The 57,671-nt window shown below is 53.7% G+C and carries 57 protein-coding genes and 1 tRNA gene (1 of these 58 running past the window's edge); 38 read left to right on the forward strand and 20 right to left on the reverse strand.

Features of this window, described 5'->3' with window-relative positions:
• Nucleotides 1-37: 37 nt before the first annotated feature.
• Nucleotides 38-247, reverse strand: a complete 210-nt coding sequence (locus tag IPM58_04260) for a hypothetical protein (GenBank protein ID MBK9306304.1) — start codon at nucleotides 245-247, stop codon at nucleotides 38-40.
• 342 nt (nucleotides 248-589) lie between these two features.
• Complete coding sequence (locus IPM58_04265) at nucleotides 590-1,540, reverse strand: hypothetical protein (GenBank protein ID MBK9306305.1); 951 nt, start codon at nucleotides 1,538-1,540, stop codon at nucleotides 590-592.
• 285 nt (nucleotides 1,541-1,825) lie between these two features.
• Here IPM58_04265 and IPM58_04270 point away from each other — a divergent pair, with 285 nt between their 5' ends.
• Together IPM58_04270 and IPM58_04275 are read left to right on the forward strand one after the other, a co-directional pair.
• Nucleotides 1,826-3,727 carry a cobalamin-dependent protein gene (locus IPM58_04270; GenBank protein MBK9306306.1) on the forward strand — a complete coding sequence of 634 codons (1,902 nt, stop codon included), beginning with the start codon at nucleotides 1,826-1,828 and terminating at the stop codon, nucleotides 3,725-3,727.
• A gap of 19 nt (nucleotides 3,728-3,746) precedes the next feature.
• Complete coding sequence (locus IPM58_04275) at nucleotides 3,747-5,708, forward strand: radical SAM protein (GenBank protein ID MBK9306307.1); 1,962 nt, start codon at nucleotides 3,747-3,749, stop codon at nucleotides 5,706-5,708.
• A 3-nt stretch (nucleotides 5,709-5,711) separates the two neighbouring features.
• On the opposite strand, the gene IPM58_04280 is transcribed toward IPM58_04275, so the two are convergent.
• Entirely contained in the window at nucleotides 5,712-5,960 is a 249-nt protein-coding gene (locus tag IPM58_04280) for a hypothetical protein (GenBank protein ID MBK9306308.1), read from the reverse strand.
• A gap of 114 nt (nucleotides 5,961-6,074) precedes the next feature.
• On the opposite strand from IPM58_04280, the gene IPM58_04285 reads away from it, so the two are divergent.
• The 3 genes from IPM58_04285 to IPM58_04295 all read left to right on the forward strand — a co-directional run bounded on the left by IPM58_04285 (nucleotide 6,075) and on the right by IPM58_04295 (nucleotide 8,650).
• Nucleotides 6,075-7,004 carry a PhzF family phenazine biosynthesis protein gene (locus IPM58_04285; protein ID MBK9306309.1) on the forward strand — a complete coding sequence of 310 codons (930 nt, stop codon included), beginning with the start codon at nucleotides 6,075-6,077 and terminating at the stop codon, nucleotides 7,002-7,004.
• A 27-nt stretch (nucleotides 7,005-7,031) separates the two neighbouring features.
• Complete coding sequence (locus IPM58_04290) at nucleotides 7,032-8,060, forward strand: zinc-binding dehydrogenase (protein MBK9306310.1); 1,029 nt, start codon at nucleotides 7,032-7,034, stop codon at nucleotides 8,058-8,060.
• 155 nt (nucleotides 8,061-8,215) lie between these two features.
• A complete protein-coding gene (locus IPM58_04295; GenBank protein MBK9306311.1) occupies nucleotides 8,216-8,650 on the forward strand; it encodes a CBS domain-containing protein in 435 nt (144 codons plus the stop codon).
• Between the two features lie 66 nt (nucleotides 8,651-8,716).
• On the opposite strand, the gene IPM58_04300 is transcribed toward IPM58_04295, so the two are convergent.
• The 3 genes from IPM58_04300 to IPM58_04310 all read right to left on the reverse strand — a co-directional run bounded on the left by IPM58_04300 (nucleotide 8,717) and on the right by IPM58_04310 (nucleotide 10,115).
• Nucleotides 8,717-9,229 (reverse strand): MogA/MoaB family molybdenum cofactor biosynthesis protein, encoded by a 513-nt coding sequence (locus IPM58_04300; protein MBK9306312.1) that lies wholly within the window; start codon nucleotides 9,227-9,229, stop codon nucleotides 8,717-8,719.
• Between the two features lie 71 nt (nucleotides 9,230-9,300).
• Entirely contained in the window at nucleotides 9,301-9,627 is a 327-nt protein-coding gene (locus tag IPM58_04305; GenBank protein MBK9306313.1) for a (2Fe-2S) ferredoxin domain-containing protein, read from the reverse strand.
• A 44-nt stretch (nucleotides 9,628-9,671) separates the two neighbouring features.
• Complete coding sequence (locus tag IPM58_04310) at nucleotides 9,672-10,115, reverse strand: gamma-glutamylcyclotransferase (protein MBK9306314.1); 444 nt, start codon at nucleotides 10,113-10,115, stop codon at nucleotides 9,672-9,674.
• A gap of 225 nt (nucleotides 10,116-10,340) precedes the next feature.
• Between IPM58_04310 and IPM58_04315 the strand changes: the two genes are divergently transcribed.
• Entirely contained in the window at nucleotides 10,341-10,790 is a 450-nt protein-coding gene (locus tag IPM58_04315) for a hypothetical protein (protein ID MBK9306315.1), read from the forward strand.
• Here the strand turns inward: IPM58_04315 and IPM58_04320 are convergent.
• Nucleotides 10,787-11,116, reverse strand: coding sequence for a Rieske 2Fe-2S domain-containing protein (locus IPM58_04320; protein ID MBK9306316.1), 330 nt, complete (start codon nucleotides 11,114-11,116; stop codon nucleotides 10,787-10,789). The two genes, IPM58_04315 and IPM58_04320, sit on opposite strands and share 4 nt — an antisense overlap.
• Nucleotides 11,117-11,276: 160 nt before the next feature.
• On the opposite strand from IPM58_04320, the gene IPM58_04325 reads away from it, so the two are divergent.
• The 5 genes from IPM58_04325 to IPM58_04345 all read left to right on the forward strand — a co-directional run bounded on the left by IPM58_04325 (nucleotide 11,277) and on the right by IPM58_04345 (nucleotide 17,608).
• The gene (locus IPM58_04325) at nucleotides 11,277-11,822 is read left to right on the forward strand and encodes an HNH endonuclease (protein ID MBK9306317.1); all 546 of its coding nucleotides are present in this window, start codon (nucleotides 11,277-11,279) and stop codon (nucleotides 11,820-11,822) included.
• Between the two features lie 143 nt (nucleotides 11,823-11,965).
• Nucleotides 11,966-12,628: a bifunctional precorrin-2 dehydrogenase/sirohydrochlorin ferrochelatase gene (locus IPM58_04330; protein MBK9306318.1), complete on the forward strand. Its 663-nt coding sequence runs from the start codon at nucleotides 11,966-11,968 to the stop codon at nucleotides 12,626-12,628.
• A gap of 8 nt (nucleotides 12,629-12,636) precedes the next feature.
• Complete coding sequence (locus IPM58_04335) at nucleotides 12,637-12,945, forward strand: MTH1187 family thiamine-binding protein (protein MBK9306319.1); 309 nt, start codon at nucleotides 12,637-12,639, stop codon at nucleotides 12,943-12,945.
• A 351-nt stretch (nucleotides 12,946-13,296) separates the two neighbouring features.
• Nucleotides 13,297-16,155: a response regulator gene (locus IPM58_04340; protein MBK9306320.1), complete on the forward strand. Its 2,859-nt coding sequence runs from the start codon at nucleotides 13,297-13,299 to the stop codon at nucleotides 16,153-16,155.
• 16 nt (nucleotides 16,156-16,171) lie between these two features.
• A complete protein-coding gene (locus tag IPM58_04345) occupies nucleotides 16,172-17,608 on the forward strand; it encodes an outer membrane protein transport protein (GenBank protein ID MBK9306321.1) in 1,437 nt (478 codons plus the stop codon).
• A 61-nt stretch (nucleotides 17,609-17,669) separates the two neighbouring features.
• Here IPM58_04345 and alr read toward each other — a convergent pair whose 3' ends face one another.
• The 12 genes from alr to IPM58_04405 form a co-directional block, all read right to left on the reverse strand.
• Nucleotides 17,670-18,806: an alanine racemase gene (alr, locus tag IPM58_04350; GenBank protein ID MBK9306322.1), complete on the reverse strand. Its 1,137-nt coding sequence runs from the start codon at nucleotides 18,804-18,806 to the stop codon at nucleotides 17,670-17,672.
• A 29-nt stretch (nucleotides 18,807-18,835) separates the two neighbouring features.
• Entirely contained in the window at nucleotides 18,836-19,399 is a 564-nt protein-coding gene (gene frr / locus IPM58_04355) for a ribosome recycling factor (GenBank protein MBK9306323.1), read from the reverse strand.
• Nucleotides 19,400-19,418: 19 nt separating this feature from the next.
• A complete protein-coding gene (locus tag IPM58_04360; protein MBK9306324.1) occupies nucleotides 19,419-20,144 on the reverse strand; it encodes a UMP kinase in 726 nt (241 codons plus the stop codon).
• A complete protein-coding gene (gene tsf / locus IPM58_04365) occupies nucleotides 20,141-20,737 on the reverse strand; it encodes a translation elongation factor Ts (protein ID MBK9306325.1) in 597 nt (198 codons plus the stop codon). The genes IPM58_04360 and tsf overlap by 4 nt, the downstream gene beginning before the upstream one ends.
• Nucleotides 20,738-20,800: 63 nt before the next feature.
• Entirely contained in the window at nucleotides 20,801-21,574 is a 774-nt protein-coding gene (rpsB, locus tag IPM58_04370; GenBank protein MBK9306326.1) for a 30S ribosomal protein S2, read from the reverse strand.
• A 211-nt stretch (nucleotides 21,575-21,785) separates the two neighbouring features.
• Nucleotides 21,786-22,994, reverse strand: coding sequence for a bifunctional glutamate N-acetyltransferase/amino-acid acetyltransferase ArgJ (gene argJ, locus IPM58_04375; protein ID MBK9306327.1), 1,209 nt, complete (start codon nucleotides 22,992-22,994; stop codon nucleotides 21,786-21,788).
• 52 nt (nucleotides 22,995-23,046) lie between these two features.
• On the reverse strand, nucleotides 23,047-24,117 hold the full coding sequence (locus tag IPM58_04380) for an N-acetyl-gamma-glutamyl-phosphate reductase (protein MBK9306328.1): 1,071 nt from the start codon (nucleotides 24,115-24,117) through the stop codon (nucleotides 23,047-23,049).
• 97 nt (nucleotides 24,118-24,214) lie between these two features.
• Nucleotides 24,215-24,607 carry a 30S ribosomal protein S9 gene (rpsI, locus tag IPM58_04385; GenBank protein ID MBK9306329.1) on the reverse strand — a complete coding sequence of 131 codons (393 nt, stop codon included), beginning with the start codon at nucleotides 24,605-24,607 and terminating at the stop codon, nucleotides 24,215-24,217.
• A 36-nt stretch (nucleotides 24,608-24,643) separates the two neighbouring features.
• A complete protein-coding gene (rplM, locus tag IPM58_04390; GenBank protein ID MBK9306330.1) occupies nucleotides 24,644-25,072 on the reverse strand; it encodes a 50S ribosomal protein L13 in 429 nt (142 codons plus the stop codon).
• A gap of 48 nt (nucleotides 25,073-25,120) precedes the next feature.
• Entirely contained in the window at nucleotides 25,121-25,594 is a 474-nt protein-coding gene (locus IPM58_04395) for a bifunctional nuclease family protein (GenBank protein ID MBK9306331.1), read from the reverse strand.
• Between the two features lie 9 nt (nucleotides 25,595-25,603).
• Nucleotides 25,604-26,059 (reverse strand): bifunctional nuclease family protein, encoded by a 456-nt coding sequence (locus tag IPM58_04400; protein MBK9306332.1) that lies wholly within the window; start codon nucleotides 26,057-26,059, stop codon nucleotides 25,604-25,606.
• A 144-nt stretch (nucleotides 26,060-26,203) separates the two neighbouring features.
• Nucleotides 26,204-26,485, reverse strand: coding sequence for a Fe(2+)-trafficking protein (locus tag IPM58_04405; protein MBK9306333.1), 282 nt, complete (start codon nucleotides 26,483-26,485; stop codon nucleotides 26,204-26,206).
• A gap of 424 nt (nucleotides 26,486-26,909) precedes the next feature.
• On the opposite strand from IPM58_04405, the gene IPM58_04410 reads away from it, so the two are divergent.
• From IPM58_04410 to IPM58_04420, 3 genes are all read left to right on the forward strand, one after another.
• A tRNA-Leu gene (locus tag IPM58_04410) sits at nucleotides 26,910-26,996 on the forward strand.
• A 287-nt stretch (nucleotides 26,997-27,283) separates the two neighbouring features.
• A complete protein-coding gene (locus IPM58_04415; protein ID MBK9306334.1) occupies nucleotides 27,284-28,051 on the forward strand; it encodes a hypothetical protein in 768 nt (255 codons plus the stop codon).
• A gap of 79 nt (nucleotides 28,052-28,130) precedes the next feature.
• Nucleotides 28,131-28,382 carry a sulfurtransferase TusA family protein gene (locus tag IPM58_04420; GenBank protein ID MBK9306335.1) on the forward strand — a complete coding sequence of 84 codons (252 nt, stop codon included), beginning with the start codon at nucleotides 28,131-28,133 and terminating at the stop codon, nucleotides 28,380-28,382.
• Between the two features lie 24 nt (nucleotides 28,383-28,406).
• Here IPM58_04420 and IPM58_04425 read toward each other — a convergent pair whose 3' ends face one another.
• Nucleotides 28,407-29,147 carry an rRNA small subunit methyltransferase 1 gene (locus tag IPM58_04425; GenBank protein ID MBK9306336.1) on the reverse strand — a complete coding sequence of 247 codons (741 nt, stop codon included), beginning with the start codon at nucleotides 29,145-29,147 and terminating at the stop codon, nucleotides 28,407-28,409.
• Between the two features lie 61 nt (nucleotides 29,148-29,208).
• On the opposite strand from IPM58_04425, the gene ccsA reads away from it, so the two are divergent.
• The 24 genes from ccsA to IPM58_04545 all read left to right on the forward strand — a co-directional run.
• Entirely contained in the window at nucleotides 29,209-30,012 is an 804-nt protein-coding gene (gene ccsA / locus IPM58_04430) for a cytochrome c biogenesis protein CcsA (GenBank protein MBK9306337.1), read from the forward strand.
• A gap of 18 nt (nucleotides 30,013-30,030) precedes the next feature.
• Nucleotides 30,031-31,422: a glutamyl-tRNA reductase gene (locus tag IPM58_04435; GenBank protein MBK9306338.1), complete on the forward strand. Its 1,392-nt coding sequence runs from the start codon at nucleotides 30,031-30,033 to the stop codon at nucleotides 31,420-31,422.
• Nucleotides 31,423-31,451: 29 nt separating this feature from the next.
• A complete protein-coding gene (hemC, locus tag IPM58_04440) occupies nucleotides 31,452-32,399 on the forward strand; it encodes a hydroxymethylbilane synthase (GenBank protein ID MBK9306339.1) in 948 nt (315 codons plus the stop codon).
• On the forward strand, nucleotides 32,396-33,964 hold the full coding sequence (cobA, locus tag IPM58_04445; protein MBK9306340.1) for a uroporphyrinogen-III C-methyltransferase: 1,569 nt from the start codon (nucleotides 32,396-32,398) through the stop codon (nucleotides 33,962-33,964). The genes hemC and cobA overlap by 4 nt, the downstream gene beginning before the upstream one ends.
• Before the next feature lie 52 nt (nucleotides 33,965-34,016).
• On the forward strand, nucleotides 34,017-34,409 hold the full coding sequence (locus tag IPM58_04450) for a CBS domain-containing protein (protein MBK9306341.1): 393 nt from the start codon (nucleotides 34,017-34,019) through the stop codon (nucleotides 34,407-34,409).
• A gap of 8 nt (nucleotides 34,410-34,417) precedes the next feature.
• Nucleotides 34,418-35,389, forward strand: a complete 972-nt coding sequence (gene hemB / locus IPM58_04455) for a porphobilinogen synthase (protein ID MBK9306342.1) — start codon at nucleotides 34,418-34,420, stop codon at nucleotides 35,387-35,389.
• Nucleotides 35,390-35,395: 6 nt separating this feature from the next.
• A complete protein-coding gene (locus IPM58_04460; GenBank protein ID MBK9306343.1) occupies nucleotides 35,396-36,343 on the forward strand; it encodes a bifunctional riboflavin kinase/FAD synthetase in 948 nt (315 codons plus the stop codon).
• A gap of 142 nt (nucleotides 36,344-36,485) precedes the next feature.
• Nucleotides 36,486-37,811, forward strand: a complete 1,326-nt coding sequence (gene tilS / locus IPM58_04465) for a tRNA lysidine(34) synthetase TilS (GenBank protein ID MBK9306344.1) — start codon at nucleotides 36,486-36,488, stop codon at nucleotides 37,809-37,811.
• 1 nt (nucleotide 37,812) lies between these two features.
• Nucleotides 37,813-38,355, forward strand: a complete 543-nt coding sequence (gene hpt, locus IPM58_04470) for a hypoxanthine phosphoribosyltransferase (GenBank protein MBK9306345.1) — start codon at nucleotides 37,813-37,815, stop codon at nucleotides 38,353-38,355.
• Between the two features lie 113 nt (nucleotides 38,356-38,468).
• Nucleotides 38,469-40,280, forward strand: coding sequence for an ATP-dependent zinc metalloprotease FtsH (gene ftsH / locus IPM58_04475; protein ID MBK9306346.1), 1,812 nt, complete (start codon nucleotides 38,469-38,471; stop codon nucleotides 40,278-40,280).
• 245 nt (nucleotides 40,281-40,525) lie between these two features.
• Nucleotides 40,526-41,335 (forward strand): dihydropteroate synthase, encoded by an 810-nt coding sequence (gene folP / locus IPM58_04480; GenBank protein ID MBK9306347.1) that lies wholly within the window; start codon nucleotides 40,526-40,528, stop codon nucleotides 41,333-41,335.
• Entirely contained in the window at nucleotides 41,328-42,677 is a 1,350-nt protein-coding gene (locus IPM58_04485; protein ID MBK9306348.1) for a phosphoglucosamine mutase, read from the forward strand. Before folP ends, IPM58_04485 begins: the two co-directional genes overlap by 8 nt.
• A gap of 29 nt (nucleotides 42,678-42,706) precedes the next feature.
• On the forward strand, nucleotides 42,707-45,223 hold the full coding sequence (locus tag IPM58_04490) for a DNA internalization-related competence protein ComEC/Rec2 (GenBank protein ID MBK9306349.1): 2,517 nt from the start codon (nucleotides 42,707-42,709) through the stop codon (nucleotides 45,221-45,223).
• Between the two features lie 228 nt (nucleotides 45,224-45,451).
• Entirely contained in the window at nucleotides 45,452-45,628 is a 177-nt protein-coding gene (locus tag IPM58_04495; GenBank protein ID MBK9306350.1) for a hypothetical protein, read from the forward strand.
• 30 nt (nucleotides 45,629-45,658) lie between these two features.
• On the forward strand, nucleotides 45,659-46,612 hold the full coding sequence (locus tag IPM58_04500) for an HD domain-containing protein (protein ID MBK9306351.1): 954 nt from the start codon (nucleotides 45,659-45,661) through the stop codon (nucleotides 46,610-46,612).
• Nucleotides 46,613-46,622: 10 nt separating this feature from the next.
• Nucleotides 46,623-47,417 (forward strand): SLBB domain-containing protein, encoded by a 795-nt coding sequence (locus IPM58_04505; protein MBK9306352.1) that lies wholly within the window; start codon nucleotides 46,623-46,625, stop codon nucleotides 47,415-47,417.
• A 27-nt stretch (nucleotides 47,418-47,444) separates the two neighbouring features.
• The gene (locus IPM58_04510; protein ID MBK9306353.1) at nucleotides 47,445-49,583 is read left to right on the forward strand and encodes a polysaccharide biosynthesis tyrosine autokinase; all 2,139 of its coding nucleotides are present in this window, start codon (nucleotides 47,445-47,447) and stop codon (nucleotides 49,581-49,583) included.
• Between the two features lie 24 nt (nucleotides 49,584-49,607).
• Complete coding sequence (locus tag IPM58_04515; GenBank protein ID MBK9306354.1) at nucleotides 49,608-50,990, forward strand: O-antigen ligase family protein; 1,383 nt, start codon at nucleotides 49,608-49,610, stop codon at nucleotides 50,988-50,990.
• Nucleotides 50,987-52,174, forward strand: a complete 1,188-nt coding sequence (locus tag IPM58_04520; GenBank protein MBK9306355.1) for a glycosyltransferase family 4 protein — start codon at nucleotides 50,987-50,989, stop codon at nucleotides 52,172-52,174. Before IPM58_04515 ends, IPM58_04520 begins: the two co-directional genes overlap by 4 nt.
• The gene (locus IPM58_04525) at nucleotides 52,152-53,339 is read left to right on the forward strand and encodes a glycosyltransferase family 4 protein (protein ID MBK9306356.1); all 1,188 of its coding nucleotides are present in this window, start codon (nucleotides 52,152-52,154) and stop codon (nucleotides 53,337-53,339) included. Before IPM58_04520 ends, IPM58_04525 begins: the two co-directional genes overlap by 23 nt.
• Nucleotides 53,340-53,344: 5 nt before the next feature.
• Nucleotides 53,345-54,853: an oligosaccharide flippase family protein gene (locus IPM58_04530; protein MBK9306357.1), complete on the forward strand. Its 1,509-nt coding sequence runs from the start codon at nucleotides 53,345-53,347 to the stop codon at nucleotides 54,851-54,853.
• Nucleotides 54,850-55,824 carry a glycosyltransferase family 2 protein gene (locus IPM58_04535; protein ID MBK9306358.1) on the forward strand — a complete coding sequence of 325 codons (975 nt, stop codon included), beginning with the start codon at nucleotides 54,850-54,852 and terminating at the stop codon, nucleotides 55,822-55,824. Before IPM58_04530 ends, IPM58_04535 begins: the two co-directional genes overlap by 4 nt.
• Before the next feature lie 11 nt (nucleotides 55,825-55,835).
• Nucleotides 55,836-56,576, forward strand: coding sequence for a class I SAM-dependent methyltransferase (locus IPM58_04540; GenBank protein MBK9306359.1), 741 nt, complete (start codon nucleotides 55,836-55,838; stop codon nucleotides 56,574-56,576).
• A 1,030-nt stretch (nucleotides 56,577-57,606) separates the two neighbouring features.
• On the forward strand, nucleotides 57,607-57,671 hold the 5' portion of the coding sequence (locus IPM58_04545) for a methyltransferase domain-containing protein (protein ID MBK9306360.1). Its footprint extends 1,075 nt past the window's final position; 65 of the gene's 1,140 nt are visible here — the first part of the coding sequence; its start codon is at nucleotides 57,607-57,609; its stop codon lies off the right edge, out of view.

Raw genomic sequence — 57,671 nt, forward strand, 5'->3', positions numbered from 1 at the left:
GCGTGGCACGAGGAATCTTGGGGAGGGATTAGGGATCTCACTTCAGAGCAGCAGCCAACCGGATGGTGTAGATCCCCACACCTCGCGTAATCGTAATCTCCCCAATTCGGCTTAAACGAGAGACTTCGGCATTGAGTTCATTCCAGGTAAATTGGGGTAAACGGGTCACCAGGCTTTCGAATTCGTGTTCGGCAGCACCTTGCAGCAATTCAAGAACCCGACTGGTAATAGGCCTCTGCTGTTCCATCGCACTGCCTCCTTGTTCGAATTGACTCCTATGCGGACATGAGTCAGACGGTCTCTCCGAAGATGCGTCGAACACTCCCCATGTTGGAACGGCGACGTCCGAATGATCGCTCGACTGCGAGAGGCTGACAAGCACCAAAGATGAGTCAGATGGCGTGGCTAAAACGACTCGTCTCTATGCTACGCGTTACGATGGAACGGGGTCAAGCCATCATGCCGGCAAAGAAAGGCATCGTCCTTGTATGGTGCTGAAGGCAAGACTGATCGTTCATTCCTGAGTCAGACCTCGTTCACAGGCAGATTCGCCCTGTTGTGTGATTTCGAGTCGGCAGACAGTCTGCCGTCATCGTGTGTGACGAGCGCTGAGAAACGTCCGTACCAGTTCAGTCTGGTCTGCCTCCAATTCTTCTCGTGAGCGGGGTGGAACAATCTGAATTGCGTTCTGAGACCACGTGTCGCTCCAGATCCGCATCTGCGGGCGGCGTGCGACTTGAATCTCTTCAACCAAGTAGAGTCCCCGTTCATAGAGAACATATCCTGGACACTGGTCGCCGAGTGGGTATTGAAGGAGTTCAAGACTCAGATCCACTATGCTCGAATCGGCTAAGTCGGAGGGGGAGGTGATTCCCTCCAAGGCAAGTTGCCGTACCACCGCAGCCTTCAGCCCGGACGACCATGGCCCGGCTAAGACCGACACTCGGATTATACGGAGGTCACCAAGTCTACGATCTTGATGAGAGGGCGCAGCGTCAGAGGGGAGGGGCGTGGAGTACTGTTCCTGCGACGGCGCAGCACGATTCGCCATTTGGTAGTCGGTGATGAATTGTGTGACGAGTCTGTCCAAGTCCTCGTCCAGGTGTTGCGCTGTGACCGCGTCTTGGACTTCGGGCTGTGATGAAGACACCCACGTCGTATCCTGATACACCACTCCCGTCCTCGGAGCGGTGACCAGTTCAGTGAGTTCCAAGGATGGAGCGTACAGCACTTTCCCTGGACAGATACGTTCAAGAGTCCTCGGATTGAGCGTCAACGTCAGCAGGGCCGGAGATGGTTCCTGTGAGGAACCGGACCCTCGCAGGGAAAGTCCAGCTCGGGAGAAATGCCTCATCGCACGATGGCGCAAGGGCTCCTGTAAAGCAGAAGGAGCGATAACGATCAATCGAATGCCCGTGAGATCGAGCTGCTCGGTCGTCTTCATATAGGCCGTCGTGCCGGCCAGGCAGGTTGTTGACAGTACAACCAGCAATAGGGTGAAAAGATAGGAGGCTGCGGGAGCGGTGAGGCGGCCATGCATGCCGTATAACCCTAGCACGCTGTCGTGTAAGCGGCCTCAAGAAACAGAAAAACTGGGATTTGGCCCAATGAGGTGACAGGGCGTAGCGGCTTCGCGCTGGATCAGCATCGTCGTACGGACGGGTGCGAGGGAGAGGTGAATTCATGGTACAAGAGGACGTTCCTCCGTTCCCGCCCTTGCATCTCAATCTTTGGCCCTCGTACAATAACTTGCCGTTGTAACTCATTGTCATAACAGACTGTTTAGGGTCGCTTCGCGGTCGGGCGAAGAAAGGACCAGTTCTTCATGAAAGTCGAGTATTCGAAGGGCAATCGAGCCTCCAAGGAGCTAATTCTCCTCAATCGCCAACAGTTCGAAGCCTCCAGCGAACGGAAGAGGAAGGTGATGCTGATCTTCCCGCCCGATTGGTTTCCGTCTGAACCTTATCTTTCCTTACCATCCCTCACTGCCGTTCTCCGCCAGGCGGGACACGCCGTCATTCAAAAAGACATCAACTGCGAGATGTGGGACTGGTACTTCAGCGAGGACTTCCTGAAAAAAATCCTCCGTCGAGTCCCGCAGCAACTCGACCGCCTACGGAAGCTTTCAAAGAAGCGAGAATTGAGCGAAGCCGAGATGGAGGTGCAGCTCAGGCTCTGCGATATCACCCACCACCGGATGGCAGAGTTGATCCAGAATGCTCAAGCTTCAAAGCGTATTATCAGAAGCGAACAGTTCTATGATATCGACAAGTTAGAGTGGTCTCTTCAGGTGTTTCGTGAAGTCATGTCGGTTATTTCGCTCGTCTATTTTCCAGCGCGAATTTGCATGCCCCCGATGGAGACGAATCTCTCCTACAAAGTCTTTGTCTCGTCCGAGATCATGGATGCGATACACGATACGCAGGTCAACATCTATCGGGATGTGTTCGAGTATCTGGTGAAGCCGGCGATCGAAGCGGAACAGCCGGACGTGATCGGGATTTCGATCGTGCTTCAGCAGCAGATGTTTTCCACGATGACGTTTTGTGCCCTTATCAAGCAACACTTTCCGCATATCCACATCACGATCGGCGGCAATACGGTGACTCGGCTTCGCGACGTGCTCCCGCAGTCGCCCTTGTTTCAGTACTTCGACAGTGCGGTTGTCTATGAAGGGGAGACGGCTTTTGTCCAGCTAGTATCGGCGGTAGGGGCCAAGCGGAGCCTGGCTGAGGTCCCCAACGCAATCTATAAGGATGAGACAGGGGTCCATACGTCGACGACGAGTTATGCCGAAGACTTGGCAACTCTGCCGCCGCCGGACTTCGACGGCCTCCCGCTTGAGAAGTATTTCGTGCCGACGAAGATTCTGCCCTATCTGGCAACACGCGGCTGTTACTGGGGGCGCTGCGAGTTCTGTGACCATGGCGAGGGGTATACGGCAGGGTATCGATCAAAGAAGATTCAGGATGCCCTCGCGGACATTCAATTTCTGCGAGACAAATATAGCACCAGGCATTTTCATTTCACCGACGAGTCCTATCCGCCGGCGCTGTTTCGAAAACTCACGCGAGGATTAATCGAGAGCCGGATGGGCATCCATTGGACGACTCATATGCGATTCGAGAAGAGCCTCCTTGATGAGCAGGTCTGGCAGGAGGCGAAGGGGTCTGGGTGCAAATATCTCCACTTCGGCTATGAGTCCGGCGTGGAGAGGGTGCTACAGCTCATGGACAAGGCCACGACAACGGAGGTGATGACGAAACACCTCACGCTCACGGCACAGGCGGGGATCTGGAACCACTGTATGGGTTTTTTTGGTTTTCCTGGGGAGACAAAAGAAGAAGCCTGGCAGTCAGTGCAGTTTCTCGAACAGAACAAGGACCATGTGCACTCGCTCGGGTTCGGCACGTTTGATCTCGGACGGCACAATCCGGTGGCGAAGCATCCTGAGAGGTGGGGCGTCACGGCCTACAAGAATCCGGAGTGGGACTTGGCACTGGATTATTACTACACCGTCAAGAACGGGATGAGTATCGAAGAGGCTGAGCGGGTCTTCGAGCAATTCGAGCGACACCACAATCCGGGCTGGGATCTGCGTCTCTATATTCGGGAATATATCTTCCTCTATATCTCAAGATTTGGGTTAGAAAAACTGGCTGATCTCCAGTTCCAATCAGTTAAGACGACCGGGGTGACTCCCACGCTTGCGGGAAAGATGTCGTAATCGAGGAGAGATGACGACCATGAGCAGTAACGGACTTGTTCAAATAGACGGGTTGGTTCCGATCAAGAAGGAAGATCGGAAGAAGTCCAAGGTCATGCTCCTGTTCCCGCCGGAGTGGGTGCCGACGGCGCCGTACCTCGCGTTACCTTCGCTCACCGCCGTCTTGCGGCAAGCCGGGCATACGGTCATCCAGCGAGACATCAACATCGGCATGTGGGACCACTTCTTCAGCATGGACTTCCTGATCTGGGTGAAGGCACGGATAGGGATGCAGCTTCGATCACTACAGGATAGAGAGAAGACAGGTGTGCTTGGGTTTCTGACCGAGCGCGATATTGATCAGAAGGCCCTGCTCGAGCAGGCCGATACCGTCGACGTGTTTGATCTTGCAGAGCGAGTGGAAGATGCCAAACGGATCGTGCGCGGCGAGCGGTTCTATGATGCGGAATTGCTGGAAGGAGCGCTCAACACATTCCGCGAGACGATGACCTATATCTCCGCCGCCTACTTTCCAGCTTCGCTCGTCTTCTATCCGATGGAAAGCAATCTTGGCTATCGACCCGGAGTCTCGAAAGAAGTCTTTGCCTGCTTAGAAGATGAACAGGTGAACGTCTATCGAGATCTCTGCAATCAGTTGGTCATGCCGGAGATCGCAAAAGAGAAACCGGACGTGGTCGGTATTTCTATCGGCACACAGATGCAGCTGCTGGCCGGCCTGACCTTCGCCAAGATGATCAAGGAGACCTTTCCAGACATTCACCTCGTGGTGGGCGGCAATGTCATAACCAGACTCCATGAAGACCTACTTCATCACGAGAGGTTTTTCACTGAAGTCTTTGATTCAGCTATTCTCTATGAAGGTGAACACGCGCTGCTCTGGCTCATTGAAGCCTTGAACGGCCAGCGCCCGCTCAGCTCTGTCCCGAACTTGATCTATCGAAATGACTCGGGTCTTCATCGGAACTCTGAGGTCTACACTGAAAAAACAACGGCGCTGCCCCTGCCGGATTTCGAGGGGATGCCGCTTGATCGCTACTTTGTCCCCGAACTCATCATCCCCTACCTGGCGACGCGCGGTTGCTACTGGGGACGCTGTACCTTTTGTGACCATGGACAGGGGTACTTCGATCAATACCGTGGGATGCCTGCTCAGTTGGTCATCGATCAGATCAAGGTGCTACGAGATAAATACCAGTGCCGGCACTTCTTGTTTAGTGACGAATCTTATCCGCCGGCGTTGTTCAAAAAAGTCTCTCAGTTGCTGGTTGATCAGAACGTTGGGATCAAGTGGACGACGCTGATTCGATTCGAAGAAACGCTCCAAGACCAAGCGACCTGGGATCTTGCCGCCCGGGCAGGCTGTTGCACACTCTATTATGGAATGGAGTCCGCCAATGAACGCGTGTTGAATCTAATGGACAAACACGCTCGGAAACATGTCATCGAACGGAACCTCCAGATGGCATCGAAGTCTGGGATCTGGAACCATGTCATGGCGTTTTACGGGTTTCCGGGAGAAACGCTCGAGGAAGCGATGGAAACACGGCAATTCGTCCTTGACCATCAGCCGGTGATTCATTCGCTGGAACTCTTCTATTTCGTGGCGTACCGGCACACGCCGATGGTACGCCATCCGGAGCAATTCGGAATTACGATTCATACGCAGGAAGAATACGATCTCCCACTCGACTACTACTATACCCTCAACGATCCCAGCACACTCTCGTGCCTCGATGCCATGCAGCTGTGCGAAGAATTCTACAACCGCGATTTTCATCCATGGGCCGTGCGAGTGAACTCGCGGGAGCACGTGTTCCTCTACATTTCCAAGTTTGGGACGAACCAGTTGCCACAAATTTATGCCCGACAGACACAGCCGGTTGGATCTCGGGAAGGGGTCTCAGGCCTGGTGACATGGCCGGTGGCGCAGTCCCAAGGAGACGAGGGGATGTCGCGCGTCACCAGCCACGATGTTGAGTGACGATCAGTGTGCCGCGTCATCGGGAACGAACACCGCGGACACCAGAGCGAATGCGGCTTCGACGGTCCGCGTCATTTCTTCGGCCTTCCGGTACTGTTCCATGTAGTGCTTGGGATTGTTCGTGAGGCCGGCATAACGTGAGGGGTTCCAGTTATAGAGCTGGACGCGCCTCGCCCGTTCCAAGTCTTGAGAGGTGATCGGAAGTGTGAGGTGTAGCACCTCCAAGGCATGGGCGATGTCTTGTTCGGTGATGTGATCCACGAGGCGAGTTTGACAAAGTCGGATCGACCTGTCAAAGGATGTCGGAGATCTTCTTGCTCCGCCGACTGGATCACTGCGTAACGGAAGGGACCAACGAGGAGTGATATGACCGAGCACCGCTCACTACAGTTCTATCAAGCCGACGTCTTCACGAACCAACCGTTCGGCGGCAATCCCGTCGCCGTCTTTCCTGATGCCGAGGGGTTGAACGACGACCAATTACAACGGATTGCGCGGGAGATGAATCTCTCGGAGACCGTGTTCGTCTTTCCGCCGACTGACCCTGCCGCGGTTGCGCGGTTGCGCATTTTCACCCCGACCCAGGAAATTCCCTTTGCCGGTCATCCCGTAATCGGGACGTTTTATGTTCTGGCCCATCTCAAGCGGATCTCCGTCACGGACGGCATTACCCGCGTGACGCAGGAATGTAACATCGGCCTATTCCCCATCGAGGTTCATTCCGAGCAGGGAGCTGTGGTGCGAATCGTCATGGCTCAGCCCAAACCAGAATTCCTTGAGCCGATCACGGCCGTAGACGAGCTCTATCTGATCGCTGCCGCACTAGGCATACCCAAACACGTGATTGCCGATGCAAAATGGCCGCTCCAAGTCGTCTCAACAGGTTTGCCGGTCTTGATCGTGCCGGTTCGAACATTAACGGCTGCACGGTCGATCAACCCCGATGCGTCGGCCATCATCAAGGTCTGCGAGCGCTTTGGCGCCAACGGCATGATGGTCTTCACGACGGTAACGGTTGAGTCATTTGCGTCGGTCCATGCACGGATGTTTGCACCAAAGATCGGGATCTTGGAGGATCCGGCAACCGGGAGCGCCGGGGGAGCGCTGGGGGCCTATCTGGTCCAAAACGGGGTGGTGGAGGTCGGCCCTACAACGGAGATCTTGATCGAGCAGGGGTATGAGATCGACCGTCCGTCTCGAATTCTTGTGCAGGTCAAATCGGAAGACGATGTCATTCAAGGCGTCACGGTCGGCGGGCAGTGCGTCTTGGTTGTAGAGGGAATGTTACGGTTTTGAACCTGCGGGCAAGGAGAGTGTGAACAGATGAAGGTCGTGTTGTTTCGTGAGCATGGTGGGCCCGACAAGTTGTCGTATGAAGACTTGCCCATGCCCCAGATCGGTCCACAGGAAGTGTTGATTCGGGTCAAAGCCTGCGCGCTCAACCACCTCGATATTTGGATCCGTCAGGGGAATCCTGCCTATTCCATCCCCTTACCCCACGTCGGCGGCTCAGACGTCTCGGGCATTGTTGAACAAGTCGGCACTCAGGTCGAAGGGGTGTCCCTCGATGCCCGTGTCTTTGTCTCACCGGGAATCAGTTGTTGGCAGTGCGAATACTGCCTCGCTGGCCGGGACAACATGTGCCGGAGTTATCATCTTCTTGGCACCAAGACGCATGGGGGCTATGCCGAATACGTGAAGGTGCCATTTCGGAATATCCTTCAGATGCCCGAGAATCTGACATTTGAACAGGCCGCAGCTTTTCCACTCGTGTCCGTCACCGCGTCCCATATGTTGTTTCCACTCGCCGGTCTTCAGCATGGCGAAACCGTACTCGTGATGGGGGCGGGGAGCGGGGTCGGGATGATGGCGGTCCAACTAGCCAAATTGGCCGGGTCTCGGGTGCTGGCCACAGTCGGCAGCGACGACAAGGTGCCCAAGGGCGTCGTCCTGGGAGCTGATGCGGTGATTAATCACACCCGAGAGAAGGTGTCCGACCGTGTTCGGATGCTGACGGAAGGACGAGGCGTCGATGTGGTCATTGAACACATTGGTCCGGAGGTCTGGACGAGTTGTCTAGACTCACTCGCGAGAGGCGGACGGCTGATCACCTGTGGGGCGACGACCGGCGCCGAGGTCACATTGAACCTACGCGATCTCTACTCTCGTCAACTGACGGTCAAGGGATCCTATATGGGCACGCGTGCAGAACTAGCCAAGGCCGCGGAGCTCATAGGGCAGGGACGATTAATGGTTGTCGTCGATCGTATCTTCCCACTTCGAGAGGCCCGTGCAGCTCAGGAGCTGATGCTCAGCCGGAAGTTTTTCGGTAAGATCGTGCTGGCCTGCTAATCGGGTATCGTTCAACATCGATGGTGAGCAGAGACGTTTCTGTTCAGCACCGGCTTTTGAGCCCTCATGCGCTTCTATGCTACCCTGTGGTTTATTAGTCAGAGCGAGGCCGGCGTTCTTCTGAGGAATTCATTTCAACTCATAAGGAGGAAGCAATGCCTACCGTGGCACAGATTGCGACAAAACGTCCCAAGTCGATCGGTCCCAAGACCTCGATTGCCAGCGCGGCCAAGACCATGCGCCAAGCGCGAGTCGGCTCGCTCTTCGTGAAGAAGGGTCGGAAGATGGTCGGCATCGTGACCGACACGGACATTGTGCGGCAAGCCGTGGCAACCGGTAAACCGCTGGGGAAACTGACCGTTGAAAAGATCATGACCGCACCGATCTGCACTATTGAGGGGAACCAGAGCGTCGATGACGCACAGGACATGATGGCCGATCTGGGCGTGCGTCATCTCGGCGTGACAAAGAACGGCGACATCACAGGCGTGGTGTCTGTTCGTGACCTCTTGTCCTTCTATAAACGGTATGCCCAATCGAAGATTTCTGATGAGATGGGGTACTCTGAGCCAAAGATCTCACAAGATTAGACAAGACCATGGCAGTGAGTGCTGCGGTTGGGGAACCCAACACTCACTGCAGTAGGTGGCGATCACTTACTTGGTGAGTTCTCCGACCAGATGCCCAAGCTCGGGGAGAATGAGCTTCTGCATGGCGAGGCGGACGGCATTTTCTGAACCTGGAATAGAGAATACGACGCGGTCCTTCACGATACCCGCTGTTGCTCGACTCATAATGGCAGACGACCCAATCTCCTGATAGGTCAAGAGGCGAAAGATTTCTCCAAATCCGCTGAGCCGCTTTTCCAATAATCCGTCGATCGCCTCAAACGTAGAATCTCGCCTGGAAATGCCGGTTCCACCATTGACGATGACCGCCCGAATCGCGTCGTTGGCGGTACCGAGGGTGATTTGAAATAAGATCTGCCCAGGTTCGTCCTTCACCACATGATAACTGACGACGCTGTGGCCTTGCTCTCTGAGAAGCTTCTGAATCAGCTGACCACTGGCATCACTGTCGGGCGTGCGGGTATCGCTGCAGGTGATGATCATGCACCCGATTGAGGCCGGTGCATGGCTTTTGTGTTCTTGATGAGTTGGTGTTGTCATGTTGGGATGGAAATGTCGGTTAGTGATTGACCGTCATGCCTCACCGTCGATCAACAGACGGATCGTAGTTCCTATTTCCATACAGCATCAGGATTTAATTGAGCAGCTGGTGTTCCCTTCGCCACATGTTCATCGAGAATCGTGGCGACGTCGGTTTCCGTGACTTTAGAATACCATGTGTTGTCCGGATACACCACGACCGTGGGACCTTGCTCGCATGGCCCAAGACATCCTGTGGCACTGACCAATACTTCTCCGGGTGGAACAGCACGTTGCATCAACCCCATATTAAAAGCCATGAGCAACTGGGAAGCGCCAGCCGATCCACATGACGGCTTGGGATGTCCAGGAGGGCGGGAATTTGTGCACACGAGTATATGATACTTAGGTTTTGGCATAGTCTCCTCAATAAATTTGGTACGTAACCGTTTCCACGATCTGTCTATCGTGGTCTATACGACTCCCATTGTTGAATGACTTCCTCCGGAAACTTCCACTGTTTGAGGCCCTTCAATACCCAATCCAAATAGTGGTCTTTGGGTTTGAACTTGCCGATTGGCTTTGCCGCATAGGTGGTCACCAGTTCCTTTTCTCCACCCTCGGTCGAGACGGTGACTTGCAGATGGCGATAGGCTCCCTGGGGCACATCCTGTTCGAACTGATCCATGATCGCGACGTCTTCATCCGTCAGTTCAAACACGCCACCCCAGGTCTTTTCACCCACCGAGTGGACGACACTGGCGAGCCCACACCGCCACTGTGACGACCATCGGCAAAACTTTACCGTGTGGTCGGCCAAGGTCGCCAGGTGCAGGAACCGATGTTCCGGGGCTCGTCGTGTGAGTTGCGAGGTATTAAGAAGATCGCCGTACAAAAAGAACTTCATGCATTTGACTCAGCTGTAACCGACCACCACATTCATGTGTGGCTACTTGTAACACACCGCCTTTTCACCAGACAAGCACCAGACCTCTCGCTTATCGGGAACGCCTGCCCGCGACATTGACATGGCGTCCCAGCCTTCCTAAGATGCCAGACGTCCATACGGAGATCGGGCCTGACGTACAACCACATCCTGCATGGCGAGCACGAGACACTCCCAAGACCTTTCATGAATCGCATCATCCACTACGCGGTTGTGTGTGTTGTTATCTTGGGTGCGCTCTACTATGCGTGGACGACTTTGCCATCTGGAGCCCCATTACCTGAGCCGCAGGAAGCCGAAGCGTTAGCCTTGGTGAAAAATCACCCGGCGATCGGATATCCGACGATCGGGCAGGCCATGGAAGAGCATGTCCGTGCGATGAAAGCACGAGGGCAGGGAGTCCGTCTGGGAGCATGGCGAGTGAAACATGTCGAGGGAGATATTTTTGAAATTCGTATCCAGCTTCGTGACCAAGGGGTCCGGGGGCAGTGGTTCGAGCGGGAATTCATATGGCATGCCCACCTTGAACTCAAGAAAGTTAACGCCGCCTCGTTGCCGGCAGATGGAGTCACTCCGAAAGCGCCAGATCCCGAATCTCCCGCTTCACCCATACCACCCGGTCTCTCGACAAGCTAAACCGGCTCTCGTAGAGATGGTGGAATGGCGATCTGAATGTCGTCCCCTTGAACACGCACCTCGCAACACGTCACCTGGAAATTAGGATTTCCCACTCGTTCCCCGGAGGTCACGTCGAATTTCCATCCGTGCCAGGGACATTCGACCACCCTTTCGCACAAATTGCCTTCTCCGAGCGGACCACCCGCATGAGGGCAACTGTTATCGATCGCATAAAATAGTCCGTCCACGTTAAAGAGAGCGATCCAGATTCCGTCGACCGCGACGGTGCGTCCAGTGCCGGGCGGAATTTCGTGCCTGCGGGCGACTCTAACGAAATCATTCATGGTCGTGACGTCTCCATTGGTTTGCTAGAAACAGCGCCGGAAGGCGTGGTTGCTTGATTTCAACGCTACCTTATGGCATAGAATTATCAATTGATAGTCCAACCCTGCGGAAACACTCCGTGATTGCTATGGAGGCCCCTCTCGGGGATGCGGTTCCTGCATGGAAATGACCCTCCTACTTAACGCGACCTACGAACCTCTGCGGGTCGTCCATTGGCAAAAAGCGATCGCGCTCCTGTGGCAAGGGAAAGTTGAAGTCCTGGAAGTGTACGACCGGGAAATCCACGGGATTTCGCTGTCCATCAAGCTGCCCGCTGTGATGCGGCTGCTGAAACTGGTCAAGTTAAAAGACAGCCATCGCGCCGTCAAGTTTTCACGTATCAATATTTTTACCCGAGATGGGTACTGTTGCCAATACTGCAATCGCAAGTTTCGAACCGAAGAACTCACCTTTGATCATGTCGTGCCGATCGCAAAGGGAGGGAAGAAGACGTGGGAGAACATCGTGACCGCCTGTTGGCGCTGCAACAACCGCAAAAGTGGACGGACTCCTGAAGAAGCCAACATGAAGTTGAAGAAGCGCCCGATGAAACCTCGTTGGAGCCCCGTCATTACCATCACGATTGGCATTCGCAATACACCGGAAAGCTGGCGTGATTATCTCTATTGGAACATGGAGTTGGACGCGGATTCAGCCGAGACGTAATTTTCTTCCTTTCCCGTCTCATCCACCATCACGGTTCGTTCGAGACGATTCTCCTTGGGCATCTGAATTCCCTCTTGCATGATGGCGCTCATTCTCAGATACTGAGCCTGTCTGTTGAACATGAGAAAAGGGGAGTCTCGTTCATGGCTGCCAACCCTGGGTTTCCGCTCGTCCTAGACGTCAAAGGCTGGCCTGTTGTCGTCATCGGTGGGGATGAGGAGGCTGCGGAGAAATCCCAACGTCTCCTGGATTCTGGAGCACGAGTCACCGTCATCAGTCCAACGCTGAATGAACCACTGCGCCATCTCGCAGCATCAGGCAAGATCATCCATCGTGGTCGTTTTTTTCGCGATGCAGACCTGGAACATGCGATTCTGATGCTCAACACGATTCGTGGCGATCGCGATTTTGCGCAGATGCTTCTGGCTCAATCTCGAGAGAAAGGAGTCCTGCTCTGGTCTGTCGACTACCCAGAGGCAAGCAGTGTCACGATGCCGGCGGTGGTGGCCGCAGGTCATGTCCGCATCGCCATCAGTACAAGCGGGATGGCTCCGGCTCTTTCAGGGTTCATGAAGGAGGATCTTGAACATATCCTGGATACGGAATTTATTGAGTTTGTGGAATGGCTGGGGCAGCTGCGTGAACAGGCCAAAGTCGATGAACCGGATGCCGAGAAACGCCGCGCACTCCTCCACGAGGCATTAGACGGATTTCGATTCCTCGGTCGTGTACACTATCCCAAAGTCTGGTTGGACAAACGATCCCAGCCTGCGACAGATCTACAATCTCATACTGATACACAATAGGAGCGCCGATGGTTCTACTGGAATTCAGCATGTCGCCGTTAGGAAAGAGTGAGAGTGTCGGAAAGTATGTCGCCCGCTCGCTGGACATTATCGATAAGAGTGGAGTGTCCTATCGACTGAATCCCATGGGAACCGTCTTGGAAGGGGACTGGGAACAGGTATTCTCGGTGGTGCAAACATGCTATGAGCGGATGAAAAAAGATTGTAACCGTATCTCATGCACGATCAAAGTCGACTATCGCAAAGGCCATTCCGGCCGTCTTCAGAGTAAGATGGCCAGCATTGAGAAGACGCTGAAACGAAGAGTGAAACGATAGCTGCTGCCATGTTCGACAGACCTCAGACCTGAATGGCACGCGACCAACACGTGTGGCTTCAGAGCGACAGCCACCGATCCTTGTTCAGATCTCATCAGGGCTTCTCCGTACAATTTCACCGAGCTCATCCCATCTTTAGAGCAATACGCCCCCTCTGAGGCAAGGGGAGAATGCTTCGTATTGAAAAGCATGGGTATCGTCTATATACTCGCGGACCATACGTGGTATTCCTGTACGTGAACTGCGCAGAGACTCTCCTGTGACACGTGCAGTTTCTGAGCCGTCGGCATGACCGACTTCGCACCACGCCCAATTCCGTCCACTGAATAGGTTGACTCAGGGGATGATGTCATGACCAGCAGCACGCTTGACGCCGTCGAAGCGAAATTCCATTCGAACGTCGAATTGTTCCCGAAGCATCGTACCATTCTTGAGCAAGGCGCGATGGTCTTTCGTCCGTTTGGTTTGGATGAAGAGGGACAGACGATCAGAGACCTCAGTGGTGTCAGCATCAGAGCCGTGACGGTCTTTCTAGAAAAATTGGTGGCATCCGAACGCGGGACACCAGCCGGGAAAGAGGCGGTGGACAACCTATGTGGTCTCTTGAACGATCAAATCAGGGATCCGGTCTACCATGTCACTCCTGATTTTCTGAGAAATCCATGGAATAGCTATTCTTACGAATTCACCTGCTACCTCTACGAGTTTTGCGAGCAGATCTCCGGTGACCACCGTTTTACCTTCAAGGCTGGAGCGGAAAAGGTGTCTCCGATCATGCTGGCGCTGACGCGACCGTTTTCGCTCTCCCAGATTTACACGATGTTTCCGTACTTCGGGAACAAATTCACCTCGGGTTCAGTCGAGTTTCGCACCTTGGAAGTGACCAATGAGACCGCGACGGTGGCCATGCGGTTCACCGACCGGACCCTTCGTCAATTTGGGCGCTATCGGAGGCGGTGTGCCTGTCTGGTTTGCCAATCCGCACAGGGAATCATGGTCGCGATGGCCAATCGGATTCATGGCCTTTCACAACCCGACACAATAGAGACCTCCTGTATCGGCAATGATGATGAATGGTGCCAATGGACGATTCGCTGGCATGAGGAGGGGGGGTATCGAAGTCGATTCTGGCGAGCGACATCCTCGATCGACCGGGCACGACCCACTTTCCCAAGCAACGACGTCGCCACCGGCGCCGACAGTGAGCAAGCCGTTCCCAAAGCGACGACCAAGCGAGTCGATTCTCCAGTTCATACTCAGCAGCATTTCACCTGGTTCTTGTGGGGAGGCGTGCTGGGGCTTGCCCTCATGGCAGGAGTCGGCATACTCAATCCAACGGTCAGTTTCGGCGAGGTCGTGTTAGTTGGGCTCTGCCCGATCCTCGCTGTCGGCATCATGGTCAACCGGAGACTGCTTCGAGAGAGTGAACGACGCGAGGCCTTGATTCAAGAGCAAATCACTTTTGTCGAATCACGCCATGAGGAATTGCGCGACGCGTATCTCGAACAAGAACAGATGCGTGTCGAGCTCCGTCGCAAAGTCGCGCAACTCACGGCATTGCATCGGGCGGGCCTCTCCTTCAGCTCAACCTTTGAGCAGGATGCCCTCCTCCATCAAGTGTTGGAAGCGCTCACGCATGAACTCAACTACAACAGTGCTATGGTGTCGATGTTCGATCCCTTCGAACATGTCATCCAGCACATCCGTTTGATCGGCGCGCCTCCCGAAGTTGAAACATTCGCCCAATCTTGTCGAATTCCAATCACCGATCGTGAAAGTCCAGAAGGCGTGGTGGTATTGCAGGGCGAGCCTCTCTTGGTCAAGGACATTGAAACGATTCGGCAGCGACTTCATCCACTCAATCAACGTTTGGCGGAGTTGAGTCGCACCAAAGGCTTGGTCGTGGTCCCCATCAAGACCAAAGGCCGTGTGTGGGGGATGCTGACCGTCGATCGGTCACACAACCAAAGCGTGACCGAAGACGATTTGGATCTGATGAAGACGGTCGCGAGTCAAGTTTCGATCGCGTTAGATAATGCATCCGCCTACCGACAGATCGAGGCGTGGAATGAAGGCCTTGAGTTGAAAGTCAAAGAACGGACCGAAGCGCTGGAACGAGCCGATCACCTGCGTGCACAATTTCTTTCCCATGTCTCTCACGAGCTACGAACACCGCTGACATCGATCAAAGGGTTTATACAAAATCTTCTGGACGGCCTTACCGGTCCGTTGAACGAAAAACAGCAGCGCTATCTGATGCGCATGTCGGACAACTCAGATCGATTGGTACGGATGATTGAAGAACTCCTCGATCGGACCCGTATCGAGACCGGACGATTGGAAGTCCGACAGACCGATGTGCAACTTGAACCCTGCCTGACCGATGTGATCGAACAACTGAGACCGCTGGCTCAGGCAAAACAGCAAACACTTGAGTTCTGTCCTCCCGGATCGAGCGTCGTCGTGTGGGCGGATCGTGATCGTTTGATTCAAACCGTCGTGAATCTTGTCCAAAACGCCATTAAATTCACACCTCCGGGTGGGCACGTGACCGTCGCCTGTGAGCTGAGGAACGACCAAACGGCCACTGTCTTTGTGCGAGACACCGGCCCCGGCATTCCTCCCGAGCACCTCAACAAGATTTTTGATCCATTCTTCCGCATTCAGCAAGGCCACCGTACCGCCCCCAAAGGCTTGGGCCTTGGTCTTTCGATCGTGAAAACCTTGGTTGAATTGCAAGGAGGGCAGGTGACGGCAGGCAATCATGAAGCAGGAGGCGCTGAGGTAGCATTCACGATTCCCATTCATTCGGTCGAGATCACGCCACTTTCTGCTTCCTCTCTCATTGATCGACGCATTTTGGTGGTGGATGACGACACCGATATTCAACAACTGCTCCTCGATCGCCTCCGCGCCCGCGGGTACCAGACCTTTTCCGCCGCCAATGGTCACCAGGCTCTAGAAGCCCTACGGTCACAAGAGTTTCATGGGTTGATTCTTGATATCGGAATCGGCCAGATCGACGGGTTGGAAGTGCTTCGCCGAATCCGCAAGACCAATCAGCAGCTCCCCATCATCATGATTACCGCGTCGGGATCTCAGGAGCTTGCCGTTAAAGCCATCGAGATGGGAGCTCAAGCCTACTTACTCAAACCGTTTGACGCAGTGGCACTTCAGCAGTCTATGGATCGTTGGTTTCACGGCGCGTGATGTCACGAGAATCATGATGCATCGGGTCATCGTTAGATTTCTCTCACGCACACGATGCGGGGTTTCCCAGGATGCCGCGGCAGCCCGCCGCACGATCACGCTCGCTTTTCTGCTTGTTCTTGTTGGAATCGGTGCCGCCTGTCCTGCATCGGCTCAAGTTCCTCGGGTCTATGGACAAGGGGCGGCAGCCTCAGGAATGGGAAACGCTTTTGCCGCACAGGCTGACAATCCTTCCGCTCTTCATTACAACCCGGCCGGGATGACGCAACTGCGAGGCGTGCAGACGATGGCCGGCGGCACGTTCGTCGGTGGAACCTCCGACTTTAGAAGTCCGACGGGGATTTCAGTCACCGGTGACCACGATGGGGCTTTCGCCTGGCCTGGTCCAGGCCACGGCTATATCACAGCGAATCTGAGCGATATCGGGTTTGCCTCACTTGAGAAACTGACGATCGGCGTGGGAATTACCACTCCCTTTGGGTCGGTCATGAGGTGGCCTGAAACCAGTCCTTTCAACAGGATTACCACGTTTACGGCATTTCCCCTCTTTGACATCAAACCGACATTCGCCTATCAGCTGTTCCCCAATCTTTCGATTGGTGCCGGCGCTGACATCTACACGTTTGCCAGCTTTTTCGGGGAAGGACATGCGGAACTGCAATCTGTTTCGCCTGGCGGTCTGGCACCCGCAGGAAGCAAGCTCGAATTTAGTGGCAGCGGCACCGCCCCTGGATTCAATATCAGCGCCCTGTACACGGCGCTTCGAAACAAAGATGGGCAACCGACCGCAAATCTTGCCGTCGTGTACAGAAGCCAGGCCACCCTTCATCTAGACGGAGCCTTACTAGCCAACGGCATCAAAATCCAAGATGCAACAACAACCTTTGTCTTGCCACAAGTGATCACCGGAGGCGTGGCGCTGTGGCCTATCCGAGAGGCGGCGCGCGAGTGGAAACTTGAACTCAACGTAGATTACGTCGGTTGGAAATCGGTCAGGAATTTAGACATCCACCTAGCCAACGGCATCGTCATCCCTCAACCACAAAACTGGAGAGGCACATACGCTATTTTGGCTGGAACTGAGTACCGGTGGTTGCAAATCAATCGCCTACCAGGCTGGGAGATCGCGCTGCGAGGTGGTTATACAAACCAGCAGGCGCAAGTGCCGGACCTCAATTTTAATCCTGGGGTCCCATCCGCCGACTTGCATGTGATTTCGACCGGCATCGGCCTGATTTGCCAAGGAACTGGATCGTTCCTGGGCCTCATCCCGTGTGGAAGTTTTGGAATAGGGTCGGTTAGGACCACGCTCGTTGGTTTGGATATTTTTTACCAAGCGTTTCTCTATGAACCGCGAACCATTTCCGGAAATACCGATCTCCGCGCAACGGTAAACGGGCTCTACAGTTCCACATTGCACGCCGGTGGGTTTTCCATTCGTGCGAGCTTCTAACTAGACCCTCCACCAGATGTCTCAGACCTTGCGAGTGTGAATACAGCACAGCCGAGAGGCATTATGATGAAGAACGATAGCACCGTGGAATTTTGGGGCTGATCGCGCAGAGCACTTCATAGGAAATTGTGTCGCTCCAATCGGCAATGTCCTGGGCCGTGATTCGTTCAGTTCCCTGTTCTCCGATCAGGACCACTTCATCCCCAACAGCGATGTCTTCGATTTCCGTCACATCCACCATCATCATGTCCATGCAGACGATACCCGCGATCGTAGCCCGTTGTCCACGAATGAGCACCTGGCCTCGATTTGACAGGCGCCGGCTGACCCCACTGGAGTAGCCGATCGGAAGAACGGCTACTCTAGTCGGCCGTCTCGCCATGAACGTGCGATTATAACTAACGGTTTGCCCTGGTTGAATCAACTTCAGCTGCACAATCCTGGTCGTGAGTGAGAGAATTGGTCTGAGGTCAGGAGGCCGAACGGAAGAGGGTAGCGTGTGATAGCCATAGAGCATAATGCCTGGCCGAACCAAGGAGTAGTGAGCCGATGGGAAACGAACAATACCCGCGCTGTTCGCGAGATGAATCAGAGGCGTGCTGAATCCCGCTTCGCGCACGACCTTGAGCGCCTGATCAAACAGAGTGACCTGCTGCTCAGTTGGACCAGGCTCCAACCCATCCGAATCGGCCAAGTGAGACATCACGCCTTCCAGACACAACGACGGAGGTATCACGTGTTTCCTCAAGATGGTTTCCAGCTCACTGTGTGTGAGCCCCAACCGGCCCATGCCGGTGTCAACCTTCAGATGAATCGGGTAGGGGAAGGCGTATCGAGCAGCACACTGTCCCAGCATTGTGAGGATCGCCGGATCACTGACCACTGGAGTAAGCCGATGAGCAACGAGGTCCTCCACGTGTTGTGAAAAAACCGGCCCGAGAATCACGATCGATGTTGTGATACCGGTTTGACGGAGGACGATTCCTTCTTCGATCGAGAACACGGCAAGACGACCGATGCCTTGCTGGACTAAGGCCTGTGCTGTTTTCACAGCCCCATGACCATACGCATTGGCCTTGACGACCGCCATGACGTTACAGCCGGGTGAGAGAAAACGGCGGAGCTGGAGAACATTGTGGGCCAGAGCCGTCAAATCAACGGTGGCTACGGTAGGGGAAACGTCAGACGGAATCAGCACGTGCTGAAAAAAGAATCAGGAAGTCGGACTCACACCTCCATGATTTCTTGTTCCTTTTTCTTGATGATCTCGTCAATCTTCTGGCCGTATTGCTCAATCAGCTTTTGAGTTTCTTGTTCTGCTTTCCGCAGTTCGTCTTCAGTCAGCTTCGCGTCTTTTTGAAGCTTCTTTAGTTCTTCATTCGCGTCACGACGAAAGCCCCGTATTTTTACCTTGGTTTCCTCACCATGCTTCTTACAGATCTTGGTCAACTCCTTGCGCCGCTCTTCCGTCAAAGGCGGAAGGGGAACGCGAATGAGTTTGCCGTCGTTCGAGGGTGTCACACCTAAACCCGAGTTGGAAATCGCCTTCTCAATCTCCTTGATGAGGTTCGGTTCCCATGGTTGAATAGTGATCAATCGCGCTTCAGGAGTGGCCACATTCGCGACCTGTTTGAGCGGTGTCATCGTGCCATAGTAGTCAACACGAATCCCGTCGAGGAGGGCAACCGACGCTCGTCCGGTTCGAAGACCGGACAAGTCTTTCCGAAGATGCTCGAGAGCCTGATCCATGTGAGTGATAAACGACTGCCGAATCGTCGCTGCATTGGACATGAAACACCTCGTGAGAGAGTCAGCGGTCGCTGGCCGTCACTAACGTTCCGAGCGACTCACCTAAAGCCACACGTTTGAAATTTCCACTGATTTTTAAGTTGAATACCACAAGCGGTAGCTTATTATCCATGCACAAGCTGATCGCAGTGGAATCCATGACTTTCAGGTTCTGATTGAGAATAGAGAGGAAGGAGATGCTGTCGTATTTTTTTGCCGATGGGTTCGTCACAGGATCCGCTTCATAGATCCCATCGACTTTGGTCCCCTTCATAATCACCTGCGCGCTGATCTCCATCGCTCGAAGGACAGCGGCCGTATCCGTTGAAAAGTACGGATTCCCCGTTCCCCCGGCAAAAATCACCACCCGATTCTTTTCAAGATGGCGAATCGCCCTTCGGCGTATGTATCCCTCCGCAAGTTGGCGCATCTCAATGGCAGATTGCACGCGCGTCATGACACCGACACGTTCCAGTGCATTCTGGAGGGCCAGCGCATTGAGTACCGTCGCCAACATTCCCATATAGTCGGCCGAAGCGCGCTCCATCCCGGCCGCACTCGCCGCGATTCCACGGAAGATGTTCCCGCCTCCTATGACGATCGCAACCTGTACATCGAGCGCGACCACTGAGGAGATTTCCTTGGCAAGATTTTCAAGAATAGACGGCTGAATACCGTAGCCCTGCTCTCCGGCCAACATCTCCCCACTGACTTTCAATAGGAGACGCCGGTATTTCGCAGTGCTCATGCTTCGCCTAACTGGTAGCGAGTAAAACGACGGATGTTCATATTCTCACCGATCTTGGCGACCTTTTGGGCAACAAGGTCCTTGATGGTGACGGCCGGATCTTTGATGAATGACTGTTCAAGCAAACAATTTTCCTGGTAGTACTTCTCAAGCTTGCCTTCGACAATCTTCGGCCATGCGGCAGGAGGCTTTCCCATTTCTTTGGCCTGGCCCTCGTAAATCGTTTTTTCCTTCTCGGCGACATCAGAGGGCACATCTTCTCGTTTCACAAACGACGGCTTCGCGGCGGCGACTTGAAGCGCGAGGTCGTTCACGAAGGATTTGAATTCTTCGTTACGCGCCACAAAATCGGTTTCACAATTGACCTCGATCAGAACCCCGATCTTTCCGCCCATGTGGATGTACGAGTGGACTAACCCTTGGTTGGTCTCTCGCCCGGCCTTCTTAGCCGCGGCGGCCAATCCCTTTTGGCGCAAGTAATCAACGGCCTTCTCGACATCATTCCCGTTTTCGGTAAGAGCCTTCTGACAATCGAGAATTCCGGCTCCTGTTTTTTCGCGAAGTTCCTTCACAAGCTGACTGGATCCTGCCATGGTTCATTCTTCCTTCACGGTTACATTGACGATGAGCGTTTGACGGATCGATCCTCGAGAAAATTAGGAAACCGGAGCGGTCTCAGCCCGCATGGCAAGTTTCTTTTCTCCGCCAGAAGGAGCTGACCGGAACTCTGCTTCCTCTCGCTGGATCTTAAGCTGCGCGCCTTCGATGCACGCATCAGCAATCTTAGACGTGATCAATTTGATGGAACGAATGGCGTCGTCGTTTCCAGGAATCGGGTGAGCAATATGATCAGGATCACAGTTACTATCCAGGATGGCAATGACCGGGATATCAAGTCGCTTGGCCTCCTGTACGGCAATTTTCTCGATTCGCGTATCAAGCACAAAGACAGCTCCTGGGAGGCTGCGCATGTTCTTGATGCCTGAGAGATACTTTTGGAGCTTCGCGATATCCTTCTGCATCAGAAGGACTTCCTTTTTTTTGAGGCCATGTTCGCTGGGATTGAGGAGTGTGGTCTCCATCTTTTTCATCTTATCGATACTACGTCGAATAGTCTGGAAATTGGTCAACATGCCACCCAGCCATCGCTGATTGACAAAATACATGTTGGCCCGTTTGGCTTCTTCTTCGAGGATTTCTGCTGCCTGCCGTTTGGTGCCGACGAACAATACAGAATCTCCCGCTGCGACAAGGTCCCGGACAAAGGCATAGGTATGTTCCATCCGCGCGACGGTTTGTTGTAGATCGATGATATAAATACCGTTTCGTTCACCGAATAAAAACTTTTTCATCTTTGGGTTCCAGCGGTTTGTCTGATGCCCAAAGTGAACTCCAGCTTCCAGCAAGTCCTTGATCGCTACCACCCCCATGCCTTCACCTCCCTTCGAGCTTGCAGAGCACCCAGTAACTGGGTGAGGGAACCGCTTCCCTTATTCTCAAGCCACGCAGCGTATCGTACGCTGAACGTTATTGTATTGGTTCGTGCCGAGCCTCGCGCAGACGAGTCGGCCCCTCTCAAACATAGACCGGCGACGCTACCATAGTTTCCGACTCGGTTTCAAGCTGGAGCCCCTCTTTAAGCTAAGACCGATAGCTGGCATTAATACGGACATAGTCATAGGAAAGGTCCGTGGTCCACATATGTGCGCGGGCTGAGCCTTGTGCGAGATGGATCGCAACAGTAAACTCTTTCTGTTTGAAGATTTTGGCAATCTTCTTTTCCGTATCACGTCCCGTACCCACACCGTGTTTCACCATCACAATGTCATCGAATCGCACCACGATTTTATCAGGATTGATCACCACACCAGATCGCCCGATAGCCGCCATGACCCTGCCCCAATTGGCGTCCTCCCCGAACAATGCGGTCTTAAATAGGTTCGAAGTTGCCACAGTCGCAGCAATTTGTTTCGCCGCTGCCGGCGTCGCGGCCCCCTCGACTACGACTTTCACGACCTTCGTCACTCCCTCGCCATCGCGACAGATCATGAGGGCTAACGCTTGCGCGGCCTCGGTCAAGAGACGTTCGAAAACGCCGTAGCAATGCGTACCCTGTTGAATCGTTCGATTCTTCGCAAGACCATTGGCGAGGCAGAGCACCGTGTCGTTTGTGCTGGTATCACCGTCAACGGTAATGCAGTTGAATGACCGATCAGTCGCGGATTTCAGCGCACGTTGAAGGGCCGATGGAGCGATCGCCGCATCGGTCGTCAAGTACGCTAGCATGGTTGCCATGTTCGGATGAATCATCCCTGAGCCCTTTGCCATCCCCCCGATGGTGACGAGGCGACCAGCAATTTGGGCCTGCACTGCAACGGTTTTCGGCCGTAGGTCGGTGGTCAAAATAGCCTGGGCGGCTTGATCGCCCCCCTGCACACTGAGACGAGAAATCATCGTCGGAACGGCTCTGATAATACGCTCAACCGGCAGCGATCGACCGATTACGCCGGTCGATCCCACGAAGACATGTTCCACAGGCACAACCAACCGCCGTGCGACAGCCGTTGCCATAGCTTCGGCATCTATTAATCCTTGTTTCCCCGTGCAGGCATTGGCATTTCCGCTATTCACGATGATCGCTCGCCCACGATGAGATCGAAGATGACGTCGATCGAGGAGCACCGGCGCAGCCGCGACACAGTTCTTGGTAAATACCCCTGCGATCGGTCCGCTGACTTCAGATACACAAAGGGCCAAATCGAGCAATTTGGATTTCTTGATTCCGCAATGAACACCGGTGGCTTGAAACCCCAGTGGTGCGGTGATCCCGATACGTTTTCGTCCCACCATCATGTCTCAGTTTGGGGTGTGGTTGCGTGAGATGATCACTGGGGTCGTAGGCTTACGGATAACTGGCTGGTGCCGTCAGGCCCGTCTCTTCGGCAATCCCGAGCATAAGGTTCATTGCCTGAATGGCTTGTCCGGCAGCCCCCTTGACAAGATTGTCGATAGCCGCCACCGTCACAACCCACCCAGCTCGCGAATCGGCGTACACACCGACATCACAGTAATTCGTCCCTCTGATGTAGCGTGGATTGGGGACCACATCCTCACACAGCCGGACGAACCGCTCGCCTTTGTAAAACTCTCGGTACAGATCTCGAAGATCGGGCAACGGCATCGTTCGGACAAGCTTGCAGTACGCTGTGCTCAAGATCCCCCGATTCATTGGGACCAGATGAGGGGTGAACGTCACAATCACTGTCGTGAGTTTTTCCTTGAGTCCCGACAATGCATGAAGCCTTGATAACTCCTGCTCGATTTCGGGCGTATGACGATGTTGACCGATCTTATAGGGCTCCAACGACTCATGCGCTTCTGGAAAATGATAGGCAAGCGCCGGACTTCGTCCGGCACCAGACACACCTGATTTTGCATCGATGACGATGGTCTCAGGTTGTACAAGCCCCCTTGAAAACAGTGGTGCCAATTGCAGGATGGCGGCCGTTGGATAACAGCCTGGCGAGGCGACTAGTCGTGACTTCGCAATCGTATTCCTGTGCAGTTCCGGCAGGCCATAGACGGCCTCCTGCAGGAGATGTGGATGGGCGTGCGACGTTTGATACCACTCTTCATACGCAGCGATCTGCTTCAATCGATAGTCCGCGCTCAGATCAACGACCGGTTTACCAGCCTTTACACAGACCGCGACAGGATCCTGAGATTTCGTATGGGGAAGGGCCAGAAAAACAGCGTCGGCCCGCTCGGCCAACGCATCCGGTGCCAGGGCTTCGAAACGATGTTCAATCATTCCCCTGAGGCTTGGAAAGACGGATGCGATCGGCTGCCCGGCGGACTTTTCCGAGGTGACTGCCGTGATTGTGAAATGGGGGTGGGCAGCAGCAAGCCGAACAAGCTCTGCACCGGCATATCCACTAGCCCCTGCTATCGCAACGCGAAACTTCTTGTCCATCCTAAAAATCCGTTCAAAGCGATTCGGCACCACCCGTTGCGGACACAAAAAAGGGAAGGCCTGGAGCCTTCCCTTTCGAGTTCGTCGACTCCTTAACCTAGCGCTTGGAGTATTGGAACCGCTTACGAGCTCCCTTCTGTCCGTACTTCTTACGTTCCTTCACCCGTGAATCACGCGTGAGCAATCCTTCTTTCTTCAACGGGCCTCGTGTGGAGGGCGTCATCGTCACGAGCGCTCGAGCGATCGCATGGCGAAGCGCTCCAGCTTGTCCCGTCGGGCCGCCGCCATACACCGTGGCGCTGATCGAATACTTCCCTATGACGCCGGCCATTTCGAGCGGGAGTTGAATGATTTGCCGGAGCGTCAATCGGGGAAACGCCTGCTCCAACGGTTTCTCATTCACTACAATCTCACCAGCCGTTCCCGTCACCCAAGCTCTAGCGATTGCGCACTTTCTCCGACCTGTTGCGTACTGTGTCACCACTGCCATGCGATATGTCTCCTTCTGTTGGAAGCTGGTGTACTACTATAAAGAAATTGTTTCCGGACGTTGAGCCTGATGGGGATGGTTTGGGCCCACATAGACACGAAGCTTTCGTGCCATACCATTCCCAAGCGGCGTCTTAGGAAGCATCCCCTCGATCGCCTTGGTGAGGAGTTGAGTAGGGTCTTTCCGAAACAAATGTGCGGCAGTCGCGGTCTTCAGGCCTCCGGGATAACCAGTGTGCCGCCGATAGAGTTTGGTCTCCATCTTCGTGCCGGTCAACCGAATCTTTTCCGCATTCACAATCACGACATGATCACCCATATCGACGTTTGGGGTGAACGTGGGTCGATGCTTTCCCCTGAGCACACTCGCTACCCGTGCAGCCAAACGGCCTAACGTTTTCCCGTCCGCATCCACCAGATGCCAGGATTCTTGTACCTGAGTCGGTTTTTCAACGTACGTCATCATCGTCATGTTCTCCACATCATCGATCACACGCTCCCGCGTGCATTGAGGTTAGACTTCTTTGGTTTCCAACTTGGACAACCACGCATCCAGGTTTTGACCGCTCCGCCGTCTCCACACATCCTGCGTCACATAAATGGGTGCCTGACATCGGAGAGCCAATGCGATCGCGTCGCTCGGTCTGGCATCGATGGTTCGACCGACTCCCTTATTTTCCAGGAATACCGTGGCATAGTACGTACTGCCCTTGACATCCGTCAAGACTACACGCTCCGTTTTGATTCCGAAGTGCTCACCAAAACTCTTGACGAGATCGTGGCTCATCGGCCGTGGTGTAATGGCGGCATCCACCGCACGTCTGATGGCTTCTCCTTCCGAGGCTCCGACCCATACCATGAAATGCTCTGCCCCACCGTCCGACCGGGCGAGCACAATGATCCGCGTATCGGTATTCGAATCTTCAACGACTCGATCAACCGTGAGCTGGATCAAAGACTCCTTTTCTTGTGACGCAGGCATCTCCATCTAGGTATCCTAGGTATCCATTTTTCCAAAATCTTCAGGCTTCAGATTTTCCAGCCACTGATCGAGTTCCTCCGAGGTTTGCTTGCGAATCACAGATTCACTCGCAAAAATCGGAGCCTGAGAGCGGAGCGCCAGGGCAATGGCATCACTCGGGCGGGAGTCAACGGTATATTCGGAATCCGCATAGGTCAGATGTATTTTAGAGAAGTACGTGTTCTCATTCAGATCGGTGATGACCACGCTGATGACCTTGGCATCAAACGCGTCTAGATACGATTTCATGAAGTCATGCGTCATCGGGCGGGGAGGAGCGACATTCTCCAAAGCCAAACTAATCGAGCTTGCCTCAGACTTTCCGACCCAGATCGGCAGCATCTCCGACTGCTCGTCGTCGCGCAAGATGACAATATACGCATTATTGTAGGGGTCAAACATGAGCCCCTTCACCTGCATCTGAGTGATCATCAATCCTCTCAGGTTCTCATGCAGAACAGGTAAAATAACGATGCAGAATAGCACTCATGAACAGTTGAAGTCAACGAAGCCCGCGACAAGAAAGGGGAAACCAGGGCATCACTTCCCGACTCAACCTAGGAGGAAACTCGCTGGTCAGCTGTTCTGTGGGCGGTAGTTCTCTGCAACCTTCGATGAATCGACCTGTTCGCCCAGCTTCAGAAAGGCTTTCATTTGCTTGCGAACCAACTCTCGTCCACTCTCATCACCGAGATTCACCTGGTATTCATTGATGACCATCACCCGCATGCCTTCCCACTTCTTCCAGCATTCTGCGCAGACCTTACTTTTTACCTCGGCTTCCAGCTTGCCGAGAAAGAGGGGAGTTGTGATCGCTTCGCCTGTCTGCCCGCATGTCACACAAGAAACGTCGGCCATATTTACGCAACTCCTTTTTGCAATCTGATGTCAGGTTAGAAAATCAGGCTGTCGCGTGTCGGCGGGTATTCTACCAGAGATGTTCCGATGAAGAAAAGGTCAGTGTGTCACACAGGACTGATGACGAGATCCGTGAATCACTTCTATAAGTGAACGATCGTCGCTACTCGGCCTTTACCAGGATCATACCCTGCTCAGCTCCAAGATCAGTAATATTCCAGTAGAGCCCTTCTTCCTTGAGTCCTTGTTTCGAGTCTTGAAGAATCATGGCAATGCCATCCTTCTGAGGTGGCGCCTTTTCCCTTAGCTTGCTCCCTAGCTAGCGAGGTCAAACCAGGGGCACAACCTCCCAGATAAACCTCGTACCGATTGACGCTGTCACGGCAGCATGTTAGAAACACTCCCGCTGTGCAATACGCGATGTGCCCGGATGGCGGAACTGGCAGACGCGCCGGACTCAAAATCCGGTTCTCGCAAGAGAGTGGGAGTTCGACCCTCCCTCTGGGCACCAAGAGACCGTTGTTCAGCACCTACGATCAGGAAATCGATGACTCCCGTCTGCGGGTCAACAGGCATAAGATAATGGGATGGCATCTTAGGGTATGGGCGCGCCATTCAGTTGAATGATACGATACAATGCCCCCCTTGACAGCGGTGCGCTATTAGCCTAGGTTCTACTATATTTCTCAATAGGGTATGAGCATCTCGACTTTTACAATATCGGCACAGGCTCTCGTCAGCATATCCGTTCGATTTCTTTTTATGACATCGCCGTCAACTTATGTAAGGAGGCAGCACATGCGTACAGTGTTGGCATTAGGAGCCGCGATACTTTGCGTTGGCTCTTTGAATGTTGCAGTAGCTCAAGAGCGACTCCAGCAATCATCAGGTGGGTCCGCGATGGGCGTCGGAACCGGCGTTGGTGACGTGTCCGGCAGCGCCAATCGTGTCCAGACTTATGATCGCAATGCATTCCTCAATCGTCTCTCTCTCCCGGAGACAATTTACGGTCGTGTCCTGGCGATCGATTTTCCAGCAGGGAAGATGCTGCTGGAAAGCGGTGGAAGCTCCCATGACGAAGGCCGCGCGGGTGCCGGTGCGATGAGTTCCAAGACCGTCTACTTCGATGACAAGACCAACATGGATCAACTCAAGGTCTTGAACAATGGTGATGATATCTCGCTGCAAGTCGTGGAAGCCACCTCATCCAATCAAGAGTATGGCACGGGCCGCAAGGTCCTTCGAGAAGTCTACTTGCTACGAGGCAATGAACGACTCGCCGGATTCGGCGGCTTAGGTCAGCGTCCGAATCCCTCAACCGAGCGTGCAATTGAGACCAGCAGTGGAAGTATGACAGGGGGGGTGGCAGGATCCGTATTGCCAGGAAAAATTACCGGGATCGTTGATACCACGATCGGTGAATTCACTGGCTCAGCTCCCTGCTGGAATTGCGAGCCGCAACCAGGCTGGGGGTACAAAACCGTCACTCCTGAAACGAAGGTCCCTAACACGTCTGACTACGGAACCGATCCCTCAAAACCAAATCTGGTAAAGGGATTTAACTAACACTACGTGACGCTTCGAGTTGATGTGAAGGGGCAGCCTCAGCTGCCCCTTTTTTCTTGCAGACACGACCAGGGTGTTTATGAGCGATCACCAGAATGTGCCGACCTCTGAGCTCGATCTACGTGGAGTGATTTGCCCCTACAACTTTGTGAAGACAAAGTTGAAGCTTGAGACCATGAAGGAGGGAGAGGTGCTGTCCGTCCTCTTGGATGACGGGGATCCGATCCGGAACGTGCCGCGCAGCGTCGAGAATGAAGGGCACACGGTCTTGGCTCAAGAACGAATGGATCACGCCTACCGAGTGTTGATTCGTCGGGAAGATAGTGTCTAGAGACGCCGCTTCAGGCGCCTTCGCTTACCGGCCTTTTTGTCCTGCCACGATCAGTGTCATGTCTTGTCCCTGTAGCCCGGATAGGTCTTGGCTTATTCGACGCGCGGTCCCTGAAATAATACGTTCAGTTGTCCGCGTTAAGTCGCAGGCAAGGACGATACGACGTCGCGGGGCCAGACGTATCAGGGCGCGCAACGCGCAGACAACAGATGTCGCCGTGCAAAAGACCATTGTCGGAACATCCCGTTCCAGCGCAACGGTTAGGCACCGGAGGATACGTGCGGGGTTATTCGGCAAATGACCGAAAAAGAAGAACGCGTCACAGGGCAATCCAGTCGTAGACAAGGCGGCAATGACGGCCGATGGTCCAGGAATCGGGACAACAGGAATGTGATGCGCATGAGCGGCAGCTACAAGGAGATGGCCGGGATCGGCGATGAGTGGGGATCCACAGTCTGATACCAGGGCAACATCCGTGCCTTGCCGGAGACGTTGCAGAAGAACTTCGATTTTTTCCTTCACATGATACGGGCCATAGCTGATCACCCTTCCTTCAATCTGATGATGCGAAAGAAGCCGCTGCGTGACCTGAGGATCTTCGGAAGCAATGATATCGACTGTTTTCAAAGTTCGAATCGCCCGAACAGTGAGATCGTCCAGATCTCCAATCGGTACTGCCACGACATAGAGCCGACCGCTTCGCGAAAGCCCTGTTTCTGAACCCGTCCTAGCACGTAGGTTTTGTTGACTCCGTTTACCAGGCATCGATATAATTTACCACTTATCCTGTTGACTTACGCTTCGAGAGCACTGCGGGGAATTCCCGATGGCAGCCGTCTGTTTCATGATGACCCTGGTTCTGTATATTGTAGCCACGGTCTCGTTTTTTTCCTATTCGCTCCGTCGTTCCGAAGCCCTCTCCAAGGTCTCGCTCGGCATTACGGTCGGTGGTTTCGTGTTCCATACGATTGCGCTCGCCATCAGAATGCTCGGAGCCTCTTCCTCTACACCGCCCAGCTTTTCCGAGGCCCTTACCTTCTTCTCCTGGATGATCATCCTCGTGTTTTTGGTCGTCGAGTTTCGCCATCGGATCTATGTGCTTGGCTCTTTCATGGTGCCCTTGGCTCTCGTGTCATTGATCTCAGCTGCCGCATTACCCGAAAGCGTCCCCACGCTGCAACCGGTCCTGAAAACCTTGTGGTTTCATGTGACGCTCAGCATGTTGGGGACCGTGGGATTCACCGTGGCGTTTGTTGCAGGAGTGATGTATCTGATTCAAGACCGGCTCCTCAAGTCCAAACAGTTCAACGTCCTTTACAGCAAGCTGCCTGCGCTCGATTTTCTCGACCACTTGAACCAACAATCGATCGTCTTGGGATTCCCCTTGCTCACACTCGGCATCGTGACGGGGGCGATCTCGGCTGATTTCTCTCGGGGATCGTATGTCAGTTGGAACCCGGAACAGACGTGGGCACTCGTCACCTGGGTCTTCTACTTCGTTGTGCTGCTTGGACGATTGACGGTAGGGTGGAGGGCTAAACGCGCGGCGTACCTGACTGTCATCGGCTTTGCCGGGGTCATTCTCACACTCGTGGGTGTGGTGCTCAAGGAACATACTGCATTGTCATAACATGTGTGTCGTCGTCTCATGCATCTGATTGTCGTTGGATTAAGCCATAAGACAGCCCCGGTTGAGATCAGAGAGCGGCTGGCCGTGCCCGAGAGTCGCCTGGGCGAAGCTCTCACTCGGTTGTCGTCATATGCCGGTATTAAGGAAGGCATTCTTCTTTCAACCTGTAATCGAGTGGAGGTGTACTCCGTCGTCGACGATGTGGACACGGGGTATGGCCGGATTCAGGAATTTCTTGCCGACACGCATCTCTCTTTGTCGTCGGAGCAGCTGACCCCTCATCTGTATTGGCATACCGGGGACCGGGCCATCGCCCATCTCTTCAGAGTCGCGGCAAGCCTCGACTCGATGATCATTGGGGAGTCGCAAATCCTAGGGCAATTGAAAGATGCATTTGAAGTCGCCCTGGCTCACAAGACGACCGGTGTGATCATGAACAAAGTCGTCAAGAAGGCCATCTCGGTCGCTAAGCGAGTGCGAACTGAAACAAAAATCGCCGAAATGGCGGTCTCGGTCAGTTATGCTGCGGTCGAGCTTGCGAAGAAGATTTTCTCGAATCTCGACGAGAAAACCGTGTTGTTGGTGGGAGCGGGTGAGATGGCTAAGCTGGCGGCCCGACACTTGATCGCACACGGGGTCGAGCACGTACGGATCACGACAAGAACTCCTCAGCATGCCGTCGATCTAGCCGCCAAGTTCGGGGGAACCGCGGTCCCGTTCGATCAGTTCAAGGACGATATGGCATCAGCAGATATCGTTCTGGTCTCCACGGGCGCGTCGCATTATCTTGTCGGTGCAGAGGATGTGCATCGTGCCGTCAGAGAACGGATGAATCGCCCGATGTTCTTAATCGATATCTCCGTTCCTCGCAATATTGATCCAGCTGTTCGTCATGTCGACAATGCCTTTCTCTTCGACATTGATGATCTCAAGCATCGGGTTGAACAGAACCGAGCCGAGCGGGTCCAAGAAGCGGAAAAAGCTGAGCGAATGGTCCTTGAGGAAGTGGCCACCATCTTGGAGTGGATGAAGTCATTGGAGGTTACTCCGACAATCGTTGCCCTCCGGAGCCGGGTGGATGATATCAAGCGAGCGGAGGTCGAAAAAGTCTTAGGGCGTTTGGGACATCTTTCTCAGCAAGATCGCGAGTTGGTCGAAGGACTGGCGTCATCAATCGTAAATAAATTAATTCATCGCACGATGATCACCTTGAAGACCGAGGTGAACTCCTCAAGCGGCCCTGCGTTCGTTGAAGCGGCCCGCCGTTTTTTTCACCTTGACCAACCTACCTCGTCGAGTCGACAAACGGAAGAGTGTGCGGACCTATCGCGCTACCTCAACGACCGGTCTGATAGCGTAGACGCTGAAGAGCCGGATCAGCAGCCATCCATGCGCAAACAAGCCCAGTGACCATTCAATAAAAGGAAACGGATCTCATCGTGTCGACACAACATACTCCACGCCCGACCTTGGTCCTTGGCACACGGGGCAGTAAATTAGCTCTCTGCCAAAGCGAATGGTTCCAATCTCAGGTTCAGGAAGTGGCGCCAGAGGTTCGGGTGACTCTCCGAAAGATACAGACGTCCGGTGATAAAATCGTTGACGTCCCACTGGCAAAAATAGGAGGGAAGGGCCTGTTCGTCAAGGAAATCGAGGATGCCTTGCTCGCCGGAGAAATTGATTTCGCCGTCCACAGCATGAAGGATGTTCCCGCGCAATTGCCGGACGGGCTTGACATTCTATGCGTCCCCCTGCGCGAAGATGCACGGGATGCCTTTATCAGCCGTGAAGGATGCTCCTTTCAGGATCTTCCGGTTGGCGCCACCGTTGGCACGGCTAGCCTTCGACGCCAGGCTCAACTGTTACACGCGAGACCGGATCTCAAGATTACAATGCTCCGCGGTAACCTGGATACCCGCCTACGGAAACTCAAGGAGGGACAGTTTGATGCCATCATCTTGGCCGCTGCCGGTCTGCACAGATTGGCATGGTCCCAAACCATCACGGAGTATCTTCCTCCAATTCTGAGTCTTCCCGCCATAGGGCAGGGAGCCCTGGGTATTGAAGGGCGGACCAATGATGGCTTTGTGCGGTCCATCCTGTCGCGACTCACCGATCAGTCGACGCAGACGACCGTAACGGCGGAACGCGCCTTCTTGCACCGTCTGGAAGGTGGCTGTCAGGTTCCGATCGCCGCCTATGCCATCCTGTCCGATCACGATCTGGTCTTAGATGGTCTTGTCGCAAGCGTCGATGGAAAAACGGTGATTCGCGATCAGATCACGGGAACGCATCAGGAGGCTCACTCGCTAGGTGTCCGACTGGCCGAACGGCTGCTTTCGCGAGGAGGAGATAAGATCCTCAGGGAGATTTACGGATCAGTATGACCACAGTGAAACAGACAAGCGGCAAGGTGTATCTGGTCGGGGCCGGTCCTGGCGATCCCGGTCTCCTCACGGTTCGAGGAAAGGCGTGCCTTGAACAGGCCGACGTGGTTCTTTACGATTATCTTGCCAATCCCGCATTGCTCTCCTACGCTCCAGACCACGCTGAACGACTGTACGTCGGACGGCGTGGAAAGAAAGCGTACCCGGAACAAGAATCGATCAATCAGCTCCTCATTGAACGTGCCCGAGCCCAGAAAGTAGTTGTTCGTCTCAAAGGGGGAGATCCGTTCGTGTTCGGTCGAGGTGGTGAAGAAGCCGAGGCATTGGCGGCAGCCGGGATAGAATTCGAGGTCGTTCCCGGAGTTACGGCAGCCGTGGCAGTCCCCGCGTATGCCGGGATCCCGGTCACGCACAGAACTTTGGCCTCGACACTGACGATTGTCACCGGACATGAAGATCCAGAAAAGCCTTCCACGACGTTGGACTGGTCACGCCTCGCTGGCAGCCACGGTACGTTAGTCTTTCTCATGGGCATGAAGAATCTTTCCATGATCACAACACGCCTCATTTCTGAGGGACTGGCACCATCAACCCCCGTGGCAATCATTCGTTGGGGCACAAGGGTCTCCCAACACACGGTCGTCGGCACTTTAGCCGATATTGTGGACAAGGCTGACGCTGCACAACTCGAACCTCCAACGGTGATCGTCGTGGGTGAAGTGGTCAAACTCAGACCAACGCTCAACTGGTTTGAGCAACGTCCGCTCTTCGGTAAACGGGTGTTGATGACTCGCGCAAAAGAACAGGCCGGCGAATTAGCTGCTCTTCTGGCGGACTACGGAGCCGACGCTGTCGAAGCTCCGACCATTCAGATTGTTAACCCTATTGATTGGGCACCTGTTGATCTCGCCATCTCCGCAATCAGATCCTATACCTGGATCATTTTCACCAGTGTGAACGGCGTGGACCGTTTTATGACTCGAGTGTGGGCTAAAGGACTTGACTCCCGCTGCCTGGCAGGACGACGGCTCTGCTGCATCGGACCCCGCACCGCACAGGAGCTGGAAACATTTGGGGTCAAAGCAGATCTAATACCTGCAGCCTATCAGGCTGAAGGAGTGTTGGAGGCACTCCTACGGGAGGATCTCCGGAAGGTCCGTGTCTTAATCCCTCGTGCCGAGGTGGCTCGGGAGATCTTGCCGGAAGAGCTTCGTGCCCATGGTGCTCATGTCGACGTCATTCCGGTGTACCGAACAGTCACACCCACTCAAGACGATGCGGAATGGCGGCAGCAACTCATGGACCATCACATCCATGTTGTGACCTTTACCAGTTCGTCTACAGTCAAGAATTTTGTGGCCATGTCGGGTGGGATCGATACAGTCAGGCCGCTTCTACAGTCCGTCACGATCGCGTGTATAGGACCCATCACGGCAAGGACCGCCGAGGAGTATGGTCTAACGGTTTCGGTCATGCCAGGAGAGAACACGATTCCCGCACTGGCAGACGCGATCGCCGGTTATTTTCAGCGTGGTAAACCGGCGGCCACGGGAGACATAGTCTGATGCCAACGGATGTACGTATCATGCATCGCTAGTTTATGAAGAGGAGGGCGAGATGGTCCCTGTAAAGTCTTTTATGATACCCCGAGACAAGTTCGTGACGGTTCCGCGAGATACCGACACACAAACTGCTGCTCGCATCATGCGAGACCGTGGTATTGGTAGCTTATTTGTGACCAATGATCGTGAGATCATTGGAATCATCACGGATACTGACATGATGCGCCGGGTCGTTGCCGCCGGAGCCGATGCGACAAAAACGACGGTCGAGCAAATCATGTCGGCCCCGATCATGACGATTGAAGAAGGCAAAACGCTTTTGGATGCCAATGATCTGATGGCCCAGTCCCATCTTCGGCATTTAGGCGTGACACGCAACGGCGAGTTGGTCGGAATCATCTCTGTTCGGGACCTCGTCGTCTTTTTAACCAATCTTCCGAGAAAGTAGGACGGCCGATGGCGTTTCCCATTCACCGTCTCCGACGGCTGAGACAGCATGAGTCTTTGCGAAGAATGGTCCGTGAGACCATCTTGTCCCCGGCAGATTTTATCTACCCACTCTTTGTCGTTGAGGGGACCGCTCGTCGTGAAGAAATCGGATCGATGCCCGGTCAGTACCGTCTGTCGGTCGATCTGCTGATCAAAGAGGCCGCAGAAATACTGGCGCTCGGTATTCCTGCCATCATGTTATTCGGCATTCCAGACCACAAGGATGAGCGTGGGAGTTCAGGGTGGGAGCCCAATGGGATCGTGCAACGGGCTATTCGTGCCGTGAAACAACAAGTGCCCGAGTTGCTGGTCATCACCGATGTGTGCATCGACGAATATACGAGTCACGGGCACTGCGGCATTGTGAAGAACGGCAAGATCCTCAACGATGAAACGCTGGAGTGTCTCACAGTCATGGCTCGGACACATGCCGAGGCTGGAGCCGACATGGTGGCACCTTCTGACATGATGGATGGACGAGTAGCTGCCATTCGGAGTGAGTTAGATCGATCGGGGTTCTCAGACCTACCAATCCTGGCGTACGCCGCCAAGTTTTCCTCGTGTTTCTACGCACCGTTTCGTGATGCGGCGTTCTCGAGTCCTCAATTCGGCGATCGCCAGTCCTATCAGATGGACCCGGCGAACGCCCGTGAGGCCCTCCGCGAAATCGAGCTGGATATTGAGGAGGGAGCCGATATCGTGATGGTCAAGCCGGCGCTGCCTTATCTGGATATCATCGCAACGGCTCGTGGCCGCACACTACTCCCTTTAGCGGCCTACCAGGTGAGTGGTGAGTACAGTATGATCAAGGCGGCGGCACGAGCGGGATGGCTCGATGAATCACGTGCGATGATGGAATCGCTCTTGGCGATCAAGCGAGCAGGAGCAGACCTGATCCTCTCGTACTTTTCTAAAGACGCAGCCAAACTGCTCCATTGATCGACCATGCAGGTAACACGAGGATATCGTAGCGAGGCCGTCCGACCGTATCCGGTGTGTACGATCGGCAACTTCGATGGGCACCATCGCGGTCATCAGGCACTCTTGAAGCTCGTTGTCGAGACGGCACGCCAGACGCAAGGAACTGCCGTCGTGTTGACCTTCGACCCTCACCCGGTAAAAATTCTGGCGCCTCACGCCGACTTACGACTTTTGACGGATGCGGAGGAAAAGCTTGATCTGTTCGAACGGGCAGGTATCGATGAAGTTGTCTTCCTGGAATTCACTCCGGCATTTGCGTCCCTTTCTCCCGAAGCATTTGCCGACCACATTCTCGCAAAATGCCTGGGACTGAGGGAGGTGTTCGTCGGGCGACATTTTGCTTTTGGACATAAACGAGCTGGAACAATCCATGATCTGACCGATCTTGGGAAACGATTCGGCTTCACCGTCCACCCAACTTCACCCGTCATCATGGCTGGAGAAGTAGTCAGTTCTACCAGAATCAGGCAACTTATTATTTCCGGGCAGGTGGATCAGGCGGCTGCTCTTCTCGGACGCCCCTACACGCTTCGCGGCATCGTCAGCCCAGGCGAGGGGAGGGGCCGGGCCCTAGGATGGCCAACCGCAAATATTCAATTGCCTTCACACCGTGTCACGCCGGCCGACGGGATCTATGCCTCCGTCACGATCGTCGATCATAAACAGCACGATTCTGTCGCGTACATTGGAGCAAGACCGACCTTTGATGGGAGAGAACGACTGCTGGAAGTGAGCCTTCTCGATGGATCCCATGATCTGTATGGCCACGCTCTGACGGTTCAGTTTCTTGAACGTATTCGAGGAGACGCACAGTTCGACGAGGAAACAGCCCTGAGTCGTCAGATCGCATCTGATGTAGAATCGGCCAAGGCAATTCTCCGCCGACATCATCAAGCGATCGGAGGGTCGTGAATCATTGCATCTGGTCGTCATGAATTCTCCCCGTAAATCGTGGCCTCCTTTACTTCATCAGATGGTCCGCACCGTTCGGACTTCAGATCTTTTTCAACCTCGTCACCACCTCTTGGTGGCCGTTTCCGGTGGGCCTGATTCCATGGCCTTGTTGTCGCTCCTGGACTGCCTCCGTCCAGGATGGTCGCTGACCCTGACCGCTGTGCACTGTAATTATGGACTGCGTGGATCTGAGTCGGAGTGTGATCAAGAATTCGTTACAACCCGCTGCAGAGAATTGAACATCCCTCTCCATGTCCGACGGCTCCAAGTGCACGAGCGATCAGAGCAATCATCTCTGCAAGCAGTGGCTCGTCACCTTCGCTATCAGGTGTTTTCGGAGATCGCCGAACAGTGTGCAGCGGACCGTATCGTGCTCGGCCATACGGCAGATGACCAGGCTGAGACGATCTTGCTGTGGTTGCTTCGCGGAACCGGGCTCACCGGACTTGCTGGTATGCCGGCTGATCGAGAAGGCCGGATCGTCCGACCTCTATACGAAACCGGGCGTCAAGAGGTGCTCAGCTATCTCTGGAAGTCCGGGTTACCGTTCCGTACTGACTCCAGCAACGCGAAACCCCTCTACCTGCGAAATCGAATCAGGCATGAGCTGGTTCCGGTTCTCAATCGGTTGGCGCCAGCAAGCCTTGGGGCACTCCGCCGATTCGCGAACATTTGCCGTGAAGATGATCGCTATCTAGATCAACAGGCTGCCGCTCTGTTCTCAGTCGCCTTGACATGGGAATCAGAAGGAGGCTGGGCCATCGATCGGACCCAGCTCCTGACCTTTCCCCACGCTCTTCAGCGGCGCGGGATCCGCAATGTCATTCGGCAGAGCCTCAATCAGCCGTACGCGCTTGGACTCCAAACCGTGGATCGAGTTCTCCAGATTGCCGCACATGGGAAGGTTGGCTCTCGCATTCATATTCGAGGTGGTCGGGTGATCGTAACTGACCGCCATCTCCGGTTTATCCCCTATGACAAAGCGTTGATCGCGCTTGATCGTGATCCATCCGTCAGCCTCCGACACTACATGAGTGTGCCTGGTTCTCTCATGTGGTCTGGAACGGGTCAGCGACTTCACGTACAACCCCAGGCATACAGTCATGCTCCGTCACAACCGGAACGGGATCGGATCGTGGTCGATGCTGCTCGTATCTCTCAACCTCTCATGGTGCGAAATTGGGCACCCGGTGACCGATTTCAACCATACGGCATGGATGGACATTCAAAAAAACTTCAGGATGTTTTTATTAATCTCAAAATTCCCAAGTCCGTCCGTTCTCGTATTCCCCTGGTCGTGGCACCGGAAGGAATCGTGTGGGTCGTCGGCTATCGGCAAGATCAGCGCTGGCTCCCCACCGCCGCGACGGAACGCTGCCTCGTATTCACCGTTGATGATCCACCTTTAAGGGAAGGAACTGTGTGAGATGGAACGGATGTTCGGACGCCCAATCGTCACCCAGGAACAAATGCGGAGTCGTATCAGAGAACTAGGACGGCAGATCAGCACCGATTATACGGGTAAGGACCTCGTACTTGTCGGGGTGTTGAAAGGCGCCTACGCTTTTTTTGCCGACCTCGCCCGCGCCATCCGAATTCCGGTCCGTGTCGATTTCATCATCGTGACCAGTTACGGCACTCGGGCAAAGACCTCCGGAAAGGTGAAGTTGGTCACGGAACTGACCGAAAAAATCACAGGCAAGGATGTGCTCCTGGTTGAGGATATTGTCGATTCAGGGTTGACGGTCCAGTATCTGATGAAAACGTTGGCAAAGCGGAAACCGAACAGCATCAAGGTCTGTACGTTGCTGAGCAAACCGGAACGCCGAATCGTCAACGTGCAAGTAGATTATGTTGGCTTCAGAGTGCAGAACGAGTATATCGTTGGGTATGGACTTGATTACCAGCAGAAGTATCGCAACCTTCCTTATCTCGCTGTTCTTGATCAGTTGAACGAGCACGAGACGTAACGGTATCGCATGTGCGTTTTCTCACGAGCTGTTGTGAATTTACGCAAGGCTATGGTACCATCACCTCGAGTTTTCAATAGGTTGCGTCCAACATCCCGGCCAAGGAGAACTGGATGAATTCCCGGGTTAAGAACTTGCTCTTCTGGGTGGTTGTCGGCTTGTTCATGATTCTCCTCTTCAATCTATTTAGTGTACCGACTCATGCGCCTGAGGAAGAAGTGATATTCAGTGAGTTCATGGCGAAGCTCGATAAGGGTGATTTTGAAAAGGTCATCATTAAAGGCAATAATATGAGTGGTGTCCTCAAGGATAAGACGCGCATCCGGACCTACTCAGCCGATTATCCTGACTTTGTCAAAATCCTTAGGGAACGGGACGTCCAGATCGAGGTGAAGCCACCGGATGAAAGTCCATGGTATATCACCTTCCTGGTGACGTGGGGGCCGTTTGTTCTCTTTCTGGGTCTGTGGTTTTTCCTGATGCGACAGATGCAGATTGGTGGAAATAAGGCGCTGTCTTTTGGGAAGAGTCGTGCGCGTATGCTCACGGAAGAAAGAAAAAAGATTACGTTCTCGGACGTCGCCGGTGTCGATGAGGCCAAGGAAGAAGTGCTCGAAATCATCGAATTTCTGAAAGACCCAAGGAAGTTTCAGAAGCTTGGGGGACGGATCCCGAAAGGCGTCCTGGTCGTAGGTCCTCCCGGAACCGGAAAGACGTTGCTGGCGAAAGCCATCGCCGGTGAAGCAGGAGTACCATTCTTCAGTATCAGCGGCTCTGATTTCGTTGAGATGTTCGTCGGAGTGGGAGCCTCTCGTGTTCGTGACCTGTTTGAGCAGGGGAAGAAACATGCCCCCTGCATTATTTTCATCGATGAGATCGATGCAGTTGGCCGATTGCGAGGTGCGGGTCTCGGTGGTGGCCACGATGAGCGAGAACAAACGCTCAACCAGCTACTCGTGGAAATGGACGGATTCGATACGACCGAAGGTGTTATTTTGGTCGCTGCGACGAACCGGCCAGATGTACTTGACCCAGCATTGCTCAGACCAGGCCGTTTTGATCGACAAGTCGTCGTCAATCGTCCGGACCTCCGCGGACGCTCTGAAATCTTGAAAGTTCATACCAAAAAGGTGCCCGTCGCAGCGAATGTGGAAATCGACAAGATTGCCAGAGGAACACCTGGGTTTTCCGGAGCTGACCTTGAAAATTTGGTCAATGAAGCCGCACTGTGGGCGGCTCGGCAAAACAAAAAAGAAGTTGAAAACATCGACTTTGAAATGGCTAAGGACAAGGTCATGATGGGGGCCGAGCGCAAGAGCATGATTCTCACTGACGAAGAAAAGAGGGTCACGGCCTACCACGAAGCGGGTCACGTGCTGATGGCGAAGCTCTTGCCAGGAACGGATCCGGTTCATAAAGTCACGATTATCCCGAGAGGTCGGGCACTCGGTGTGACAATGCAGCTGCCCACCGATGATCGGCATAACTATTCCAAGGATTTTCTCTACAATACCCTGGCGATTCTCATGGGTGGACGAGTCGCAGAAGAGCTCGTGTTTAAGCATGTCACGACCGGGGCCGGCAACGACCTTGAGCGTGCAACCGAGCTTGCCCGAAAGATGGTCTGTGAATGGGGCATGAGCGAAAAGTTGGGGCCTCTCACATTCGGACAAAAAGAAGATTCAGTATTCCTCGGTCGAGACTTTACCACCAAACGGGATGTCAGTGATGAGGTCGCACTTGAAATAGACCTTGAGGTTAAGCGCTTTGTGACTGAAAACTATGAGCGTGCGAAGCGCGTGCTGACAGCGCAGATGACGAGCCTTAAAGCTTTGGCAGAAGCGCTCCTGGAAAAAGAAGTGTTGGATGCACCAGAAATCGACCAGATTCTGCTGCAATCCTCCTCTCAAACCGTTCCTGCCTAGATTGACCAAGACATTCAGCGACGGCTCCCACTGAATTGGGAGCCGTCTTATTCAGATAACCACGCATATGGATGTTCTATTCGATCCATGAGATACCATCCTGGATCAGCCAACCTTTATTCTGGCTTTCGCCTTGTTCGGTGAAAGAGTTGGATCAAGTCTCACGCCATCACCCGCCATTGCAACCCCGGAACTGGTTTCTTGCCAAAGGGAACAAGATACACTGTGCGACGCGTCCATTGATCATGGGTATCGTGAATGTTACTCCTGATTCGTTTTATGATGGTGGACAATTTACATTACCCGAGCTCGCCATTGCGCATGCCCTGAAACTTATCCAACAAGGGGCAGATATCATCGATATCGGAGGAGAATCAACTAGGCCCGGTGCGGAACCGGTCGCTGAGCATGAGGAACTGGCCCGCGTTATCCCGGTCATTGAGGGGTTGGCTCGCCAGGTGACCACTCCTATCTCGGTTGATACCACTAAATCTCAAGTGGCCGCACAAGCGCTAGAGTGTGGCGCCTCGATCATCAACGATGTAAGTGCCCTGCGAGAGGATCCGGCCATGGCCGCTGTGATCGCGCGTTCAAACGCGGCCGTGGTCTTGATGCATATGCAGGGAACCCCTCAGACCATGCAGCAGTCTCCCCAATACTTCGAGGTTGGATCAGACGTGTTGCAATTCCTTGGCGAGCGTGTCCAAACCGCCATTCAGGCGGGGATTGCTCAAACCAACATCATCCTTGATCCAGGATTTGGTTTTGGTAAGCTCGTATGCCATAACCTGGATCTACTCAGACAACTATCCTCTTTCTTGACATTGAATTGTCCTGTACTTGTTGGACTATCACGGAAGGGCTTCATCGGAAACATTGTCGGACAATCTGTGGAACACCGGGAATGGGGAACGGCAGCAGCGGTGGCTTTAGCTGTTGATCGTGGCGCTCATATTATCCGTGTTCATGACGTTGCAATGACCATCGACGTAGTGAAAATGGCGGCTGCGTTAAGCCCTCACTGGGCAGCTATTGGACAGGAGTACAATGCGTAAATTATTTGGCACTGATGGAGTACGAGGGGTCGCAAATCTCGATCCGATGACCAGCGAAATGGCAATGCAACTTGGCCGAGCGGCTGCGCATATCTTCATGCGACGAGCCGGGCGTCATCAGATCGTGATCGGAAAGGATACCAGGATTTCTGGCTACATGTTGGAATCTGCTCTTATGGCTGGGATCTGCTCCATGGGTGTCGATGTGTTGGTGGTAGGACCCATGCCAACTCCTGCCATTGCATTCTTAACCAGGAGTCTCCGCGCCGATGCCGGTGTGGTCATTTCTGCCTCACACAACCCCTACCAAGACAACGGCATTAAGTTCTTTTCCAACAATGGGTTCAAACTTCCTGACGAGGTCGAGGCTCGAATCGAAGAGCTGATCGTATCCGATGAAATTCGTCACCTCCGTCCGACCGCGGATCTGATCGGCAAAGCATACCGCATAGACGATGCTGAAGGACGTTATATCGAATTCACGAAGCGATCCTTGCCGAAAGACTTGGACCTTCAAGGAATTAAGCTTGTTGTCGATTGCGCGAACGGCGCCGCATACAAAGTCGCTCCGACCGTCCTCAGAGAATTGGGAGCGTCCGTAGAAGTCATCGGTAATAAACCGAATGGAATGAACATCAATGCTGGCTGCGGCGCAGTTCACCCAGAGCTTCTTCAGGAGACCGTGCTACGTCAGAAGGCGGACATTGGTATCGCTCTCGATGGGGACGCCGATCGGGCTGTATTTGTTTGCGAGCAAGGGACGATCATCGACGGAGACCATGTGATGGCTGCCCTGGGGCTTGATCTTTACCAGAATGGGCTCCTGAGCAAACAGACGTTAGTTGGAACCGTGATGAGTAATTTTGGGCTCGAGCTCTCGATGGCCAAAGCAGGGATCAAGTTGGTGCGAACACCCGTCGGCGATCGGTACTTGCTCGAGCGCATGTTGTCTGAGGGGTATAACTTCGGCGGAGAACAATCCGGACATTTTATTTTTCTTGACCATAATACGACGGGAGACGGCTTGATTTCAGCACTCCAGCTGTTGTCCTTGCTGAAACGAACCAAGAAACCCTTGTCGGAGTTGGCAAAAGCCATGGCGGCCGTTCCTCAAATATTGGTCAACATCCATGTCAAGCAGAAACCAGTCTTGGAGACCATTCCTGCTATTGATCGAGCGATCCAAGAAAGTACTCAACGATTGAACGGAAGTGGGCGTGTCCTGATTCGATATTCTGGCACTGAGCCATTACTGCGCATCATGGTAGAGGGGGAACATTCTACAATCGTAAAAGAAATTGCTCATGACCTTGCCAGTATCATCCGTGAACATCTCGGCTGAGTGTTCCTTCTCGAGCACGAGGGACGCTCATGCTCCCATCTCTCACGGTCGCATTTCTCTTTGGGCTTCTGGTTGGATCTTGGCTTCCCTTTTTCCCGATTTCCTCAATCGCACTATTGGCTGCCATCGCCTTTAGTTTCACTCTCCTTGAACGGGGCGGCCACCTGGACACACATCGAACACTCCCTCTGTATCTGAGCCTTTTGTCAGGGGTGGTCTATTGGAGTCTCCTCATTCCCCCACCAACTCTTTATCCAACTTCCTCGGATCTCCAAGATGGCCATAGAACTAGCATCTCGGGACGAGTTGTTCTACCAGTTCAGCATGGGGTGGGACGTCAGACGGTCCTCATCAAAACCGATGACACGTCAGAGACGTCCAGTCGTATACGCGTGATATGGCGCGATCCTGGCTTGACACTACACCAGGGGGATCGCGTTACGTTCCAGGGCACTATTCACCGCCCCAAAGGATCTTTGAATCCATCTGGATTCAACTATGCCACGTATATGGTGCATCACGGCATTGATTTTATCGCTGCACTAAATGGTCCTGACGCAGTAGCGCTCATCGAAAGGCCACTCACGGGTCGATGGCACATCTTGGGCCAGGTTGATCAGTGGAGGAACATCGTACGACAGGCAGCCATCCACACCTTGAATCAGCCAGCATTGGGAATCTATCTCGGTATGATCATCGGTGAGCGTGGCTATCTTGAACAGGACATTCAAGAATGGTTTATGATCACAGGCACCATTCATCTTCTCTCAATCTCCGGCTCCCATCTCGGGCTAGTCGCCGTCGTGTTATTTGGATTAGTGAAACGATCAATCCTATGGCTTCCGTCTGCTCTGTTGTTAACGATATCGCGGAGAATCACTCCCTCTCAGATTGCCGTTCTTCTGACCTGGCCAGCCGTCACCCTGTATGCAGCCCTGGCGGGAGCCGAAGTGGCAACCATTCGTTCGCTTATCATGATTACCTTAGGAATGGCGACTGTCTGGCTTGGGCACCAGCGTCATCTCGGACATGCGATGGCAGTGGCTCTTCTGATCATTGTGTTGCATGATCCTCGAGCAATCTTTGACATCTCCTTTCAGCTCTCCTTTCTCTCCGTTCTGGCGATACTTAGTCTGCTTGCTCACATACAAGTCGAGAACGAGGACGAAGCCGCTCCCCATCGGCATCCCCACTCTCGCATCACGACCGCAATCCTCAGCGCCCTCATGACCAGTGGAACAGTCACATTGGCAACCCTTCCCTTGGTCGCATTCTATTTCAACCAAGTTCCATGGATGGGAGTCGTCACGAACCTCCTGGCTGTCCCCTTTACAGGTCTGGTCCTAGTCCCTCTGGGTTTACTGGCCGCCGTATGGACTATTCTCACCGGGAACGATTTCTTGATCATGGGGGATTGGCTAGCATCTTGCTTCGACTGGATGGTAACGAGCCTACGATGGTGCGCCAGTATTCCCGGCGGAGAGTGGTATGTGGCGGCACCATCGATACCCATGATGGTCCTCTTTTATGGTGGTGGTCTGTTTCTTGTTATTCGAACATTGCCGCATCGTGCTCGTCTGATAGGTGCGGGCACGTTGGTCATCCTGCTCGCTTGGTGGTTGATGCATCCAGGTTTGCGCGGAGATGGAGACCATTGGCGAGTCACCTTTCTCGACGTTGGCCAAGGAGATAGTGCCGTCGTCGAGCTTCCAGACGGAAGGACTGTGCTTATCGACGGTGGGACGCGTCGTGAGAGGTTCGATGTGGGGAAAATGGTCGTCGCACCTTTCTTGTGGAATCATGGGATTTCCCATCTCGATGTGGTTATTGCAACACATGATCAAGTCGATCACGTAGGCGGCCTCATTTGGATACTCCGTCATTTCTCCATCGGTGAGTTTTGGGGAAGTGGCGTTGTTCGATCCGAGCAATTCTCCCAAGAGCTTCGATCCGCTCTTCGTGTTCGAGGAATCGATGAACACATCGCAGCGCTCGGGCAAGACCTGTTGCCTTCCGGGCCCTGTCGTTTGACCATTCTCAACCCGCCCGAACGCTCCGCAGATCTTGATCTGATCAAACTCCAAGGTGGGACCTCATTGAACAACCATTCCATCGTGTCAAGACTACAATGCGGGACGTACTCGCTTTTGTTCGCAGCCGATATTGAAGCCGCTGGCTTGAGCCGCTTGACAGCCGACGGTCGACAGCCTGTGACAGTATTGAAAGTGCCACACCATGGAGCACGCAGCTCCCTTGATCATGAGTGGATCCGCCACGTTCACCCGAGGTATGCCATCATATCGGTTGGAGCTGGCAACCCGTATGGACATCCCGTAGGGTCGGTGCTTCAAGCCTATACGGATCAGGAGGCCACCATCTATCGCACGGATCTTGACGGAGCAGTCTGGGTCTCGGGTCGACTATCAACATCTGAGTTCACCGTCGGACGCATGCGGGATCTTGTCCTGAAACCCGTTGACCTGGTGAACCGTCCCTGGCGTTGTGAATACCACAACTGGAACCGACTCGTTGCCTCTTTCGACTGACCAGCACTTCTCCTACTCATTTTCAGCAGTTAGGAGTCCCTCACCTCGGTCCTCGCCACCGTACAAGACCGGTTAGGAAGGACAGTTTTTGGCTCTTCCTGGCCTAGACGCTAGTAGATCGCAACAGAAGTATCAATACTTTCACAGGGTTATCTAATTGCCAGCAAGGCACAGCATGTGCAAACGACTTGTCCATGACACGTGCCTTGTCTTTAGGGAGTTCTGATCATGGCTAAGCTTGTTCGCATCGTCATTCAGCTTCCGGTCGAGCTCAAGGAAAAACTCGATGCCCTGAAACAGCAGGGATACACAACGAGCGGCTTCATCCGTGCCACATTGGAACGAGAGTTTAATAAACTTGAGATCCGCCAAGATCCCGCGACTCGAAAAGCGGGTACTCAATGAAGAGCTTCACGTTGAGGAGAACATAGACCAGTGGCACGGTTGTCTGATTTGATCCGAGAGCACGCCTCTCAGCCTCAGGGGAGTGGAACACGGCCGCACCAGGCGGCCGCGTCCTCGACGCAAGCCGATCGTTCTTGGATCACTTCTACGAGGCAAGAACTCCTCCGGATCACGGACGCCATCCGCTCCAACAAAGTCCCGGATGTCAAAAGCTGTGCCCCTTACGCTGAGCAGATTGTTCAACGACTGCAGGATAGCGAGAATCTTATCGAATGGGCGTTGAACGGGCAGACTGACGACTATCTCGTCGACAATCCACTGCATGTCGCAGTGCTGGCCACGAAGGTAGGTTTCGGTCTGCACTACCGAGACCACGAGCTAGAGCGCCTGGCATTGGCAGGTTTGCTCCATGACATCGGCATGTGGACAGTCCCTGAGGGATTCGTCTCAAAACGAGGAGTCTTATCTGAAGAAGAGCGAGACATCATTCGTACTCATCCCGAGCGAGGTCGCCGCATTCTTGCCGGACAGGGTACTGTATTCGAATGGATTGCCGGCATTAGTGCACAGGAACACGAACGATGGGATGGAAGCGGATATCCCTGTCGGCTCAAAGGCAAACAGATTGAGGAGGCAGCACAGATCATCGGAATTGTTGATACGTTGGATGCGATGGTAACGGCACGGCCCTATCGCCACAGCATCTCACCTCATCAGGCCATGCGTGAACTCCTTCTTCATGGTAGGACAACGTTTTCACTTCCCGTGTTGAAAGCAGTCGGAGACCAGATCACGCTGTATCCAATCGGAACAGTCGTACGACTCAATACCGGTGAAACCGTGACGGTCACAAAAACAAATCCCCGCTACCCACTCCGCCCCGTCGTGACACTCACAAAATTCGGGGAAGCGAGTGAGTTGGACTTATCACAAGGAATGTCACGACATGTCGTAGAAGTCCTGCACGGTAGGGCTCCATCGTAGGAGAGACGCTATGCTGCGATCGCATAACAAACCGTTAGCCGTTGTTGTCGTTGCAGTCGGGGTCGGTCTTGTCTTATCGGCTGGATGTCGCAACCCTGGACAATCGACATTGCCGCCATCAGCCGTGAGCACCGGTCCACAATCACTGCCTCCGCTTCCGAAAGGGGATGTATTTGCCGACGAAACAGTACCAACAGCAGACGCCTCGATTGAAACGGGCGATACTTTGGAGGTCGTCATTCGACGTGGAGCAGGAGAAGAGAAATATAGCAGTCTCGTACGAGAGAACGGTTCCGTCTCTGTTGGATTCATAGAAGTCCCTGTCGGAGGGGTCACGGTCGCTGAAGCTGAACGGCGAGTACAAGACGCAGCTAAGCCATTTATGAAGGAGCCGCGCGCCCAGGTAACACTCAAAAAGAAACTGCTCAAGATCAAACGGATATTCGTATTTGGGGACGTCAAGAAACCTGGGATGGTTCCGATGGCACGCAACATGACGGTACTACAGGCACTGGCAGCTGTGGATAATTTCTACGAGACGGCACTCTTGGAAGAAATTCGAGTGGTCCGAGGTGGAGACTTTACAAATCCGAAGATCTTGACGGCTGATCTAGCTCGGCTCTTTACGTATGGCGACCTCTCGAGAAACATCGCTCTTGAGGAAAATGATGTTATTTATGTTCCGCGTGAACAGCTCGGCGACGCGACAGAAGCAGCGAAGAAACTGACGCCGATCCTTCAGGCTGCGATCATGCCGATTTATCCGGCCTATCTGATCCCAGCATTTACTTCGTTCAAGCCGTAAGACGATGAGCTAAGACGAAAGCTATTCATGGCACAATACGAACTCAACGTCATCGATTACTGGCTGATTCTCAAGAAGCGTAAGTACCTCATACTACTGTCCACTGTCATGGTCGTGATCTTTACATTCCTCTTTTCGGAGTTGCTCAAGCCCGATCCTGTCTACGAAGCATCCGCGCGAGTCAAGTTTGAGCGGAGTGCGACGATGGCCCAGCAGCTATTGGAATCACTCTCCTACTCAAACCTCGATGATATTGGCACACAGACGGAATTCATCCGAAGCTTTCCAGTTATGGAACGAGTGGCAACAGATCTGGGCCGAGTCGCTCCGGACACATCAGAGGAGACGAAGCGATCAGCGGCCTATCTTAATATTATTTACAACCTGGGCCAAGAAATTACGGCACAACGAGAAGGTGATACGAATATCATTCGCATCTCTGCCACGTCCGATCAACCAGAACAGGCTGAGCAGATGGCCAATTCCACCGCGTCCGCCTATCGAGTGGAAAACATTGCGGCGCGCAACCGCCTCGTCACCGAATCAAGACGGTTCGTGGAAGAACAGCTGGCGAACTTGGAACAACGTCTGAATGATGCTGAGGAGGCGTTGAGGACGTTTAAAGAGAAAGAAGGACAAGTATTTCTGTCAGATGAAGCGAGAGCTGCATTGGATACCTTCACCCGACTTGAAGAACACTATAATGAAGTCTTACGAAAGCGTGCGGAAGGCGAACGTCAGATTGAGGTATTGAAACGATCTGACGCGATCATCGGGAATCAAACCGGCCGAATCTTTACTGAGGAGCAAAATGCGCTTCTCACAATCCTGAATCAGCGGTTATTGGATCTGATTCAAGAGAGAGACACGCTACTCATTAACTACACGTCGGATCACCCGCAAGTGACGGAGCAGCAGAAAAAGATCGACAATGTTAAATCGGAAATGGTCAAAGAGCTGAGGTCCAAAGTTTCTACGCTGATGGATCGAGAGGATGCTCTTCAAGAACAGCGGAATCACTACCGAACACGCTATCTTGGATACCCCCGAGCCGCGATACAGATGACGCGATTGGAGCGTGAGGTCAAGGTCAATACGGATCTCCTGGCAACACTGAAGGCCAAACATCAGGAATTGCTGATCAAAGGAGCCGAACGGATTGAGGAAGTCACGATCATCGCTCCAGCCATGACGCCTATAAGCCCCATTAACGCATCAAATGTCACCTTGAACTTGATGATCGGAGGGGTGATGGGATGTTTCCTTGGAATCATACTGGCGTTTGGGCGGGAGTCCTTTGATACCTCCATCGGAACTATCGAAGGAGTTGAGGAGTTTCTGAAAGTTCCTGTCTTAGGAATTATTCCGCAGTTCGACCACAAGGTCCTGAAGGACATGGCTCAGGAGTCGTTGCCTCAGGATACACCAGACTCTGTGGCAGACAGTTTGTCGAAATTGATCTGTCTGCTCGATCCTAAGTCTGTCTTATCCGAAAGTCTTCGCTCGCTACGGACCAACATTCAATTCGCCAGTTTAGACCGCAGAGTCAAATCGATCATCTTCACCAGTGCCGGTCTTGGAGAGGGTAAAAGTACCTGTGTGATCAATTTGGCCATTACCATGGCGCAAGAAGGAATGAAGGTCTTGCTGGTGGATGCCGATCTTCGAAAGCCGATTGTGCATCAGCGGCTCGGCCTAGACCGTGAACCAGGCTTGGTCGATGCGTTGCTCGGGACGACCTCTTGGCGATCCTATGTTCGCTCGGCTACCGATCTTATGCTCGGGACGGTCGGTGTCGATCGACTCATGAGCACACCAGGGTTGGATAATTTACATGTCCTGACCAGCGGATCGGAATCGGGTAATCCGAACGAGTTTCTGAACATCAATAAAATCAAAGCCCTGACAGCCGAAATGCAAGAAGAATATGACATTGTCTTGATCGATACCCCACCGATTCTTCCGGTGACGGATGCGGTCGCCTTTAGCTCTCGTGTCGATGGGACCATCTTGGTGTACCAAGTCGGTCGAATCGGTCGGAACGCCCTTAAACGTGCCAAATTCCTGCTCGACCATGCCCAGGCCAATGTTCTCGGGGTGGTCCTGACGAACGTGAAATCGGAAGTGACGCCGGAGTACGGACTCTATCGCTACGAGTATCGCTGACGTGACTTCAGGAGCTGCACCGTCATGCAACCAGCGGCCATTACAGCACAAGACAGCCTCGTGGTTTCAGTCCTTGCGATCGCCATCGCATTGGGTCTTACACTCACGACACCTGCGATCGGCCTCCAAGCCGTCTTCGGGTTTTTAATCATCCTTATCGCCTTCACGTCCGTATCAGCCGCGCTCTATCTCCTTATTGCGTCGATGTTGTTGTCGCCGGAGATTGCCATTGGGCAAATCCAGGGACGTGGTGTCGGAGGACGAGAGTTATCGTTCCGGATGGACGACATTCTTTTGGTCATCATCGGAGCGAGCTGGCTTGTGAAGAATATTCTCTACCGCGAACTGGCCTTGTTTCGGAAAACACCTCTGAATCGACCGATCGCCGTGTATATGGTGATCTGCGTCGTCTCAACGTTATTCGGCGTGCTCAATGGACATGTCAGACCGATGACGGGATTCTTTTTTGTGCTGAAGTACTTTGAATATTTCTTTGTGTTTTTTATGGTCGTCAACCACGTGCGCTCTCAGCAGCAGGTCGTGGGGCTCGTGGTGGCGTTACTTGTCGTCGGCCTCCTCGTGAGTTTCTATGCCATCTCTCAAATACCAAGCGGTATACGCGCATCCGCACCATTTGAAGGAGAAAGCGGAGAACCCAATACGTTAGGTGGCTACTTGGTATTTCTGCTCGCCATCATGACGGGACTGTTACTGCATGTCCAAGTCGGCGCGATTCGTGTCGCCTTGCTGGTACTGGGCGGCTTTGCCATTTTGGCGCTGATGGCCACCTTGTCGCGGTCTTCCTACCTGGCCGGCGCCGTCCTGCTTGCGGCCGTAGGGGTAACCCAGTGGCGACGGCCACGTGTGGTCACAGTTTTGCTTCTCATCATCGCCTTAATCCCATTGTTTGCGCCAGAAAACGTCAAACATCGTGTGAACGAAACATTCTTCGGTCGCCAATATGGCGGAGAGATCAAAGTCGGCGCTGTCGGACTTGACCTTTCCACAACTGAACGACTGAAGTCATGGGCATATGTCTTGAAAGATTGGGTTCATGATCCGATCCTGGGTCGCGGAATCACTGGGTATGCATGGGCGGATGCACAGTACGTGAAAATCATCGGGGAAACAGGTCTTGCAGGGATTGTCGCCTTCGGATTTATCATCTATCGCCTCTGGCGATGTGCCAGAGAGTCATTTGTGTCACAGACTGATCCATTTGCAAAAGGGCTGGCCCATGGGTTTCTCTTAGGGTTACTCGCCATGCTTGCACACGGCGTCGGCGCCAATACTTTTATCATCATTCGCATTATGGAGCCGTTTTGGCTTTGTGCCGGTCTCGTCATGTTGTTACCGATTCTATCAGCTGAACAAGACGTATCTCGCAAGCTGAAGGAGGCGCCGTGACCTGGTTTCTCTTTTGTTATTGGTATGAGCCGGATGCCCCCCGAGATCCGGTGGGATTGGTTCGCATGTGGAAATTAGCAGAGACCCTCAGTCAAATCGGAGATCGAGTCACGATGTTTCCCCCTCGGTACCGATCGGCGGCAAGCCGTCGTCCCTGCACAGTCATTCCCATCAAAGTCATCCATCTCCCGCTGATTCGTCCACTATCCTATGCTCTGGGATCGTTTATTCAAGGACTGGTTCGTGCACTCCTGACCAAGCCGGACATTGTGTACTACCGATGGATGGATAGTCCGCATGCCTTGATTCTCGCCAAGGTGCTAGGCGTCCCGTGCGTCTGCGAAGTAAACGGTGAGCCGGTTCCTGACTGGCTCGGCGAACGAACGTGGGGGAGGGGACGCCTAAAAGAACTTTTGGCCAAACTCGCCTTCAAGCACTGCGATCGGATTGTTGTGCTGACGGATGGATTGCGAGGGTTACTGCATGATCGCTATGGCGTTCCCCTTGAGCGGATCGTAGTGCTTCCCAGCGGCACAGATGAACAACAGTTTGGTCCGCGTGATTCTGTGGCTTCTCGTCTTGAACTTGGTCTGTTACCTGCACGCCCATACATCGGGTTCGTTGGGAGCTTCTACCGATATCAGGGCCTCGCTTGTTTGTTGGATGCGATGGTGTTGATCAAGGAAGTCTGCCCGACCACGCAACTTGTACTCGTGGGCGATGGGGAGGTGGTTGAAGAGCTGAAGCAACAGGCCAGACATCTGAGGATGGAGGACAACATTATCTGGACCGGTCGTGTTCCCTACGAGGAGGTGCCGGTGTGGATTGGTGCCATGAATCTCTGCGTAGCCCCATTTTGTGGCGACCGTGGAGAGACTTCTCCGGTGAAGATCTTTGACTACCTCGCATGCCAACGGCCGGTGGTCGCGAGCGCGATTCCATCGGTTGCGTCCACATTTACTCCTGATAGCGGTGTGCACCTGATCCCGTCGGACCAGGCTCGTCCACTAGCCGACGCCATCATTACGCTGTTGAACGACCCGGCTCGATGCACAGTCATGGGGCAACAGGGACGTCGATTTATAGAGGGCAGGTTTTCCTGGACTGCCATCGTGGAGCAGCTTCGTCATTGGCTCAGCGAAGACATCATGGAAAGCCATCATGCACATTCTCATGTACTGTGATGAAGACCTCGGCGTAGCGGCCGGAGGTTCGCGACAAGTGTTGGAGTTTGCCAAGGCATTAGCTGTCCGCGGGCATAACGTCACCGTGGTAGCACCGGAATCTGAGCAACCCAGACCTCGTGTTTCTGTTCCATCACAGATACACATTGAGATGGTCCCAGTCATCAGATGGGGAGGATTGCGCCCTATTTCTTTTCTACTGAGCTCAAAACAGATATTGACGAGACTGTTACGCGAGACAACTCCGGACGTGTTGCTGTGGTTTGATTCTCCAGGACAGCTCGCCCCCTTGTGGGCGGTACAAAAATATTCCTGCCCCGTCGTGTACTTTGTGAATGGACTCCCGAACGAAGAAGTCCAGGGGATGTGGCGTCTCACGCCATTCCGTAGCCTCTTGAGCCATGGATTTCGTCTGGCCGCAAGGCACGCGAATGCGATCGTCAGCGTGTGTCCCGAACTCTTCCGCAGCCTCAAGTCATTGGAGCCGGTCAATTCAGGCAAGTGTGCGGTAATCAAGAATGGGGTTGATCCTGTTCATTTCTCTCCTCAGCCTCATCACGCGGCCCGAACAGCATTGTCGCTTGTCGATCAGGGACCCTATATCGGGTTTGTCGGTGGATTTTTCCCGTGGCACGGTCTCGACACACTCGTCGATGCGATCGCCATTGTCGCGAAGTCGCATCCGACCGTTCAATGCCTTCTGGTCGGAGAAGGACAGACCACACTAGCGCTCAAAGCACAGGTTGATCGTCTAGATCTCTCTCGCCATGTCCATTTCGTTGGGCGGACCGACTTCGACGCCGTACCCAAATGGATTGCCGCCTGCGATGTCTGTGTGGTGTTACACAGACAGACGAGGTCCTATCCTGGCGACTCGATGAAATTGTGGGAGTATCTTGCGTGTGGACGTCCCGTGGTTGCGACAGCCGGGCCTGGATACGGAGATGTCGTCGTTGACTTCCGCTGTGGTTTGTCCGTTCAAGCCGACGATCACGATGATCTGGCTCATCAAATTTTGACCTTGCTGGGTAATCCAGAGCTTCGAGAGAAGATGGGCCAACGGGGACGGTCTGCTGTTGTGCAAACTCACACCTGGTCTGCTCGAGCAGCACAGCTTGAACAGGTATGCCAACAGGCTATCGGTCAAACAGCGTTAGCTGCGTGAATGGGATGGAGAACCAAGAACAACATGACAATCTGCCGGAGAAGTGTCCTCCTACCAGTACGGCAATCTCTCCACGGCTTCGCGACCGGATCCTCCGCGCTGTTGGGTGGGCCGGAGGGGGATTCCTCTTCGACAAGGTCATTGCGGCAGTACAGCTGGTGATCCTCGCAAGAATCCTCACTCCGGCAGATTTTGGCGTGATGGCAGCGTCGGCGGCCGTCTTACTCGCCATGCTGACAATCAGTGAGTTCGGTATCGAAGCCACCCTGATTGCAAAAGAGAATGTAACAGAAGAGGATCTGGCGACGGCCTGGTCGGCATCGGCGTTACGAGGCCTAGTGCTGGCAAGCGGGGTCTGGATGATGGCTGGGATGATCAGTGAACTGATGCGTATGCCATTACTGGAGCCACTGCTTCGAGTCCATGCCTGGGCTTTGATCATACAGGGTCTTTACAGCCCTGCGTTGGCTGTCATGATGAAACGACTTGACCTGAGACGTCGCGTCACACTCGATGCCGTCCGACGCGGTGTTGAAACGACCGTGACTTTGACGATTGCGCTTGTGTATCGCACCGTCTGGGCTTTGGTCATCGGACAACTTGTCGCCTTGGCAGTCGGATGCTTGCTGTCATTTCGTGTAACCCGGTTTGTGCCTCACTGGTCGTTACGTGGATCCGCCCTTTCATACTTTGCCCACTACGGCAGCCGACTGAACGCCACAACACTTTGTGCCTTTGCTGTGATGACCGGCGGCGAGTTTGTTATTGGTCGCCTACTGGGAGCCGAAGCATTAGGAATGTACCAGTTAGCGATGGCCATTCCTCTCCTCATTGGGGCGCGGGCTACTGCACTCATGCAACAGATCAGCGTGCCGACCTATGCCTCCTTGCAACAGGATCAGCTCGGTCTCATTCGTGTATTCAATCTTCAAGTCGGACTCATTGGTGTTATCTACATCCCACTTGCCGTGACGATTGGAACCTTGTCACCGGTCATGGTGCCTGTTGTATTCGGCCCGCAATGGGGCGATATCGTCGACCCACTGAGAGTTCTTTGTCTCTACGCTGTTTGCAGCGGCTATGCCAGCGTCATGGCATCCTTGCACTACGGAATGAGACGTCCGGACCTTCAAATGAGGAGCTGGATTGGGCAATGTGCCCTCTATCTGGCCATTATTGTTCCAATGACACACTGGCTCGGAGTGCTCGGCGCCGCGCTCTCGCTCACCGGCAGCTATCTATTCGGCGTTGCATTGCAGGCATGGGAGAGTCGACGACTCCTCGGCTCTTCAAGCAATGACACGTTTCTCTCGCTGAGTCGCACTGGGTCTCTCGGTATTCTAATGGGAATGGTTCTCTCAACGGTTCAGCTCCAGCATCGAGTGTTCGTGTCATGGACACCAGAAATCCTTGGCTTAGTTGCGATCCTATTATTCGGCGGATACCTCTGGTGGATCGAACGACCTCGGCTCAATGCGCTCTGGAACTATCAATCGCAATGTGTGCGCGCATGACTTCTGGAGACGACCTGGACCTGTCGATCGCGATTGTCAGCTACAACACGCGAACCTTGGTGCTGGATTGTCTCAAGTCGGTGTTTGAGACTTCTGGCAAGATGACAGTCGAAGTGATTCTTGTGGATAACAATTCTCACGATGGGACACCGGAGGCTGTGAGAAACCAGTACCCAACAATGTCACTCATCGTGAATCCTCAGAATCGAGGATTTTCCAAAGCAGTCAATCAAGCACTTGAGGTAAGTTGCGGACGGTATCTCCTCATGTTGAACAGCGATACGCGCCTACACCCTCATGCATTAGAGCACATGGTCACCAGCCTCGATCGAGAGCCGGATATCGGGGCCGTAGGCTGCAAGCAATGGACGGAAGACGGCCGGATGTATCAATCGTGTTTTCCTTTTCCGTCGGTTCGCGACCATCTGACCTATGCAGCATTCTTTCGTCGATGCGCCCCTGGACTCCAAGGTGCTCTCGCGTCAAAGCTGGCCATCGACTGTTCCCAGTCGCAGGATGTGGACTGGATTAATGGGGCATGCCTGATGGTACGCCGTGATCTCATGAAGGCATGTGGTGGGTTAGACGAAGGGTACTTTATGTATTTTGAAGATATCGATCTCTGTCGGGCGATTCGGAAAAAGGGGTATCGGATTCGACACATGGCTGATGCGGATGTCACGCATCTGATCGGTCGTAGCGGAGAGAGGCATCGCGAACAGTTGAATCTTGTCTGGGAGTTCAGCCGAATCCGATATGTGGAAAAGCATTTTTCACTCTTCGCCCGTTGGATCATGAAAACGTGGATTGCTACGGGAGCGATCGTAAGACTGATCAGTAGCGTAATCGGCTCTACATCGACCGCTCAGGGCGAAGCATTCGGTACCACTCTGTCGATCATTTCTCGGATCTTGACCGGAAAACGCTCGATTGATTCCGAATTGGCCTGGAATGGGCAGGGGAGAGGATAAGGAACCCTTTCATGGAACGTCGAGCTGCCTATCCTACTGACACACAGCATGTTGTCAATCTATCGGGATATGTGTGGGCCGCTCGTCAGCTCGATGCCGCACACCCTCATCGGATCTTAGATTTGTCGTGCGGGACCGGGTACGGTGCGGATTATCTCGGACCCTGCGCGGACACGATCGTGGCCATCGATTGTGTTCAGGCGGTCGCGGCCAAGAGTCGGTCCGACTATCCTCGACCTAACGTACACTTTCTCGCAATGGATGGATGCGCGCTCGGATTTCGCGATGAATCATTTGACTGCATCGTCTCACAAGACACCATCGAGCATATCCAAGATGATGGCCGTTTCGTGGCTGAGCTGACTCGCGTGTTGAAGCTGCATGGCACACTCATCATTTTTACCCCCCATGGAAAAGGAAAGGGGGTCAAGCCGAGCGATCCCTACCATATTCGAGAATACACAGCACAAGAATTCATGGATTTGCTGGCACCCCACTTTTCCACGATTCGTTGGTACGGACGTCGTCAAGGCCACCGGCTCAGGACAGCAGAACAGTCGATGGACACGATCCGCACATGGGACCCCCTCGGACTACGCACCTGTGTTCCACGTCCGGTTCGTCATTGGATCGGCAGCCTGATCAGTCGATTACATGGGGGTCCCGACCTGGGAGACCTTGTGCCTGCCGACATTGAGTACACAGAAGGAATCGCTCAGGATACCAACTTAATCGGGGTGTGCGTGAAATGATTAGACATTGGAATGCACACCTCACCCCGTCCGGAATGATTCTGCTGCCGGCCATTGGCCTTGGACTGCTTGCACGGGTAGGAGTCATCTGGAAGGCTCCCAATCAGGCCTTTGCTGTTGATCAATTGTTCGATACGCTGGCATGGAATCTCGTATCTCTTGGACAGTTCACCCTCGATGGCGTCAATCCAGCTGCACATGTGGGTCCTCTCTATCCAGCCGTTCTTGCAGGGTTCTATTTCTTCATTGGGCACCGACCAGAGTGGGTGCCGATGCTACACATTCTGTTCGACCTTTGCGCAGCATGGGGTATCTATCGAGTGGGAACTATCCTATGGGATTCACGGGTGGGAGCCTGGGCGGCTTCCCTTTTTTTCCTTTATCCCGCTTACTGGACCTATGACCCTCGAATACGGAGCGAAGCGCTCCTCACGCTCTTAATGAGTCTCTGGTTATGGGCGACGATCTTAGCCATGAAGTCACCATCTGCACATCGCTTTGCCATCATGGGGCTCGTAGCTGGATTGACCGTCTTGTGCAAGCCAGTCGTTCTCGTATTGGCGGTGTTACTCACCTCACTGATCGGAATCGGTACAGATCGCATTTCACGAAAGCTGCGCTACGGAATCGTGTACGGAACAGCCTGTCTTATTCTCGTGCTGCCATGGTCCGTGCGGAATTTCACAGAATTTCATCACATTATTCCAGTGTCAGCCGGAATAGGAGTCGGATTCTGGATGGGGAGTGACCCAGCTTCTCGTGGAAGTTGGCCCATGCCGCTCGAGCGAGAATATGCCATCTGGGAGAGCGCTGGCCTCACACCGCTTCCCCATGCCTATGCGATGTATGAGGTCCAGACAGATCAACTATTGCGGCAAAAGGGGATTGAGCGGATCATGGCAGACCCTTTGAGCTATCTGAGCTTGACGCTCGGAAGAGTCTGGGACTTTTGGGTCGGCAATTCGTTCTACTTATTTGATGAGCAGCAGGGAGTCCTCCTAGGGCTTTCAAAGGATGCCCAGGAAAGGGGATGGGTAGTGGCGTTCTACAGTCTGTTCAAACGCCTGGTGCTAGTCCCAATTCTCATTGTCTTCG

This window comes from Nitrospira sp. (genome assembly GCA_016715825.1).
Taxonomy (GTDB): domain Bacteria; phylum Nitrospirota; class Nitrospiria; order Nitrospirales; family Nitrospiraceae; genus Nitrospira_D.

Bases quoted from the DNA above. Each gene is read 5' to 3' on its own strand.
- IPM58_04490 (MBK9306349.1), top strand. From the start codon at position 42,707: ATGCTCCCATCTCTCACGGTCGCATTTCTCTTTGGGCTTCTGGTTGGA.
- IPM58_04295 (MBK9306311.1), top strand. From the start codon at position 8,216: ATGCCTACCGTGGCACAGATTGCGACAAAACGTCCCAAGTCGATCGGT.
- IPM58_04505 (MBK9306352.1), top strand. From the start codon at position 46,623: ATGCTGCGATCGCATAACAAACCGTTAGCCGTTGTTGTCGTTGCAGTC.
- IPM58_04305 (MBK9306313.1), bottom strand. From the start codon at position 9,627: ATGCCAAAACCTAAGTATCATATACTCGTGTGCACAAATTCCCGCCCT.
- IPM58_04420 (MBK9306335.1), top strand. From the start codon at position 28,131: ATGAGCGATCACCAGAATGTGCCGACCTCTGAGCTCGATCTACGTGGA.
- argJ (MBK9306327.1), bottom strand. From the start codon at position 22,994: ATGGTGGGACGAAAACGTATCGGGATCACCGCACCACTGGGGTTTCAA.
- IPM58_04495 (MBK9306350.1), top strand. From the start codon at position 45,452: ATGGCTAAGCTTGTTCGCATCGTCATTCAGCTTCCGGTCGAGCTCAAG.
- IPM58_04485 (MBK9306348.1), top strand. From the start codon at position 41,328: ATGCGTAAATTATTTGGCACTGATGGAGTACGAGGGGTCGCAAATCTC.
- IPM58_04530 (MBK9306357.1), top strand. From the start codon at position 53,345: ATGGAGAACCAAGAACAACATGACAATCTGCCGGAGAAGTGTCCTCCT.
- hemB (MBK9306342.1), top strand. From the start codon at position 34,418: ATGGCGTTTCCCATTCACCGTCTCCGACGGCTGAGACAGCATGAGTCT.
- IPM58_04315 (MBK9306315.1), top strand. From the start codon at position 10,341: ATGAATCGCATCATCCACTACGCGGTTGTGTGTGTTGTTATCTTGGGT.
- IPM58_04415 (MBK9306334.1), top strand. From the start codon at position 27,284: ATGCGTACAGTGTTGGCATTAGGAGCCGCGATACTTTGCGTTGGCTCT.
- IPM58_04275 (MBK9306307.1), top strand. From the start codon at position 3,747: ATGAGCAGTAACGGACTTGTTCAAATAGACGGGTTGGTTCCGATCAAG.
- IPM58_04405 (MBK9306333.1), bottom strand. From the start codon at position 26,485: ATGGCCGACGTTTCTTGTGTGACATGCGGGCAGACAGGCGAAGCGATC.
- IPM58_04325 (MBK9306317.1), top strand. From the start codon at position 11,277: ATGGAAATGACCCTCCTACTTAACGCGACCTACGAACCTCTGCGGGTC.
- IPM58_04260 (MBK9306304.1), bottom strand. From the start codon at position 247: ATGGAACAGCAGAGGCCTATTACCAGTCGGGTTCTTGAATTGCTGCAA.
- IPM58_04335 (MBK9306319.1), top strand. From the start codon at position 12,637: ATGGTTCTACTGGAATTCAGCATGTCGCCGTTAGGAAAGAGTGAGAGT.
- IPM58_04320 (MBK9306316.1), bottom strand. From the start codon at position 11,116: ATGAATGATTTCGTTAGAGTCGCCCGCAGGCACGAAATTCCGCCCGGC.
- IPM58_04510 (MBK9306353.1), top strand. From the start codon at position 47,445: ATGGCACAATACGAACTCAACGTCATCGATTACTGGCTGATTCTCAAG.
- rplM (MBK9306330.1), bottom strand. From the start codon at position 25,072: ATGATGACGTACGTTGAAAAACCGACTCAGGTACAAGAATCCTGGCAT.
- IPM58_04435 (MBK9306338.1), top strand. From the start codon at position 30,031: ATGCATCTGATTGTCGTTGGATTAAGCCATAAGACAGCCCCGGTTGAG.
- tsf (MBK9306325.1), bottom strand. From the start codon at position 20,737: ATGGCAGGATCCAGTCAGCTTGTGAAGGAACTTCGCGAAAAAACAGGA.
- ccsA (MBK9306337.1), top strand. From the start codon at position 29,209: ATGGCAGCCGTCTGTTTCATGATGACCCTGGTTCTGTATATTGTAGCC.
- IPM58_04310 (MBK9306314.1), bottom strand. From the start codon at position 10,115: ATGAAGTTCTTTTTGTACGGCGATCTTCTTAATACCTCGCAACTCACA.
- rpsB (MBK9306326.1), bottom strand. From the start codon at position 21,574: ATGGGGGTGGTAGCGATCAAGGACTTGCTGGAAGCTGGAGTTCACTTT.
- IPM58_04340 (MBK9306320.1), top strand. From the start codon at position 13,297: ATGACCAGCAGCACGCTTGACGCCGTCGAAGCGAAATTCCATTCGAAC.
- folP (MBK9306347.1), top strand. From the start codon at position 40,526: ATGGGTATCGTGAATGTTACTCCTGATTCGTTTTATGATGGTGGACAA.
- hpt (MBK9306345.1), top strand. From the start codon at position 37,813: ATGGAACGGATGTTCGGACGCCCAATCGTCACCCAGGAACAAATGCGG.
- IPM58_04290 (MBK9306310.1), top strand. From the start codon at position 7,032: ATGAAGGTCGTGTTGTTTCGTGAGCATGGTGGGCCCGACAAGTTGTCG.
- IPM58_04270 (MBK9306306.1), top strand. From the start codon at position 1,826: ATGAAAGTCGAGTATTCGAAGGGCAATCGAGCCTCCAAGGAGCTAATT.
- IPM58_04425 (MBK9306336.1), bottom strand. From the start codon at position 29,147: ATGCCTGGTAAACGGAGTCAACAAAACCTACGTGCTAGGACGGGTTCA.
- IPM58_04265 (MBK9306305.1), bottom strand. From the start codon at position 1,540: ATGCATGGCCGCCTCACCGCTCCCGCAGCCTCCTATCTTTTCACCCTA.
- IPM58_04535 (MBK9306358.1), top strand. From the start codon at position 54,850: ATGACTTCTGGAGACGACCTGGACCTGTCGATCGCGATTGTCAGCTAC.
- IPM58_04515 (MBK9306354.1), top strand. From the start codon at position 49,608: ATGCAACCAGCGGCCATTACAGCACAAGACAGCCTCGTGGTTTCAGTC.
- ftsH (MBK9306346.1), top strand. From the start codon at position 38,469: ATGAATTCCCGGGTTAAGAACTTGCTCTTCTGGGTGGTTGTCGGCTTG.
- IPM58_04450 (MBK9306341.1), top strand. From the start codon at position 34,017: ATGGTCCCTGTAAAGTCTTTTATGATACCCCGAGACAAGTTCGTGACG.
- IPM58_04330 (MBK9306318.1), top strand. From the start codon at position 11,966: ATGGCTGCCAACCCTGGGTTTCCGCTCGTCCTAGACGTCAAAGGCTGG.
- IPM58_04395 (MBK9306331.1), bottom strand. From the start codon at position 25,594: ATGGAGATGCCTGCGTCACAAGAAAAGGAGTCTTTGATCCAGCTCACG.
- IPM58_04460 (MBK9306343.1), top strand. From the start codon at position 35,396: ATGCAGGTAACACGAGGATATCGTAGCGAGGCCGTCCGACCGTATCCG.
- IPM58_04360 (MBK9306324.1), bottom strand. From the start codon at position 20,144: ATGAGCACTGCGAAATACCGGCGTCTCCTATTGAAAGTCAGTGGGGAG.
- IPM58_04380 (MBK9306328.1), bottom strand. From the start codon at position 24,117: ATGGACAAGAAGTTTCGCGTTGCGATAGCAGGGGCTAGTGGATATGCC.
- frr (MBK9306323.1), bottom strand. From the start codon at position 19,399: ATGTCCAATGCAGCGACGATTCGGCAGTCGTTTATCACTCACATGGAT.
- IPM58_04300 (MBK9306312.1), bottom strand. From the start codon at position 9,229: ATGACAACACCAACTCATCAAGAACACAAAAGCCATGCACCGGCCTCA.
- IPM58_04400 (MBK9306332.1), bottom strand. From the start codon at position 26,059: ATGATCACTCAGATGCAGGTGAAGGGGCTCATGTTTGACCCCTACAAT.
- IPM58_04525 (MBK9306356.1), top strand. From the start codon at position 52,152: ATGCACATTCTCATGTACTGTGATGAAGACCTCGGCGTAGCGGCCGGA.
- rpsI (MBK9306329.1), bottom strand. From the start codon at position 24,607: ATGGCAGTGGTGACACAGTACGCAACAGGTCGGAGAAAGTGCGCAATC.
- tilS (MBK9306344.1), top strand. From the start codon at position 36,486: ATGGCCTTGTTGTCGCTCCTGGACTGCCTCCGTCCAGGATGGTCGCTG.
- IPM58_04345 (MBK9306321.1), top strand. From the start codon at position 16,172: ATGCATCGGGTCATCGTTAGATTTCTCTCACGCACACGATGCGGGGTT.
- IPM58_04540 (MBK9306359.1), top strand. From the start codon at position 55,836: ATGGAACGTCGAGCTGCCTATCCTACTGACACACAGCATGTTGTCAAT.
- cobA (MBK9306340.1), top strand. From the start codon at position 32,396: ATGACCACAGTGAAACAGACAAGCGGCAAGGTGTATCTGGTCGGGGCC.
- IPM58_04285 (MBK9306309.1), top strand. From the start codon at position 6,075: ATGACCGAGCACCGCTCACTACAGTTCTATCAAGCCGACGTCTTCACG.